Consider the following 42,333-nt stretch of genomic DNA (forward strand, 5'->3'; position numbering starts at 1 on the left):
GCTAAAGGAGAGACAAGCACGACAGACCTTGGAGGCGGGATGATCGGGGCTGTGATGTTTGCGCTGTTTTACTTTTTGTTTGATGCAGCGGGATCTCAATTGATTGCTTTCCTTCTAATCATCATTGGAGCGATTCTCGTTACAGGGAGGACCTTTAGCGAAGTTGCGGGGAAAATACTTACACCGATTGGCAGTTTTATCAGAGGCCAATGGATTTCATTCATTGATGATCTAAAACAATGGAAAGAAGATCAACAACATAAAAAGGAAGCCAGGACGCTCGAAGCGAAACAGACGAAAACTGAGAGCAAACAGGCAGATACGCAGGAAGCGTCTGTTGAAAAAACAATTAATCTTACTGAGGAGCCATCTCCGGAGCCAATCATCTCCAGCTTTGCGGAGCGAGCTTATGCAAACTCTGCTGATGCACAACCACAGCAGCCGGTAAAGAAGGCTAAATCTGAAACTGACACAGAACATGATGGGGACGAATTGCCACAGCCCATTACTTTTACTGAGGTAGAAAATACCTCATATGAGCTGCCGCCGATAGACATATTGAAGCTGCCGAATAAAACCGACCAGAGCGGGGAATACGAAATGATCCATGCCAATGCGGCCAAGCTTGAACGTACGTTCCACAGCTTTGGCGTAAAGGCGAGAGTAACCCAGGTACATCTTGGTCCTGCTGTTACGAAATATGAAGTCCACCCAGATGTCGGTGTCAAGGTCAGCAGAATTGTAAGTCTGAACGATGATCTGGCACTAGCCTTGGCTGCGAAGGATATCAGGATTGAAGCGCCTATACCAGGGAAATCAGCCATTGGTATAGAGGTGCCTAATTCCGAAGTAGCAATGGTTTCTTTACGGGAAGTTATCGATTCAAAGCAGCACAACAAACCTGGGTCAAAATTGCAAATTGGTTTAGGACGCGATATTACCGGTGAAGCAGTGCTCGCAGAATTGAATAAAATGCCCCACCTTCTTGTTGCTGGTGCTACAGGAAGCGGGAAGAGTGTGTGCATTAACGGTATCATCACAAGTATTCTCATGAAGCAAAGCCTCATGAAGTCAAACTGATGATGATTGATCCAAAAATGGTAGAGTTGAATGTTTATAATGGAGTTCCGCATCTGCTGGCCCCTGTTGTCACCGATGCTAAGAAAGCATCCCAGGCACTGAAGAAAGTGTCAGTGAGATGGAAAGGCGCTATGAGCTCTTCTCACACACTGGCACAAGGAACATAGAAGGCTACAATGAATATATTAAGAGGTATAATAGCGAGGAAGAAGCAAACCAGCCTCTGCTTCCATTCATTGTCGTAATTGTGGACGAGCTAGCGGACTTAATGATGGTCGCATCTTCTGATGTAGAAGATTCAATCACCAGACTGGCCCAGATGGCCCGTGCTGCGGGGATCCATCTGATCATTGCTACGCAGAGACCGTCTGTTGATGTCATTACAGGGGTAATCAAAGCAAATATTCCGTCAAGAATTGCATTTGCAGTTTCTTCGATGACAGACTCCAGGACGATTCTTGATATGGGCGGCGCTGAAAAGCTGCTTGGAAGAGGAGATATGTTGTTCCTGCCGGTCGGTGCATCCAAGCCTGTCAGGGTACAGGGAGCTTTCTTATCGGATGAGGAGGTTGAAGAGGTTGTAAACTACGTCATTGGCCAACAGAAGGCACAGTATCAGGAAGAAATGATTCCTGAAGATATACCTGAGAACACGTCTGAGGTTGAAGATGAATTGTACGGTGATGCTGTAGACCTTGTGGTGGAAATGCAGACTGCTTCTGTCTCAATGCTGCAAAGGAGATTCAGGATTGGTTATTCACGAGCGGCAAGGCTGATTGATGAAATGGAGCTCCGTGGAGTGGTTGGTCCTTATGAAGGAAGCAAGCCAAGGACCGTCCTGTTAGCTAAGTCTGAAGAGGCATAAAATTGATACGGAAAAAGAGACAAAATCCGGATGTTAACATCCGGATTTTGTTTTTACATAGTACCTAACTACCACAGGAGGTGTAATAATGTTATACTATTAAAACCGCTTACAAACTATTATTATATCAAAAATATAGGTTTTTTGTCCCGGGAAAAGTGACAATTTTGGTTAATCTGGCTTTTTTCGACAAAATGATGAAACACTATTTATTTATATCATAAAAAGTGTTATAGTATTTTCGATTAGTAGGAATGCTATACATCAGATGTCTGATGTCTTGAGCAAAGGTTGGAGGAACGCCTCATGTCGATCAAGTCAGATAACCGGCACCTGTATTTACAAGTAATCGATCACCTGAAGCAAGATATTCAAAAAGGTATATATAAAGAGAGAGAAAAATTACCTTCAGAATTCGATCTTGCCAAACAGCTTGGAGTTAGCAGGGCGACTCTCCGTGAAGCATTGCGAATCCTTGAAGAAGAAAACGTCATAGTTCGCAGGCATGGTGTAGGGACCTTTGTCAACGCCAAACCATTGTTTGAGTCGGGTATTGAACAGCTTAATAGTGTGACGGGCATGATTGAGCAGGCGGGGATGAAGCCTGGTACAATCTTTTTGAACTCAACGACTACCGGGCCAACCGAAGAAGATATTCGTCGTTTTTCATGTACGCTAGATGATGAAATCACACTCGTGGAAAGGGTCAGAACTGCAAACGGGGAACCTGTTGTCTATTGTCTTGACAAGATTCCTGCAAGTATCCTGCCGGCAGTACATCTTTCGAGGATGAATCATTGCTTCATCTTCTTGAAATCAAATCGCATCGGAAGGTAACATATGCAGTGGCTCAAATCGAGCCGATTGGCTATCATGAGAAGATTTCACCCATCCTTGAATGCGCGCCGGAAACAGCGCTGCTCGTTTTAAAGCAGATGCATTTCGATGAAAACGATGTTCCAATTCTTTATTCGGTCAATTACTTTAAAGCCGACAAGTTCAGTTTTCATGTCCTTAGAAAAAGAATTTAATTTTTTTAATGAAATGAAAACGCTAACTGATTGGTTTTTCAGAACATTCCTGCAAAATCACAAACATTCTCTGGGGGGTACAAACCTTGAAAAAGCGTAAATTTGGTTTGGTAATGTCATTGCTTTTAGCGGCAGGCACAATGTTGGCAGGTTGCGGAAGCGACGATGGCGGCAGTTCTAATGGCAAGGAGTCAGATTTAAAAGTAGGTATGGTTACTGACGCAGGTACAATTGATGACAAATCTTTCAACCAGGGCACTTGGGAAGGAATCCTTAAGGCTGAGGAAGATCTTGGTGTTAAGTCAAAGTACCTTAAGCCAGCTGGAACAACTGAAGCTGAATACTTAAAAGAAATCGGCAACTTATATGATGCAGAATATAAGTTTATCATTACACCGGGCTTTAAATTCGAAACAGCAGTTTTCCAAGCCCAAGATAAATATGAAGATGCTAAATTCGTCATCATTGACGGAAACCCACACAATGGAGACTATAATCCAGTCGTGAAAGACAACACTGTTGCAGTATTCTTCGCTGAGCATGAGTCTGGATTCCTTGCTGGTGTTGCTGCAGCTGTAGAATTAAAAGAAGGCGAAGCAGGATTCATCGGTGGTATGGAAATCCCGGCAGTACAAAAGTTCAACTGGGGCTTCCAGCAAGGACTTAAGTATGCAAACGAAAATCTTGGCACGAATGTAACTATGAAAGCTGAGAATGTTGTATATCAAGGTTCATTTGACAACGCGGCTGCTGGTGGACAAATCGCAGCTCAATTCTATGACCGTGGAGTAAATGTCATCTTCACTGCTGCTGGTGGTGTTGGCGTTGGAGCGATCAACGAAGCTAAGAACCGTGCGAAGGCTGGAGATAATATATGGATTGTTGGTGTTGACGTTGACCAGTTTGAAGATGGTAAGTACGATGGCGACAAGTCAGTTATCTTGACTTCAGCAATGAAGAAGCTTGACCAGGTTGCTTTCGACATGATCCAAGCTGAGATTGATGGCAAATTCCCAGGCGGAGAAACATTGACTTTCGATGCCAAGAACGATGGAATTGGTCTTCCAGAGAAAAACCCTAACCTGAGCGAAGAAACTACGGGCAAGGTAAAGGAAGTTTACGAAAAGATCAAATCTGAAGAAATCAAGGTCTCTGCTGAACAAGGAGATTTATTCAAGTAAAATAGTGCAAAAGAGACGGTCTCTCCCGTCTCTTTTGTCTATCAAACTCTAAACGGAAAATATTTGAAATTATAGAGAATGTGTTTAGCTATTTTCCATTTTAATATAATAATTGTACAGCTCCAGAGCCTGGCTTCTAAAATGACCGGCCCTTTTAAAGGAAGTTGTCGCATTACTTCCCCAGGTATCCGGTATAATCCTGGGAAGCTGACCAGGGCGCTTACGCTATTCTTAATAGGTATAGAGTCTAATATAAAGGTGAGTGCTACTATGAGTTATGTAGTTGAGATGTTGAATATTCGGAAAGAGTTTCCGGGTATCGTAGCCAACGATAATATTACCCTTACATTAAAAAAAGGGGAAATACATGCACTACTAGGCGAAAACGGTGCAGGAAAGTCAACCCTGATGGGTGTTCTGTTCGGCATGTATCAGCCTGAACGAGGCTTGATAAAAGTAAATGGCAAAGAAGTGAAGATTACTAATCCTAACGTTGCAAACCGTTTAGGGATTGGGATGGTTCACCAGCATTTTAAGCTGGTTGAAAATTTCACTGTAACAGAAAATATCATATTGGGCAGTGAACCGCTTAAGGGCATGGTACTCGATATTGATAAAGCCGCAAAAAGAATTGAAGAATTATCAAAGTATTACGGTTTGAATGTAGATCCTCACGCAAAAATCGAAGATATTTCAGTAGGTATGCAGCAAAGGGTAGAAATTTTGAAGATGCTTTATCGCGAAGCAGATGTACTCATCTTGGATGAGCCAACAGCTGTTCTTACACCAGCTGAAATCGATGAATTGATGAAAATTATGCGCAATCTTATTAATGAAGGTAAGTCTATTATTATTATCACTCATAAACTGAAGGAAATTAAGGCAGTTGCTGACCGTTGTACAGTAATTCGCCGCGGAAAAGGAATTGGAACTGTCAGTGTGGCAGAAGCCAGTGAGGCTAGTCTTGCCGAAATGATGGTCGGGCGTCATGTCTCTTTCAAAGTGGATAAGAAAGAAAGTACTCCTGGTGAAGTGGTACTTAAAATAGATTCTTTATCAGTTAAAAATAATAGAAAAGTTATGGGCTTGAAGGATTTTTCATTGGAAGTGCGAGCTGGAGAAATAGTCGGTATTGCTGGTGTTGAAGGCAATGGACAGACAGAAATAGTTGAAGCCATCACTGGCTTAAGAAAAGCTGAATCTGGCAGGATTTTAATCAGTGGCGAAGAAATCACGGACCTTCCAATCCGTCAACGTAATGAAAAAGGAATTAGCCATATTCCGGAAGACAGGCAAAAGCGTGGTCTTGTTTTGGATTACTCACTTGTATCAAATATGGTGCTACAAATTTATAACAAGCACCCTTTCTCTAAGCGAGGACTATTAAATTTCCCTGCTATGAAAGCGTATGCTCAAAATATCATTGAAAACTTCGATGTGCGTTCAGGTGAAGGTGCTTCTTCGATTGCCAGGACTCTTTCTGGTGGAAATCAACAGAAAGCTATCATCGGTCGAGAGCTTGAGCTCGATCCAAAGCTCTTGATTGCTGTCCAGCCGACTCGAGGTTTGGATGTAGGTTCCATTGAATATATCCATAGAAGGATTATTGAGCATCGCGACAAAGGGAATGCAGTACTTCTTATTTCATTGGAGCTTGACGAGGTCCTGCAGCTTTCAGACCGTATCGCCATCGTGAATAATGGTGAGCTTGTAGGCGAGGTAATCGCTGCGGAAACAAATGAAAATGAAGTTGGTCTTATGATGGCAGGCGTGGCTAAGGAGAGAAGCATATGAGAAATACCATCGTATCATTAATATCTATTATTCTAGGTCTGGTGGCCGGTGGCATTTTGATGCTGTTCATCGGCAGCAATCCGATTGAAGGCTATTCCTACCTGCTTCAAGGAGCATTGAAAAACCTAGAGCGTATCGGTAATACTTTAGCAACAGCAACTCCGCTTGTATTCACTGGCTTGTCTGTCGCTTTTGCATTCCGCACAGGACTTTTTAACATTGGGGCTTCTGGACAAATGCTAGTTGGGGGCCTGGCTGCTACAGCAGTTGCCTTGACTTTCGATTTATCAAGGCCAATCCTTCTGTTGGTAATGGTCCTTGCAGGCCTGGTCGCTGGTGGCTTATGGGCATTCATTCCAGGTTTGCTAAAAGCAAAGTTCAATGTTCATGAGGTTGTTTCGACAATCATGATGAACTGGATTGCCTACTGGACGATTTACTATATTGTACCAGGTTATTTCAAGGGAGAATTCCTTGAGACAGAATCTAAGAAACTGGCAGAATCAGATACATTGAGAACTCCATTCCTTACAGAGATGTTTGATGGATCTTATATTAACTTAGGTCTGTTTCTTGCAGTCATCGCAGTAATCATTATTGCCTTCATCATTGAAAAGACAACCCTTGGATTTGAATTGAAGGCAGTTGGATTTAACAGATTTGCTGCAGAATATGCGGGTATGAAAGTTAACCGCAACATTATACTGTCCATGTTGATTTCAGGTGCACTTGCTGGAGTCGGCGGTGTGGCAATGTACACAGGAAATGCTTCAAGCATACAAATTGGTATTCTGCCTGCACAGGGTTACGATGGCATCGCGGTTGCTCTTCTAGGTGCAAATCATCCTGTAGGTGTATTCTTCGCAGCAGTGCTGTTCGGGATTTTATACTCAGGTACTGGTTCATGAATGCTATGACTGAAATTCCACCTGAATTGGCAAATACCATCATTGCGATCATCATTTATTTTGCTGCAACAAGTGTAATGATTGAACGTCTATTGAACAAATTCAAGGCGAGAAAATCAAACAAAGAGGATAAAAGTGGTCCTGTAGTCGAGAAGGGAGATTCATAAGATGTGGTCAATAATAGAACAAATTTTTCCTTACGCGATTATCTTTACAATTCCTCTTCTTATTACGGCACTAGGCGGACTTTTTAGTGAAAGAAGCGGTATTGTTAATATTGCCCTCGAGGGTTTAATGGTCATCGGTGCCTTCTCTGGCGCTCTGTCAATCCATTACCTGAGCGGCGTATTGGACAACCACACATTGGTACTCTGGCTTGGAATGCTGGCTGCTGTACTTGCTGGAATAGTTTTCTCCATCTTGCATGCGTTTGCGAGCATTAATTTGAATGCGAACCAAATCATCAGTGGTACGGCAATCAACATGATTGCCACTGCCCTGACCGTGTTCCTTGCACGCAATATCACTGGAAGTGGAAACATTAGGATCTCAAGCGGTTTTTCACCATCAAATGTTCCTTTTCTATCTGATATTCCAGTGATTGGAGATCTATTTTTCACAAAAACATATCCTACAACATGGTTTGTATTAGCTATTCTTTTCGTAAGTTCATTCATTTTATATAAAACAAGGTTTGGACTTCGTTTAAGATCATGTGGTGAATTCCCTCAGGCTGCTGAAGCAGCAGGAATCAATGTCAGGAAAGTCCGTTACAGCGGGGTACTGATCTCTGGAGCTTTCGCTGGATTGGGCGGAGCTGATTATTGTCACGCAGTCAGGTGAATTCACAGGGACAGTTGCAGGTCTGGGCTTCCTTGCACTTGCTTCCTTGATTTTTGGTCAGTGGAAACCGCTAGGTGTGCTGGCAGCGACATTATTCTTTGGATTTGCCAGTACGATTGCTAACGTCTCTCAAGTAATTCCTGAGTTGGCTGTTATTCCACCAATCTTGTTGAAAATTTTCCCATACGTAGTAACGCTAATCGCCCTTGTTATATTCTCCAAGTCAACACAAGCACCAAAGGCGGTTGGAGAAACTTTTGACAGTGGAAAACGCTAAACCTGTATATTGTTAAAAGAGGTACCTGCTCAAGGTGCCTCTTTTATTTCATCACTTTCATTTCTTGATTATATAACTCACGGATAAAATATCATGAGAAATTGTATATTCATTTTAGAATAAATCTTCCATATGTGTTAATATAAAGGAAAAGATTTCTAAAAAATAATATCGTCAAGAGGGCATGCATATGAAACTTTCATTATATATGGATGATCGTGAAACAGAAAAAATTTTTCTTATTTACGCTGGATATTCTTGTTGGTTGGGATTATGATATTTTATTATCCCCCTCTGGCGGATAGGCTTAATTTCACTAAAGAAACGTTTCCCTTATTGTTGGCGATAGGATTTGTCTATATGACTGTGACTCAGGTTGCTTTGATTAAAATGCCTGCGGGAAACGAGTATTTCAATTTGCTTACGAAAGCCGGAATCGTATTTGATTATATTGCGCTGATGTGGCTTCTTGCCTTGACGAACGGAGTTTTGTCGCCGCTTTTTCCGATTGCTTACTTGGTTGTCATGCATGCGACTATTTACTGGAGGACAAAAGGGGCAATTTTATCCTCGATTTCGTTGACAGCAGGATACTCAACTATTTTTGCTGTACAGGCTCAATTCGACTTTAATACAACCTTTGTCTTCATTTTAAATCTAGTTTTCATTTGGATCATCGGTGTGTTTGGGTCCTTAATTGTCATTCGTGAAAGAAAGCATTTGAAACAGAAGGAAATCTTTCATGAATTGATGTTCACTGATTACTTAACAGGCTTATACAATCATCGGCATTTCCAGGAACAACTAAGAATTATGACGAGGGCACGGCAAAACTTCTTGCTTGTCATGGGAGATATCGATCACTTTAAGCAAATCAATGACCAGTTTGGCCATTTGATTGGAGATGAAATCTTAAAAAATCTAGGTGGTATTTTTCGGGACCTCGCCGAAGATTACGATGCACAGGCCTTCCGTTATGGTGGAGAAGAGTTCGCATTTCTATTGCCGTCCATCGAGGAAACCAGGCAAATTAGTTTTTTTGATGACCTATATGGAAGGTTATCATCTGAGAAATTCAGTAAAGAATGCCTTAGTGTCACAATGAGCTTTGGGATCGCTTCTTCAAAGAGTGGGATTTTGCCAGATAAACTTCTTGGTTATGCGGACCAGCTTTTGTACAGCGCAAAGGCAAATGGAAAAAATCAGGTGAAATTTGAATCACGATATACATATTATTATTCGAAAGCTAAAGAAGAAATAGCTGCTTCAAAGCAATAAAAGCTTCCTAATTGGGAAGCTTTTGCCGTATTCGCTGCCAATTCCTTGAATTAGCCTGAATGTCAAAGGTATAGTTAGAGTATATTTATTGGAATATTAAATAGAGATTTCACAACGTATACATAACAAGGAAGAATGTTTTATTTTCATCAATGATGTGAAGAAGAATGTTTGTAAGCAAGTCCTGGTGTTATAAATAAAGGAGGATCTCAATGGCTGTCATTTCAGAAAGTATCAAGGATATGAAAGGCTACAAGCTCCATATTGTCAAAACCGAAAAATTCAAGACGAATACAATTGTTTGGAAGATGAAGGCACCGCTTACCAGTGATGATGTAACGAAACGGGCACTGCTTCCGTACGTGCTCCAAAGCAGCTCCAAGGCTTACCCTACCACTTCAAAGTTTCGTTCCAATCTTGATGAGCTTTATGGTACAAATTTATATGTTGATGTTTCAAAAAAGGGAGAATATCAGGTCCTCAGTTTTTCATTGGAAATTGCTAATGAAAAGTTTTTAAGTGACCGTGATCCTTTACTGAAAAAAGGAATGCAATTAATGGCGGAAATATTGGTGAATCCGCTTGCAGACAATGAAGCATTTGACAAAGAAACTGTCGAAAAGGAAAAACGAACGTTAAAGCAGCGTATCCAGGCTGTCTATGATGATAAAATGAGATATTCGAATTTCAGACTCATCCAGGAAATGTGCAAGGATGAACCATATGCGCTCCATGTCAATGGGGAGATTGACCACATTCCGCAAATCGATGAGAAGAATCTTTATGAATACTATAAAAAAGCCTTTGCTGAAGATGAGCTTGACTTGTTCATTATCGGGGATGTTGAGGAGACAGAAGTCCAGACTATTGCCCAAGAACTCCTGCAATTTAACGAGCGCACACCGAAATTTGTTGAGCCTGCTAAAGATGCTCATGTCGAAGAGGAAATTGTCAAGGATCAGGAGGATGTCAAACAAGGGAAGCTGAATATAGGCTACAGAACAAATGTATTTTATGGTGATGACGATTATTATGCTCTCCAGGTTTTCAACGGGATTTTCGGAGGCTTTTCACATTCCAAGCTTTTCTTGAATGTCCGGGAGAAAAATAGCCTTGCCTATTATGTCGCAAGCCGTCTTGAAAGCCATAAAGGTTTGATGATGGTTATGTCAGGCATTGAATTTGAAAATTTCGAGCTGGCTGTAAAAATAATTCGTGAACAGATGGAAGCAATGCAAGCAGGCGATTTTACAGACCAGGAAATCGAACAGACAAAGGCAGTGATTGAAAACCAAATGCTTGAAACAATGGATACAGCAAGAGGATGGTAGAGGTCCTGTACCATAATGTTGTTTCTGGACAAAATGTCAGCCTCGATGACTGGCTTCAAGGCATGAGTAAAACCACAAAAGAAGAAATCGTTGATGTAGCTAAAAAGGTTCAGCTTGATACGGTCTACTTCTTAACTGGATTGGAGGCGGACAAATAATGGAGAAAATCACTTTTGAACAGCTTCAGGAAGAGATGTACTACGAAAAGCTGAATAATGGGCTTGATGTCTACATCCTTCCGAAAAAAGGCTTCAATAAAACATATGCTACTTTTACAACTAAATACGGGTCAATCGATAATCACTTCCTTCCGCCGGGAAAGGATGATTATGTGAAGGTGCCTGATGGCATAGCCCATTTCCTTGAGCATAAATTGTTTGAGAAGGAAGATGGGGACGTGTTCCAGCAGTTCAGCAAACAGGGAGCATCTGCGAACGCTTTCACCTCCTTCACGAGGACAGCTTATTTGTTCTCCAGTACATCCAATGTTGAGAAAAACCTGGAGACGTTGATAGACTTTGTTCAGGAACCATATTTTACAGAGAAGACAGTTGAAAAGGAAAAGGGAATCATCGGGCAAGAAATCACAATGTACGATGATAACCCTGATTGGAGACTGTATTTTGGCCTAATCCAGAATATGTATAAAAACCATCCGGTAAGCATTGATATCGCAGGTACGATCGAATCGATTTCCCATATTACGAAAGATATGCTGTATGAATGCTATGAAACCTTTTACCATCCAAGCAATATGTTATTGTTCGTAGTTGGTCAAGTTAACCCTGATGAAATCATGGGCTTGATAAAAGAAAACCAGGGGAAGAAGGAATACAAAAACAAACCGGAAATCAAGCGGGTATTTGATGAGGAACAGGCAGGGGTTGCGGAAAAGAAACAGGTCCTGAAAATGAATGTCCAGACGTCCAAGTGCCTTGTTGGCATCAAGGCGGCTGACCCAACTGAGTCAGGCAAGGAGATGCTGAAAAAGGAGCTGTCAATCAATGTGATGCTTGATATTCTCTTTGGAAAGAGTTCTGAAAACTACACCGAGTTATATGGCTCAGGTTGATTGATGATACGTTTTCCTACGATTATACAGAGGAGCATGGCTTTGGTTTTGCGATGGTTGGCGGTGATACGAATGAGCCTGATGTCCTCGCCAGCAAGCTTGAAGAAATGCTGATGGATGCAAAAGCAGGCCGAGGGTTAACAGTTGAAAACCTTGAAAGGATGAAAAAGAAAAAAATAGGAGCATTTCTAAGGGCTGTTAATTCACCTGAATATATAGCGAACCAATTCACACGATATGCATTTAACGATATGAATCTATTTGATGTAGTTCCTGTCCTTGAAAGCTTGACACTGGACGATATCAAGAAGGGTGCTGACAAGCTGATTGCCGAAGAGCGGTTCACGGTTTGTCAGGTAGTCCCCAAGGATAAGAAATAGCCAACCATTCAATAAGATATGCGCCGGTCTTATCCGGCGCATTATTTAATGAGGTATCTGGAGAGGAAGAATATGAAGAAATTCGCGCTCGTAACTGGAGCAAGTGGAGCGATTGGCAACGCGATTTCCAAGAAGCTTGCGACAGAAGGTTATTCGCTTTACCTGCACTTTAATCAGAACGAAAAAAGAATGGAAGAACTTGTAGGCCAAATTGAACACTTTGGCGGCGAGTATATACCAATCAAGGCCAATCTGGCCTCAAAATCAGGATACTTGGAATTAGCTGCAAATATCTTTTCGCTTGATGCAATTGTACATAATGCGGGTAATGCCTTATATGGTCTTGTTGAGGACTTAGAGGAAAATGATGCAGAGGAACTTATCCAGATTCACCTTACGTCTCCGCTAATGCTGACGAAAAAGCTTATTCCTAAATTAAGGGCCAAGGGAAGCGGAAGTATCGTCATCGTGTCATCGATATGGGGACAGACAGGCGCATCCTATGAAGTAGCTTACTCTACTGTGAAGGGCGCGCAAATAGCCTTCGCCAAAGCCCTGAGCAAAGAGCTGGCAAGCTCCAATATTAGGGTGAATGCCGTAGCGCCAGGTGCCATTCAAACCCCTATGGTTGAAGGATTCACCCATGAAGAGATTGCGGCTATCACCGAGGATATTCCATCAGGTCGTTTAGGATCAGCTGAGGAAGTAGCAAGTGTTGTTGAATTCCTGTTATCTGTAAAGTCTTCCTATATAACTGGACAGGTCCTGGCAGTGAATGGTGGCTGGTTAACCTGACGGTTATGTGACAATTTTTCAAAACATGTATTGGAATGAATAATAATTGTCGTACGTATGCAAAATAACCTTGTACTATTTTAGACAAGGAGGTTGTCAATATGTCCGTATTGGATAATTGGAATCAGTGGAAGGATTTCTTGGGAGACCGCCTTCATCAGGCGCAGGACCAGGGGATGAATAAAGAAGTTATGGGAGACCTTGCCTACCAAATCGGGGACTATCTTGCCAAGAATGTCGACGCTAAAAATGAGCAGGAAAGAGTCCTTGCAGACCTTTGGTCAGTTGCAAGCCCTGACGAACAACATGCCATCGCTACAATGATGGTTAAACTTGTACAGAACAACGGCACAAATTAATATGTAAGATTTGAGAGGGGACTGCCAGATTCCTCTCTTTTTTTATTTGCACGTCTTTGAAAAAGGCACATAAGCGTAGGTTTCTTTTACTTTTGACTTCTGGCTTGTTTTTCCTTTCATCTTCCTTGAAAATCATATAATATAGTAGCTAGATATTTGATGTCAAAATGTGTCGCAATCAAGTGACCTTATAGCAGAGGGGGAGAATGATGGAAAAGAAAGAATGGTACTTGGAATATGAAATAGTAATTAACCGTCCAGGACTGCTAGGTGATATATCCTCTTTGCTTGGTATGCTGTCAATCAACATTGTTACGATCAATGGAGTCGATGAAGGTAGACGTGGTCTGTTGATCCTTGCCAAAGATGATGACCAAATTGATCGTTTAGAGTCAATTTTGAATACAATGGATACAATAAGGGTAATTAAAATCCGTGAACCCAAGCTTCGTGACCGAATGGCTGTCAGACACGGCAGATATATACAGCGTGACGCAGATGATAAAAAAACATTCCGCTTTGTAAGGGATGAACTTGGACTACTCGTTGATTTTATGGCAGAATTGTTTAAGCAGGAGGGGCACAAGCTGATTGGCATCCGTGGTATGCCGCGAGTTGGCAAGACCGAATCGGTTGTGGCTTCTAGTGTTTGTGCAAATAAACGCTGGTTGTTTGTTTCTTCAACATTATTGAAACAGACAATCCGGAATCAATTGATTGAAGATGAATACAATGCAGAAAACCTATTTATCATTGACGGAATCGTTTCCACAAGGAGGGCAAATGAAAAGCACTGGCAGCTTGTCAGGGAAATTATGCGCCTGCCTGCTGTAAAGGTTGTGGAACATCCGGATATTTTTGTCCAAAACACGGAATATACGTTGGATGACTTTGATTATATTATTGAACTTCGGAATAACCCTGATGAAGAAATCGTTTATGACATGGTTCAGAAGAATCACATGTTCACCGATTCTGATTTTGGAGGATTTGATTTTTAACAGTATTGGAAGGTGTTATCGTGACTGAGTTAGGAAATATATTAAAGGAAGCACGTGAAGCTAAGGGCCTCAGCCTGGACGAACTGCAGTCCATCACGAAAATACAGAAGCGCTACCTTCTTGGGATCGAAGAAGGCAATTATTCAATGATGCCAGGAAAGTTCTATGTCCGTGCATTCATTAAACAATATGCTGAAGCTGTGGGGCTTGATCCAGAACAGCTGTTTGAGCAGCACAAAAATGAAATTCCATCTACATATAACGAAGAGCTGCCAGAGCAGCTTTCCCGTGTCCAGTCGAGGAGGAGTCTGTCACCTGATACTTCGAAAGTCTTGGACTTCTTGCCGAAACTATTAATTGCCCTATTCATGATTGGTGCCATTGCCCTTATTTGGTATCTGATTGTCAAAAGTGCTGGAGATGATGCGGAACAGCCAGCAAATACAGACAAGAGCAAAACGAACATTGAAGAGCCTCAAAACTTTGCAGATGATAGCGGCGACGAGGGTGCAGGCGAGGAAGAAGATCCACCTGAGGAAGAAGAACCAGCCGAAGAGGAAGCTGAGCCTGAAACTCCTGCACAGGAGCTTACAGTCGCATCGAACAGCGGCAGCAACACGGTTTATGAATTGAAGAATACAGACAAGTTCGTCGTGAAGGTAGTTTCTTTAGGCAGGACATGGGTTAGTGTTAAAAACGGGACAGGCAAGATTTATTTTGGTGAAGAGTTGAATAAAGATGCCAAAGTCAGCCAGACCGCTGACCTGACAAACGATACTCAGGCTTTGATAAAAGTCGGCTTTGCTCCAGATACCGAAATATATGTAAATGATCAGAAGCTGGAATATGCAATTTCCCCTGCAGACGCTACGACACAGAATATAACCATCAATTTTGTTAAGTAAGGTTTAATTCTATTGCCCGTATGGACTTTTGTTTATACGGGCTAAAATTATAATAGGCATATTAAATGACGATTTATACATATTGGATATAATGAAAGAAGTCAAAATTAATGACTTTGTAATTTTTCATCTGGAGGAAAAGAATATGAACTTGCCAAATAAAATTACGGTTTCACGAATTTTATTGATTCCGTTATTCATGATCATCATGATTGTTCCATTTTCATGGGGGGAAATCTCCCTTCTTGGTACAACAATGCCAGTCACTCATTTTGTAGGAGCGCTAATATATATTTTTGCATCTGTGACGGATTGGGTTGACGGCTATCTGGCACGAAAGCACAATTTGGTTACGAATCTTGGGAAATTCCTTGATCCGCTTGCAGATAAATTGCTTGTTTCTTCTGCATTGATTGTATTGGTTGAGCTTGGTTTTGCTCCTGCGTGGATTGTTATCATTATCATCAGCCGGGAGTTTGCCGTAACAGGACTTCGTTTACTGCTCGCAGGCGGCGGTGAGGTTGTTGCCGCAAAAATGCCTGGAAAAATCAAAATGTGGGCACAAACAGTGGCAATTTCAGCGTTGTTGCTGCACAACATCATTTTTGAAGCATTCTCCATTCCATTTGCGGATATCGCATTATGGGTGGCAATGTTCTTTACAATTTGGTCTGGATGGGATTATTTCGCTAAAAATATGCAAGTATTCCGTAATTCCAAATAATTGATTTTGTCAGGGGGACAAGAAATGAATGCCGAAATCATTGCTGTGGGAACTGAATTGCTCCTTGGGCAAATCGTCAATACAAACGCCAGATTCCTTTCCAGGCAGCTTGCCGATCTGGGAATCAATGTATTCTACCATACAGTCGTCGGGGATAATCCTGATCGATTGAAGAGCGCGATGGAAATTGCTCGGGAACGCGCGAACCTGATTATCTTCACTGGCGGATTAGGTCCAACGAAAGACGACCTGACAAAAGATACAATTGCTGGTCAGCTTGGTAAGCAGCTTGTTCTTGATGAAGAAGCCATGAGGTCCATCGAATTATATTTTGAAAAAACGAACAGGGTAATGACTAAAAATAACAGGAAGCAAGCTCTCGTGATTGAGGGATCAACCGTCCTGAAAAATGAACATGGCATGGCTCCGGGAATGTTCCTGACAGCAGCAGACAACAAGTTCATGCTTCTGCCGGGACCACCGTCCGAGATGGAGCCAATGTTCTTGAAATATGGCCAGCCGGCTTTAGAGGGCATGACCGGCAAACAGTCTAAAATTGAATCGAGGGTCCTGCGGTTTTTTGGAATCGGCGAGGCAGCCCTTGAATCTGAAATAGAAGATTTGATAGACCAGCAGAGCAATCCAACCATCGCTCCTTTGGCTGGTGACGGTGAAGTTACACTGAGGCTTACGGCCAGAGATGATTCCAAGGACACAGCACAAGCATTGATTGATAAAGTGGAAGCAGAAATCATGGACAGAGTCGGTGAGTATTTTTATGGTTATGACGAAACTTCGTTAATGATCGAGCTTTCGAAACTGTTGAGAAACAAAAACTTGACCCTATCAGCGGCTGAAAGCTTGACAGGCGGAATGTTCCAGCAGGAATTGACTTCAATCTCCGGTGCAAGCAGCCTTTTCAAAGGTGGCTTAGTTTGTTACTCGAATGAAGCCAAAATAGGACTTGTTAAGGTTAATCCGGAAACGATTGAGAAGTATGGGGCTGTTAGTGGTGAATGTGCGGAAGAACTAGCAATGAATGCTGCAGCACTTACAAACTCTGACATCGGCATTAGTTTTACCGGAGTAGCTGGTCCCGATAGCCTGGAAGGCCATCCACCAGGGACGGTATTTATCGGGCTCCTCGTAAAAGGCCAGCCAGTCCATTCAGAAAAACTTAGCCTGAGTGGCTCCCGCACCGATATCAGGAAGAGGGCTGTAAAGTTTGGCTGCCAGATTATAATTAATAGATTATCAGGAACACGGAAGCAATAGTTTCCGTGTTTTACTTTTTATTATTAAAAAACGATCCTGCATCCAACCATTCTTAAATAGAAAGATTTCTTGCGAAAATCCTGTTTTAAAGGGTATAGTCTGTAAAAAAACTAGTGAAACATTCACGTAAAATTCAATTTTATCAATTTCCCGTGGTCTAAAAAAACGAATAAATGTTCGATTTTTAATAGACAAACACCCTGGAAAAAGGTATAGTAATAGTAGGCTTTAAATAAGTGATTTGCGGCCAAGCAGTATGCTGGTTCGTTTTTATATAATAAGGAGGAATTTGAGTGAGTGATCGTCAAGCTGCCTTAGATATGGCGTTAAAACAAATTGAAAAGCAATTTGGTAAAGGCTCAGTTATGAAATTAGGAGAGAAGACAGATACAAAGATTTCTACTTCTCCAAGCGGATCCCTTGCGCTGGATGCTGCACTGGGAATAGGCGGATATCCTCGCGGACGTGTTATTGAAATCTACGGACCTGAGAGTTCAGGTAAGACAACTGTTGCTCTTCATGCGATCGCAGAAGTACAGGCTAATGGCGGTCAGGCGGCATTCATTGACGCTGAACATGCTCTTGATCCTGTATATGCACAGAACCTTGGTGTAAATATCGATGAACTTCTTCTTTCACAGCCGGACACAGGAGAACAGGCTTTGGAAATCGCAGAAGCGCTTGTGCGAAGTGGAGCAATTGATATTATTGTAGTTGACTCCGTTGCAGCCCTTGTTCCAAAGGCTGAAATTGAAGGTGAGATGGGTGATGCCCACGTTGGTCTTCAGGCTCGTTTGATGTCTCAGGCATTGCGTAAGCTTTCAGGTGCAATCAACAAATCAAAGACTCTCGCTATCTTCATTAACCAGATTCGTGAAAAAGTCGGTGTTATGTTCGGTAACCCTGAAACAACACCTGGCGGACGTGCTCTGAAATTCTATTCAAGTGTACGTCTTGAAGTGCGTCGTGCTGAAACACTTAAGCAGGGCAATGACATGGTCGGTAACAAAACAAGGATCAAAGTTGTAAAGAACAAGGTTGCACCTCCGTTCCGTACAGCGGAAGTGGATATCATGTACGGTGAAGGGATTTCCCAAGAGGGGGAAATCATCGATATGGGATCAGACCTTGATATCGTTGATAAGAGCGGTTCCTGGTATTCCTATAATGGTGAGCGTCTTGGACAGGGAAGGGAAAACGCAAAGATGTTCCTTAAAGAAAACCCGTCCATCCGTCTGGAAATCAAGCAGAAAATCCGTAATCACTACGGTCTTGATGGCGGTTTTACGGTAACTGAAACTGAAACTGATGAAGACCAGGAAGAACTCAAATTGGATTAATAGATTAGCTATGTTTATAAACAAGGTCTCCTGAAAGCCAGGAGACCTTGTTTGTGCATATTCTTAAAGTGAAGCGGCCGGAACGAAAATCAACCGACGCAGCACAAAAATAAGAATTGATTGAATAATTAATCAAACCGATAGAATCCTTGCAGGACAAACCCTTGACAATAAAATTTGACAGCTTTACAATTAAAAATGTATATTTTATATTTTCATGGTATTAAAAACGTTTAAAAGCATTTGAGCTGTATATTGATGCTTGTAACAATGTACATGCCGACACTTTAAAAAACGTAACACAAGTTCATAGCAAGAGGAGGTGAAAATGATGGATCTAATTATTTCAATCATCTCCATTTTGCTTGGCCTATTCGTCGGTGCAGTTGTTGGCTATTTTTATCGTAAATCCGTTGCGGAAGCAAAAATTGCAGGTGCTAAAAACGCCGCAGAACAAATTGTTGAAGATGCGAAGCGTGAAGCAGAGGCTATGAAAAAAGAATCCCTGCTGGAGGCTAAGGATGAAAATCACAAACTGCGTACAGAAGCAGAGCGTGAAATTCGTGAACGAAGAAATGAACTGCAAAAACAAGAAAATCGTTTATTGCAAAAAGAGGAGAATCTTGATCGCAAAGATGAGTCGTTGAACAAACGTGAGAATCTTTTAGAGAAAAAAGATGATGCTCTTTCCAGAAGACAACAGCATATTGAAGAGATGGAAAGCAAAGTGGACGAGATGGTACGAAATCAGCAGACTGAACTAGAACGCATCTCGGGCTTAACGCGTGATGAGGCTAAATCCATCATTTTGGAGCGAACTGAGCAAGAACTTGCTCACGAAATTGCACTAATGATTAAGGAAAACGAAAACAGGGCGAAAGAAGAATCCGATAAGAAAGCGAAAGAAGTACTTTCACTGGCCATTCAAAGATGTGCAGCAGATCATGTTGCTGAAACGACTGTATCAGTCGTAAATCTTCCGAATGATGAAATGAAAGGGCGTATTATCGGGCGCGAGGGACGGAATATCCGCACCCTGGAAACGTTGACGGGAATTGATCTCATTATTGATGACACTCCAGAAGCCGTTATCCTTTCTGGATTTGACCCAATCAGACGTGAAACAGCCCGTCTAGCTCTAGAGAAGCTTGTCCAGGATGGACGTATTCACCCGGCTCGAATTGAAGAAATGGTTGAGAAAGCACGCCGTGAAGTAGATGAACACATTCGTGAGGTTGGGGAACAGACTACCTTCGAAGTTGGAGTGCACGGACTGCATCCGGATCTTATTAAAGTTCTTGGCCGCTTGAAATATCGTACAAGCTATGGACAGAATGTACTTAAGCATTCAATGGAAGTAGCCCAATTGTCCGGATTGCTTGCAGCAGAGCTAGGTGAAGATGAGACATTGGCTCGCCGCGCAGGACTCCTGCATGATATCGGAAAGGCGATTGACCACGAGGTAGAAGGAAGCCACGTTGAAATTGGCGTTGAGCTAGCTACTAAGTATAAGGAACATCCTGTTGTTATCAACAGCATTGCTTCCCACCATGGTGATACGGAGCCAACTTCGATTATTGCAGTACTTGTTGCTGCTGCTGATGCATTGTCAGCTGCAAGGCCTGGCGCTCGCAGCGAAGCTCTTGAAAACTATATCCGCCGTCTTGAAAGGCTGGAAGAGATTTCTGAATCCTATGAAGGAGTCGAAAAATCATTTGCAATTCAGGCGGGTAGAGAAATCAGGATCATGGTTAAGCCTGATCAAATCGATGACTTGCAGGCACACCGCCTCGCACGTGATATTCGAAAGAAAATCGAGGAAGAGCTCGATTATCCTGGACATATCAAAGTAACAGTCATCCGTGAGACACGGGCAGTTGAATATGCAAAATAAAGCGGTGCTTCGGCGCCGCTTTTTATATTGGCCGATAAACTCCAATGATTTTCCCCTAATCTCTATGTTATGATACAATTTTATCAAATGGCTGCTTTAATACTGGTTATTGCTTTCGAAGGCTTATATAAGTAGAAGAAAGCGATAAAGTTTACGAAAAGAGCCTACCTAAATAACTTATTTTAAAGACAGGAATGTGAATGCAATGAGAATTTTATTTGTAGGGGATATTGTAGGTTCCCCGGGCAGGGATATGGTAACGGAGTACCTGCCAAAGTTAAAGGGAAAATTTCGTCCGACTGTTACGATCATAAACGGCGAGAATGCTGCGAGTGGCAAAGGAATAACGGAAAAGATTTATCGGCAGTTTCTCGAACAGGCGCCCAGGCGGTAACTCTAGGCAACCATGCATGGGATAATCGTGACATTTATGACTTCATTGATAATGCTAAATATCTCGTAAGGCCCGCGAATTTTCCTGAAGAAGTACCTGGAATGGGGATTGTCTATTTAAAGATCAACCAGGAAGAACTGGCAATCATCAGCCTACAGGGCCGGACTTTCATGGCACCAATCGATTGCCCGTTTAAGAAAGCGGATGAATTGATCGCTGAAGCCAGTAAACGTACTTCATTAATCTTCGTCGATTTTCATGCAGAGGCGACTAGTGAAAAGCAGGCAATGGGCTGGTATCTTGATGGGAGAGTTTCCGCTGTGGTCGGTACGCATACTCACGTCCAGACCGCAGATGAGAGGATTTTGCCATCTGGCACAGCTTATTTGACCGACGTTGGCATGACCGGGCCATATGATGGAATATTGGGAGTAGAAAAAGAAGCGGTGCTTAGAAGGTTCATGACGAGCCTTCCAACTCGATTCGAAGTGGTTAAGGATGGAAGGAATCAGCTATCTGCAGTATTGATAGATTTGGATAAGAAGACCGGCAAAGCACTTAAAATCCAAAAGATTCTCGTAAATGAAGACCATCCTTTTTATGAGTAAAATATTAAAAAATATTTAACAATTTTTTAGACTGCAGACAGACTCACTCGAGCCTGTCTGCAGTCTATTAAATTGCGCTTAATTGGTTAGTGATAGCGTAAGATGTTCCAAACGGCTTTATTTACAAAGCAACTGCAGGATAGGTGCCCTTTTGATGAGGGAATAGTCCATATAAGGGTATGATACCTGCCGAAAGTTGCCCTTATTATGAGTGGAAAGCCTGCATAGGGGTACACGATAACCCCGAAATGCACCCTCCCACAGAACCAGACCTATACATCCGAAGATAGATCGCTTCCCGTAAAAAGACAATTAAGCGATCCTTATTAATAAACAGTACTATCATCAGTTACAATGCTTTTGTAACTGATTGGCATATGTAGGCTTCCTGCTGAATATAGTAGCAGTGGAACAGACTAAACTGGATGTATACTCAAGACGTCCAGGACGGGATAACATAAGGAGGAGCCAGGAATGGAGATATTAAAAGTTTCAGCAAAATCTAATCCTAATTCTGTAGCTGGTGCGCTTGCTGGAGTACTGCGCGAAAGAGGTGGCGCAGAAATTCAGGCTATCGGGGCGGGTGCATTGAATCAGGCCGTTAAGGCAGTAGCGATCGCAAGAGGTTCGTAGCACCTAGCGGAGTCGATTTAATTTGCATCCCGGCATTTACTGATATCCTGATTGATGGCGAAGAACGGACAGCCATTAAATTGATTGTTGAACCCAGATGAAAGCGTCAGCGCTATAGATAGATTAGCACTCTAAAGAATTTTAAATGGTCACTTTCAGCCTGTTTGCTATTGCAAGCAGGTTTATTTTATTGAATGGAGTATTATGAATATAAAGAGGAGGTATTTTCGTGAAAATCTATGACGCTCATTGTGATGTTCTATATAAATTATTCATGGACCCGATGCTTGATTTTGCCAATTCACCTGAATTGCAGGTCAATCTTGAACGGCTGACGGCATCTTCCACCAAAGTCCAATTTTTTGCCATCTATGTACCTGAATCAGTTCACCCTGATCTGAAATTTGAAGCTGCACTGCGAATGGCGGATTTATTTTATGAAAAAATCTTAAAGCCTTATCCTCAAATCAAGTTGATCAAGGACAAGGTTGACATTGATCTGCTCGGCGATGATGAAATTGGTGCTGTGCTGGCCCTTGAAGGTTGTGATGCGATTGGACAGGATCTATTGAAATTACGCACTTTGCTGAGATTGGGAGTTCGGTCAGTAGGATTAACGTGGAATTATGGAAATTACGTGGCTGATGGTGTCATGGAGGAAAGGGGAGCGGGTCTTTCAAGGTTTGGACGTCAGGTTGTCCAGCTTCTGAATGAAACCAGAACAATCTGTGATGTCTCACACTTATCTGAACAGGGCTTCTGGGATGTAATCGAACAAGCTGACCGGGTATTCGCATCCCATTCAAACTGTTATTCACTCTGCCACCATCCGCGCAACCTTAAGGATAATCAGTCAAAGCGCTTATTGACCGAGATTCAGTCATTGGTGTTACCTTTGTGCCAGAATTCTTATCAGGTAAAAAGGATTCTGCTTCAATAGATGATGTCATCCGCCAACTTGATCACATTTGTTCTCTTGGAGGAGAAAATCATGTGGGATTTGGTTCAGACTTTGATGGAATAGAATTCAATGTAAAAAATCTCGAGGGTAACGAACAATATGAAAACCTTTGGAATGAATTGCAAAAATATTATTCTGATATACAGGTGAGTAAGTTCCTATATGGGAATATGGCCACAAGATTATCAATGGAAAAATCGTAAATTCCATGGAAACAGCGAATTTCTGCCCAGTAATAGAAGGGTTGCAGAGTAAGCAACTTATAATATAGTAATAAATAAAAAAATATTCATATTTTCGTCAATAAATATTCTGAAGGGGTTGCTTTTTTTAACACATAGGTCTAGAATTGTAAGCGTTTAGTACCATCCATTTGCTAGATTTGAGCAATAAATGCAATATTTAAACCGCTTAATTCTAGTGAATTACTTGGAAAAGTGCTACACTTAATAACGAAGCGTTTTTACATATTTTTTACGTATCTAAAGGGGTGTAAGAGATGATCAATCAACTTTCATGGAAAGTTGGCGGACAGCAGGGAGAAGGAATTGAATCTACCGGGGAAATTTTCTCTATTGCATTGAACCGTCTAGGCTACTACTTGTATGGCTACCGTCACTTTTCATCACGTATCAAGGGCGGACACACAAATAACAAGATTCGAGTGAGCACTTCAGAGGTTCGATCTATTTCTGACGATTTAGATATTCTTGTAGCTTTCGACCAGGAAACAATCGATGTAAACTACAAAGAATTGCATGAGAACGGCGTAATTATTGCTGATGCGAAGTTTGACCCGAAAAAGCCTGAGGATACTCAAGCTGCGATGTATGCGGTTCCGTTTACAGAAATGGCTACTGAATTAGGAACATCTCTTATGAAAAACATGGTTGCCATCGGTGCGACTAGTGCAATTCTGGACTTGGATATCCAAGTTTTTGAAGAAGTTGTCCAGGAGATTTTCGGACGCAAAGGACAACAAGTTGTCGATAAGAATATGGAAGCCATCAAAGCTGGCTACGAATATACGAAAGAACAATTAGGCGGAGCTGAGACTATGCAGCTTGAAAAGGCTGATGGCCAGAAACGCATGTTCATGATTGGTAATGATGCAATCGCTCTTGGAGCAGTAGCTGCAGGATGCCGTTTCATGGCGGCTTACCCAATCACACCTGCTTCAGAGATCATGGAATATCTGATCAAGAAGCTTCCTGCTCTTGGCGGAACAGTTATCCAGACTGAAGATGAAATCGCTGCTGTCACTATGACAATCGGCGCTAACTATGGCGGCGTACGTGCCATTACAGCTTCAGCAGGACCAGGTCTTTCATTGAAAATGGAAGCAATCGGTCTTTCAGGGATCACTGAAACACCACTTGTCATTGTTGACACACAGCGTGGCGGCCCATCAACTGGTCTTCCTACAAAACAGGAACAGTCCGACCTAATGGCGATGATTTATGGAACTCACGGTGAGATTCCTAAAATCGTCTTTGCTCCAAGTACTGTTCAGGAAGCATTCTACGATGCAGCAGAAGCATTCAACCTTGCTGAGGAATATCAGTGTCCTGTCATTATGCTGACTGACCTTCAGTTATCGTTAGGAAAGCAGACAGTTGAACCGCTTGAGTTTGATAAAGTGGAAATCCGCCGCGGCAAATTGGCTACAGAAGCTCTTCCTGGAATTGATAATAAAGGCTATTTCAAGCGTTATGAAGTGACTGAAGATGGTGTTTCACCACGTGTTATCCCAGGAATGAAGAACGGTATCCACCATGTTACTGGTGTTGAGCATGATGAAACAGGAAAACCTTCGGAATCTGCTGCTAACCGTATTGCGCAAATGGATAAGCGTATGCGTAAAATCAGCAATTTGAAATTCAACACGCCAATCCACAAGAATGCTCCGCATAAGGAAGCTGATCTGTTGATCGTAGGTTTCAACTCTACAAGAGGTGCAATTGAAGAGGCAATGGGAAGACTTGAGAAGGATGGCTTAAAAGTAAACCACGCACATGTGCGCCTGGTACATCCATTCCCGGCTGATGAAATGATGCAGCTTGTACAATCTGCAAAGAAAGTTGCGGTTATTGAAAACAATGCGACAGGACAGTTGGCAAACATCATGAAGATGAATGTTGGAGGTCATGAGAAAATCCATAAAATCCTCAAGTATGACGGAAATCCATTCTTGCCGCAGGAAGTCCACACAAAATGCAAGGAGTTGTTCTAGGATGGCGACTTTTAAAGAATTTCGCAATAATGTAAAACCAAACTGGTGCCCGGGCTGCGGCGACTTCTCTGTACAGGCGGCCATGCAGCGTGCTGCTGCCAATGTGGGTTTAGAGCCTGAGAACCTGGCTGTAATTTCTGGTATCGGCTGTTCAGGCCGTATCTCTGGATATATCAATTCTTACGGTTTCCATGGTATCCATGGACGTGCGCTTCCGATCGCTCAGGGCGTAAAGATGGCTAACCGTGATCTAACCGTTATCGCTTCCGGCGGTGACGGTGACGGCTTCGCGATCGGTATGGGACATACAGTCCATGCGATCCGCCGTAACATCAATATCACTTACATTGTCATGGACAACCAGATTTATGGTCTGACAAAGGGACAGACTTCCCCTCGTTCGGCTGCTGGATTTAAGACAAAATCAACTCCTGCAGGTTCTATTGAGCAAGCCATCTCACCAATGGAATTGGCATTGACAGCTGGCGCTACTTTCGTGGCACAGAGCTTCTCAACAGACCTGAAAGACTTGACTGCGCTAATCGAGGCTGGAATCAAGCATGAAGGTTTCTCTTTAATCAACGTATTCAGCCCTTGTGTAACTTATAACAAGGTAAACACTTACGACTGGTTCAAGGAAAACTTGACTAAGCTTGGCGACATTGAAGGATATGATCCATCAAACCGTGAAGCAGCAATGCAGACATTAATGCAGCACAACGGTCTTGTTACTGGATTAATCTATCAAAATACAGAGCGTAAGTCTTATCAGGAATTGGTAAGCGGGTATTCAGAGACTCCGCTGTCAAAAGCAGACCTGAAGCTCGATCAAGCTCACTTTGATAAGCTAGTTGCAGAGTTCATGTAATTTAAATCGCGCTAATCAAGCCGGAATGAAATAAAACCCCAATCGACCAAGATTGGGGTTTTATTATTCTAATAATCAAGCCAATTACTTGAATTAGTGACAAGCATCACTACAAAAAAATTATCTGTTAGGTAATATATTTTATTAAGTCGGCTTTTTTTCCAAGAAAGCTGTATTTCCAGTGCCTGCTATTGTGTTCATTGATTGAAGAGTTTATACTATTATAATGTGTATATTTTATATTTCCAGGGTGAAATATAGCCCTTTTGAAGTAGAAAGCAGAACTGTTTGTAAAGCTAGCATCGGCGCCAGGCTCTATCAATCTGCCTGCTCGCTTTCTAATGAAAGGAGATCTATAATGAACGAAAATCAACGCTTGGAAGGACAGCAAGTAAAAACTGAAAATTCTTCGGACAAAAAATCCAGCAAGGATTACAGCAAGTACTTTGAAACAGTATATACAGCTCCTTCCCTGAAGGATGCAAAAAAACGCGGCAAAGAAGTAGTTCAGTATCATAAAGACTTCGACATTCCTGAAGGATTCATCGGTATGGGAAAGGGGCGCAAGTTCTACATCCGCACTTATGGATGCCAGATGAATGAGCACGACACAGAAGTCATGGCAGGTATCTTCCTTGGTCTTGGCTATGAACCTACTGACAGTGTCGAGGATGCGAATGTCATTCTCTTGAATACATGCGCAATAAGGGAAAATGCTGAGAACAAGGTGTTCGGTGAACTTGGACATCTGAAGCATCTTAAAAGAGAAAAGCCTGATCTTTTATTGGGAGTTTGCGGCTGCATGTCCCAGGAAGAATCCGTCGTTAACAAAATTTTAAAAACGTATAACCAGGTTGATATGATTTTTGGCACGCATAATATCCATCGCCTGCCGCATATCCTCCAGGAAGCATACATGTCCAAAGAAATGGTCGTAGAAGTTTGGTCTAAGGAAGGGGACGTAATTGAAAACCTTCCGAAGGTGCGCAGAGGCAATATTAAAGCATGGGTCAACATTATGTATGGCTGTGATAAATTCTGCACATATTGCATCGTTCCTTATACACGAGGCAAAGAACGCAGCCGCCGTCCCGAGGATATCATTCAGGAAGTCCGTCAGCTTGCTGCACAGGCTACCAGGAAATTACCCTTCTTGGCCAGAATGTAAACGCCTATGGAAAAGACCTGGCAGATATGAAATATGGCCTTGGTGACTTGATGGATGAAATCCGCAAAATTGATATCCCGCGCATCCGTTTTACAACCAGCCACCCTCGTGACTTTGATGATCATTTGATTGAAGTGCTGGCAAAGGGCGGTAACCTGATGGACCACATCCATCTTCCAGTACAATCAGGTTCTACTGATGTATTGAAAATAATGGCCCGGAAGTACACTCGGGAACAATATCTCGAACTTGTACGCAAGATCAAAGCAGCAATTCCTAATGTTACATTGACTACGGATATTATCGTAGGTTATCCGAATGAGACAGATGAGCAGTTTGAAGAAACATTGTCGCTTGTCCGTGAAGTTGGCTATGAATCAGCCTATACGTTCATCTACTCTCCAAGGGAGGGAACACCTGCCGCTAAAATGCAGGATAATATCCCAATGGAAGTGAAAAAGGAGCGTCTGCAGCGCCTGAACGCACTTGTGAATGAGCAATCCGCACAGTCTATGAAGAAATATCAGGATCAGATTGTTGAGGTCCTTGTTGAAGGCGAAAGTAAAAACAATCCTGATGTTCTTGCAGGCTATACAAGCAAGTTGAAACTTGTCAATTTTGTTGGACCAAAAACGGCAATCGGCAAAATCGTCAAGGTAAAGATTACAGATGCGAAAACATGGTCTTTAAACGGGGAAATGGTAGAAGAAATCGAACCAGTTGAGGTGAACTAAGTTGGCAAAGTACAATAAAGATGACATTATCCAGCGTTCAAGAGAAATCGCAAGAATGATTGCGGAAACTGAAGAAGTTGACTTCTTCAAGCGTGCGGAAGCTCAGATCCATGAGAATGAAAAAGTGAAAACACTTATTTCTTCCATTAAAGGCCTTCAAAAACAGGCCGTTAACTTTCAACACTATGGAAAAACAGAAGCATTGAAGAAAACTGAAGCAAAAATTGCTTCTCTAGAACAACAACTTGATGAAATCCCGGTGGTACAGGAATTCAAGCAGTCGCAAATCGATGTAAATGAATTGCTTCAGCTAGTGGCCACAACGATTTCAAATTCGGTTACTGATGAAGTAGTGGCATCAACTGGTGGAGACATACTTCGCGGTGAAACAGGGGCAGCTCTGAAAAACGAAGCAAGCTGCCACACACACAACCATTAATATTAGACAGCAAACGGTACCTGCCGAAAAGCAGGTGCCGTTTTTTATATATCATATAAATACTTAAGATAAATCCATGTTAATTCCCCAGCAACTTTCATCAATCGGGAACATTCAGGGCATATGGGCATACAATGAACTATGCCTAAGTTTTTACCAGCGGTTCTAAAATTAATCGCACACTAGTCTAATATCACGCATAGGATGAATTGAAAAAGATTGAGGAGGTTTCGCTCGCAATGGGAGATTACAGAGAGATTATTACGAAAGCCGTCGTAGCGAAAGGACGCAAATTCACGCAGTCCAATCATACGATCAACCCAGCGCATAATCCGAGCAGCATTCTGGGCGCTTGGGTCATAAACCATAAGTATAAGGCAAAAAAGGTAGGGAAAGTGGTTGAGGTAAACGGGTCTTACGAAGCCAACATCTGGTACTCCTTTGATGATAATACAAAAACTGAAGTAGTGACGGAGAAAGTAACTTACTGCGATGTCATCAAGCTGAAGTACCGTGACCCTGAATGCATGGATGACCATGATGTCCTTGTGGAGGTCCTGCAGCAGCCTAACTGCATTGAAGCGGTCATTTCGCCTAATGGCAACAAAATCATCGTTCACGTCGAAAGGGAATTCCTTGTGGAAGTCATTGGTGAAACGAAGGTATGTGTTGTCACTCATCCAGGCGGATGCGATTGCGACGATGACGAGTGGGGCCATGGCATCGATGATGACGAATTCGAGGACTTGAATCCAGACTTCCTCCTGGGAGAGGAAGAATAACATCGAACTAGGAAGCTTTCACTTCCTAGTTTTTTTTTTGTAAGTGAAGAATAAGAAGACACCGGTTTGGAAGCTGTTTACGCAACTGCAGCAGCTTTGGTTCCGGTGCCTCATTCTGTATTTAGAGGGGCTTTTACAAGAAAAAATTAGGTTTCTCGATTTTTTTGCTGATTTCACATTCATTTGATTCTTCCCATGAGTAAAAACTGCTTCTACAAGTGGTACATTCATTTTTATACACATGATAGGCAACTTCACTTACCTTGTGGATACTATGAGCAACCTGAATTCCGCTATGCAGACACTTGTGGACATTCATCCATACAAGCTGTACAGGTACTCAACGTACTTTTCTTTTTTGAACACGCTTCTGATATTTCCAAATCATAGCTCAAGCTTTCAAGCCAATTGGTTAGTAGCGACATATAGGTCACCTCAAGAGTGATAATTCATGTACTTCTATTCTACGACTAAAGTTCCTAAATAGTGGCGAGTTTGCTGGATATTCAAACATATTTAAAGGAATGTTCACAATTCAAGATTGGCTGTAAGCGTTATAAAGCCCTAATTTCAGTGTCTTTTAATAGTTTTATATAATCGGCACTGAAAAATAAAACAATTAAATTAGGTGAAATCCTTCACATACGCTTGGGGGAATATCCACAGAATGTATATTGTTTCACAATCTTGAGTGCCATATAGTGAAGTTGTAATCGAAAGGTGGTGAATCCCGGTGATTGGATTAAATAAAAAAACAGATTGTGCGAATGTTTTTATAGTCCTTGCAGATTTATTTAAACACCCAACTAGAGGTATCTGGGATGAGATTCAGCAGGAGGATCTACTGAAGAAGCTGGAAAAATCGGTCAACGAACTTTTCAGTATCTACTTTTCAATCGAGGAAGTCCTGCCAGAGAATTATGAAGAATTCACAGAAATATACATGACTTCTATTGGCAGCACGCAAAGGAAAGCTGCTCTTCCGATTGAATCATTGTATAAACGGTGGACACTTGATGAAACGTGCACTCTACCCTTTGCCAGGGACAAAGGTTATATATTAGGAGATTCGGCGTTACATATCAATTACCTGTTAGAAAAGCTTAAGATCGAAATCCCTAATGAACTACAGGGTATACCGGACCATCTTGCAATCCTGTTGGAATTGTTGGCCTATTTCATTGAGCATGCCCCTGAAAGTTCTACTGCTGAATTTTTGGATGACCATTTTGATTGGCTCGATGAATTCGAGTCGCAGCTTTCGAAAGTGAGTGTTCACCCATTTTATCAGAGACTGACGGGAGCATTAATAGAAATGATCAAGGCGCAACGAAATAGTTACCAGTAAGGCTTTAATTCTTAAAGGTGGTGGTGCTTTTAGTGAAGGACATCCTTTTAAAAAGAGATATAATAACAGATTCCATTAAAGGGACCGGATACTCTGCGAAAAAGTCAATGAGTTTTACATGCAGCAGTAATGGAAGGAAGCATCAATCACAAACAGCTAAAGGCAAAAAACTACTAAATGTTTGATCGGTCTGGAGTAAAAGGAGGGCTAGAGAAAATGGTGGATACAAAACTATCACGTCGAGGATTCATTAAAGCCTCTGCAGCAACTGCTGCATTGGCATCTGCGGGAACAGCAGGCTTTAATGCATGGTCCAACGAATATGTAAAAGCAGGAGCAAATGCAGAAATAAAGGAAATACCTAGTACATGCAATGCATGTTCAAGTAAATGCGGAATGATTGGCCTTGTCAAAAACGGCCGTTTATGGAAGCTGACAGGGCACCCTGATCACCCTTATTCGAAAGGGAAGCTATGTGCCAGGGGACATGGTTACGCTACAGTTGTTTATTCACAGGATAGGCTGACACAGCCATTAAAGCGTATTGGTGAAAAGAAATTTGAGCCGATTACATGGGAACAAGCTTACAAGGAAATTGCGGAAAAATTAAACAAGATTATAAAAGAGCATGGCCCACAGTCAGTAGCACTGACGGAGGACCACGCGCTTCAGGGAAATTCTATTCCCCTCGTTTTATCAATGCGCTTGGCTCTGCGAACTATTATACGCACCATGTAGTATGCTCTAACGCTAGGGATGCAGGTTTCCTTCATACAGTGGGTGTAACGGCAACGAGTGCAGATATCAGTAATGCGAAATATATTATGTTCATTGGAAGAAGCTATGGAGACGGAATAAGACCAAGCTCCGTACAAGCATTGGCATCTGCAAAAGACAATGGAGCCAAGATTGTCATTGTCGACCCGCGTTTGAATAACACAGGCAATCTTGCGACAGAGTGGCTGGCAATCCGACCAGGCACTGACTTGGCTCTTGTACTGGCTATGTCACATGTGTTGATAAAAGAAAATCTTCACGATAGGCAATTCATTAAGAACTACACAATTGGATTCGAAGAATATGCAAAAGAACTGAAAAAATATACACCAGAATGGGCAGAAAAAATCACCGGTCTCCCTGCTGATGCAATCACACGGATTGCCATTGATATGGGCAAAGCCAAACCGAAAGCGTTGATTGAGCAATCGTGGAGAGGTGCATTCGGCTGTAACTATGAAAATAGTACAGAAACCGGACGTGCCGTTGCAATGTTCAATGCTTTACTAGGAAACTACCAGCAAAAGGGCGGTAGTATTTTTGGCGGAAAACCTTCGCTGGGTAAACTTGATAAAGCAAAACACCCGAGTCCAAAAGAACCTGAACTTTCAAAGGCAGGATCCAAGGAATTCCCGATTGCCTATCCAACTAATGGAGTAGCAACAATCGTCGCAAAGGAAGCACTGGAAGGCAAAATGAAGGCGGCAATTTATTACCATTCCAATGCAGCATTAGGATATGGAAATCCTAAAGTCATGAAGGAAGCTCTATCTAAAATGGATCTCGTGGTGGCAATAGACGTGCAAATGTCTGAAACCGCGCAACTGGCTCATTATGTACTTCCGGAAGTTTCGTATATCGAACGTGATGAGGTAATTGAAGGGTTATCCGGAAAGGTTCCCGGAATAGCTCTTCGCCAGCAAATGGTAGACAAGGTACATCCGGAAACAAAACCAATTCATGAAATCTATACTGAGTTAGCTAAAGCTTGCGGAGTAGGTCAGTATTTCAATTTCACCCTTGATGAATTGAATGAAACGATGCTTGCTCCGACAGGTATAACGTACAAACAGCTGAGGGAAAAAGGAACCATCATGTTCCCGAATGAAGAAATTACCCTCGGGGAAATGCCGAAATTAAAGACCCCATCAGGCAAAATAGAATTTTACAGTGAAACATATAAAGAAGCAGGCTTTAAACCGATCGTCGAATGGATTGAGCCTAAGGTAAGCCCGGCAGATGATTCTTTTCGTCTGATCACTGGCAAACAGGCAATCCATAGCCATACTCAAACTGCCAATATCCCAATTCTGATGCAGATTACGAAGGACTATGATTTAGAAAGAATTTGGATTAACCCTGTTCGTGCAAAAGCGCTGGGAATTAAGGACGGCGATATGGTTGAATTGAAATCCAGTGAAGCAACCAGCAAGATACGAGTGAAAGTTACTGAAAGAATTCACCCAGAGGCAATTTTTGTTCCAAGCCACTACGGTATAACATCCAAGGATTTAAAGACTGGATATGGTATAGGTTTTGGCTATATGGAACACGTACCATTCGATTTTGAAAAATGGAGTGGGTCAGGAAATATCCACGAAGTAATCGTGAAGGTTAGGAAGGTGAATGGCTGATGGCACGCTATGGAATGGTAATAGACACAAGAAAATGCGTCGGCTGTTATGCTTGCCGGGTAAGCTGCCAGATGCAGAATGAGCTTCCGGTAGAAGAGTCGTATATTAAGTTTTACGAAAAAGAAACGGGAGTTTTCCCAAACGTCAAAAATGAAATCATCCCGGTACAATGCCAGCACTGTGAGGATGCCCCATGTGTGACTGTCTGCCCGACAAAGGCTACCTACACGACAAAAGAAGGCATCGTGCTTGTTGACGCAGATAAGTGTATCGGCTGCAAGTATTGTATGGTCGCTTGCCATTATGGCGCAAGAACGCAGGATCATAATACCGGTGTCGTTGAAAAATGCCGCTTCTGTGCTGAGCTAGTGGCAGAAGGTAAACAGCCAGCCTGTGTCAGCACATGCATCAGCAATGCCCGTATTTTCGGTGATCTTGATGATCCGAACAGTGAAGTTTCAAAAGCAATCGTTCAAATGAATGCCCAGCCTTTAAGGCCGGACTTAGGCAAGGCAAAAATTTACTACGTGAGGTGATTATAATGGTTTGGGGAACAATTATCGCTGCCTATTTATTCCTTGCTGGACTTAGTGCCGGTGCGTTTTTAACATCTTCCTATGCAGCAAGGAAATATCCTGATGCCAAAACAGTCAGGATTGCCGGAAGGTTAATCAGCCCGATTCTGATGGGCATAGGTCTATTGCTTCTTATTGTCGATGCGGAAGCAGGTCTTAAGGATCCTTTGAGGTTCATCTATTTGTTTACAAATTTCAGTTCTGTCATGACAATCGGTACTTATTTCATTAGCTTTTTCATGATGGCTGCAGCATATATCGCTTTGATGGAATTGCTGAAAAAAGATACAAATAAAATTGTGGAGTACGTCGGGATCGTCTTTGCTGTCGCTACAGCCATTTACACCGGCTTCCTGATTGGTGTCATTGGAGCTGTGCCACTATGGAATACAGCGATTTTGCCAATCTTGTTCGTTGTGTCGGCATTCTCAACGGGGATTGCCGGAACAATGCTCGTATCAGCAATCTTCGATAAAAAAGTGATCCATCATGTGATGTCCATCAAAAAACTTCACTTAACATTGCTGATTTCTGAATTATTCCTGATTTTCACAATGTTCTTGATCACTTCATCGACCAATGAGTCAGCAGCACAATCTGTTGCCATGCTTCTTTCCGGAGAGTACAGCACTTTATTCTGGCTGGGACTGGTTGTTGTGGGATTGCTTGTTCCAATCGGAATCGAAGCTTTGGAATTATGGAATTCGAAAAAACTCCAGCAAAGCCAGGCTGGATTGGAAGTTGCAGCTTCAGGCTCACACGGAATCGCAGCCACTATGATCACGGAAAGTGCTGTACTGGCAGGCGGATTTATTCTCCGCTATCTGTTACTTGCAGCAGCAGTTCCGGTAATATTCTTATAATAAATGCAAGCAGACCTGAACTAAAAACGTTCAGGTTTTTTATGTATCAATTGAACTCTCCCGTTTTTTCTTTATAGAAAAATTTATGAATTGCAATACTATATTACTGCCCGCCAAAATCAGGATTGGCATAAAAAGTATGGACTTTCCTGGTTAATCCAGGTTAACTCAAAAAAGTAATCGACTAAAGAAAATAAAATGAAAATAAATACAAAAATGCGAGTTATGTTTTCTAGTCTAATTAACATACCAAATTATCCTTTCATGTGTTTAATCTAGTAATTCTCTAAAATATGGAAAACCCCTTCTAAGAAAAGATGTCATCTTATTTTAAAAGAGTAAGTGACCCAAAAGAAGGGATATCAAGCAAGAATACAGAATTATATCTCCAACGTTATGTGAAAGAGGGATGTCGATGGAGGTGCAATTTACGGTATCCTGGAATTATATTGAGGAAGTGGAACAGAAGGGTAGTATATATGATTACTTTTGGAAAAATGGAATCAGGAATAAGCTATACCATGCGGCCAGGTGTCTATGGAATAATTTTTAATGAACATAAGAATTTGATTGCTTGATAGAGACCGGTGATGGGAAGTATTTCCTTCCAGGAGGTGGGTTGGAAGGAAGTGAAAGTCATGAGGAGTGTCTACTTAGGGAAGGCATTGAAGAAATGGGAAATCTGCTTGAAATTGGGGAATGGATTGGAAAAGCACAGCGCTATTTTTATTCCGAAAAGGATTCGGAATATTATCTAGGTGCAGGGCATTTTTATTTTGCGGAAATAGCTGGAGATGCGGGAGATCCTGTTGAGGCTGACCATCAACTCAGGTGGGTTGAACCTGGCGCAGCAGTGAAAATGTTATTTCATGAACATCAGAGCTGGGCCCTTCAAAAGGCTTTGTGTTTGTTTGGGGAAAATGAGGAAATATAAGGTGGAATATCTCTGCCATACTTGATGACAAAAGTCATCTTGTTACAAGTCTGTAATCAGCTTTGTTGGGAAAATCAAATGAATCAAATTACCTCTTTCCTTTCTCGCCTGCTTAATGGTAATGTTAGCATAATCACATCCTCATTATTTATTTGTTTGACAATAGGTATAAATGGGAAAATATTTCTTAGAACAGTAAAAAGTAATGAGGGCGATTATGATTAACAACTTTGAATATCAGATCTTTTCCGTAGAACTAAGAAGACTTCATAAAGAATACCAGCGGTGTGAAAATGCCAAATTAAAACAATCAATATCAAAGGACATTGAACTTATAGAGGACGCGCTGGAAACAATCTGAAACTAAATTAAGCAGGAGATTTTCAAATGAATAAACAATTAACCGATCCAGAATTCCTTTCATTCTGTGAAAACGCTATGCCAATTGAAGTGGTAGAAAAATTCACTAATAATAACATCCGCGGACTTGAGAATATTGCACTAAGGTCGATTTCAACCCGAAACAAACTACCGGCGAATGTAGTCAATCTATTGGTTGCCTATTTCTACAGTCACTATGGTAATCAGGTATATAATCGTAATGACCTGGCACGTTTATATGATTACTGGGCATCGAAGGATGTCAGGACAATGACTCAGGCAGCTGAAATGACCAATGAAGATATTGAGGAAGTTCTTAAAACGTTGAAATGATGGAATTGCTTTTTGAACAGGCTGAGCTCAGCCTGTTCTTTTTTATTTAATAGGAAATTTGGGACAAACATATTTTTGCTGTGGATACTGAAGGAGATTCAGTGTATTTGCATAGGCTCGCAGTATTACCAGTACATATAGGCAAAGGATTTGGAAAAGAACTATTAAATTGGATTGAGAAGAGTTTTTCAACGGACAAAACATATCTCAAATTAGACTGTGTTGCTGACAACAGCAAACTGAATCAATTTTATTTGGCTAACGGGTTTCACTATCTCGGTGAAACAGACCGTCACAGTAAATACGGAAAAAAGTTATTTGCTTAACTCCGGCCCATGTGGGGTCTTTTTTTATGCGAGAAAAGAAGCTGGAGATTTCACTTAAAGTTAATAAACATGGCGAAGTATCAGCTGGAATAGAGGTTAAAATGGAGTTGCGAAGAAGTGATGTTTTAGCGAGGGATTAATTATGTTGATGCAAGTGGAAATTTTAGAAGAAATTGTCGATCATCTGCCGGAGGGCATGATTGTAATGGATAAAGATCGCATGATTCATTATCTTAATGAAAAAGCAGTTGACATGACCGGCTGGAAGCATGGAGAGAAAGTACCTTACTGTACATATTGCCAGGAAAGAGAACTGGAAGAGGATGAGAATCGCTGTATCTTAACCTCTGATAATCCGATTCCTTTTTTTAACTCCCATCTGGCAGTGTATGAGGGACTGGAAGAATTTGAGATGTCTTTTAAAAAAATCACTATATCGGATGAGGTATATTATGTCCTTAGGATCCGGCCTCCAGTCCAGAATGAAAATAGTGAGCGGGCACGATTCCATGAGCTGCTTGTACAAGAAACGCTGCTCGCCCAGGAGGCAGAGCGTAAAAGGATTGCCATGGAACTGCATGATCATATCGGACAAAGTGTCTATAGCATATTCCTTGGCCTTGAGGTAATCAAACAGAATATCAGCGAGGATAAATATCAAAATCATGTCACCAACATGGTCAATGTCATGGAAAAAACACTTAAAGATATTAAGAGTCTGACCAAAAGCCTCAGACCTGAAATCGTGTATGACATTGGTTTGGAAAAATCGCTTCGGCAAGCAGTAAAGGATTGGAGGAAGCTGTACCAGATAGATATCTTTTTGGAGATGGAGCTCGATAAGGAACAGAAACTGGATCCGGAAAAAGAACTTCATCTATTCAGGATCATCCAGGAAAGCATCACAAATTCTGTTCGCCACGGCAAGGCAACTTATTTCTTCATTCATTTAAAGACATACTATCAATATATCTTTTTTCAGTTATACGACAATGGCAATGGCTTTATATCAACTGGATGTAAAACGAAAGGGCTCGGTTTGAAGCATATGTATGAGCGCTGCAAAATGCTTGGTGGGGACATCAAGTGGATCAGCAAGGAAGGCGGGCCTACACGGGTGGAAGGGTTTGTTTCTTTAACAAAAGTGGAAGGGGAGAGGAAAGATGAACCTAATGATCATCGATGATCATGAAATTGTCCGGGATGGGCTGAGCATGCTTTTGCAGCAATCTTTTTGCATTGATGGGAGGATTTGTGCCTGCGATGGCTATGAAGCTGTTAAAGCTGCGGTCGACTTCCCTGCGGACCTGGTACTTCTGGACCTTTCGATGCCAGGCGGCCTGGATGGAATGACGACCTTGGAAAGACTTCGGAAACTCCTGCCGGAAGCAAAAATAGTCATTTTCTCGATGCATGATGATATCGGGTATCAAAAGAAGGCTTATGAAGCTGGAGCTGACGGCTATCTAATCAAGCAGCTGAAGCGTGACGATCTCATCCATCTCTGGATAAAATTTTAGCGAACCAAAAGGTGTTCGATACACATATATGGAGGATGAGACAGAGGGTGACCAATTCAATCCGGTCGACCTGCCGATCACCAAGCGAGAAAAGGAGGTATTCATCCTTACGGTTAAAGGATATTCCCAGAAAGACATAGCTGAAAGGCTTGATATATCAGTCAAAACAGTAGAAAATCACCGTCAGAAAATTGGTGAGAAGCTAGGAACACACAAGCGATATGAATGGGTAGAAACAGCACGAAAATATAATGTATTTCAACCTTAGAAGCAGGACATACCGATGTCTTGCTTTTTATTTGGCCAATGAATCACTTAATGACTCTATTTCATTATAATCTTTTCCAAATATTTTCATATATTAATTGGAATTTATTTCATGAAGTTTGAATTTTTGAGATAATTGAATCAACATAGGCCGAAAGCAGGTGTTTTGGTTGGAAGTCTTGGAAGTGAAGCAATTAACTAAGAGGTTTAAAGATTTCGAGGCAGTCAAGAATGTTTCCTTTTCCGTACAAAAGGGTGAGTCTTTTGGTCTCCTCGGACCCAATGGAGCAGGAAAGACAACAACGATTCAAATGATTACAGGTTTATTTCCCCCGAGTTCAGGAATCATTGAAATAGCTGGCATTGATATGGTCAAGCAGCCAAAGCGTGGGCAAGGGCTTTTAGGAATCGTGCCTCAGGAAATTGCGCTTTACCAAACTATGAGTGCGAGGGAAAACCTCTCATTCTGGGGAAGAATGTACGGTTTAAGGGGGAACCACTTGCAAAAAAGAATTGACGATGTACTTGAAATTATCGGCTTGGCTGATCGGGCAAAGGAAACAGTAGAAACGTTTTCCGGAGGGATGAAGCGGAGAGTCAATATCGGTGCTGCAATTTTACATAATCCAGAGCTGTTGATCATGGATGAACCGACCGTAGGGATAGATCCCCAATCTCGCAGTCACATCCTTGAAACGGTAAAAAAGCTGAATGGTGAAGGGATGACAGTTATCTATACAAGTCATTATATGGAGGAAGTTGAGTTTCTTTGTGAAAAGATTGGCATTATGGATCAAGGAGAATTCATTACATCTGGTACTATTTCGCAATTAAGGGAAACAATCGGTGATCGTTCTCGTATTGTCATGAACTTTTCGGGGGCAATCGAACTTGAAAGCATAAAGTCAATTTTAACGTCTGAGATACCTGAACGCGACCTCTTAATGAATCAAAATGAGCTTGCCATTTTTCATAAGGAACCACAAAAAATACTAAGTGAATTGATCCAGTCGGTTACAGGGACCGGTTTTGAAATTGCCTCAGTTGAAATAGTTGAACCCAATCTCGAGAGTGTGTTCCTCCATCTTACTGGCCGAAGCTTAAGGGATTGATGTTTGCCAGTCCATAGTTGGACTGGTAATTCTTTTTAAGGGGATTCTATCGAAAATTATATTTTGTCGAGTTATAATAGATATTTAGAGTAAGAGTCGAAAAATGATCCTTGGTTTGACTGAATAAGAAGGAATTAAGTTATTCGGGTAAAAGCACATGTGCTGCATTGCCCGAAACAGAGAGAATATGGTGAAAAGGGAAAAGCAGGTCACCTGGCATTACCAGAAATGAAAGAAACTAATCAAAAGGGAGAGGCAGAATTTCTGCATAACCCTAACAATAAAGCAAAGTGAATTTTGGAGGATAATATGGCTACATATACCCCTATGATAAAACAATACCTGCAAGTGAAGGCGGATTACCAGGATGCCTTTTTATTTTTCCGTTTGGGAGATTTTTATGAAATGTTCTTCGAGGATGCATTAAAGGCATCCCAGGAGCTTGAAATAACACTTACCAGCAGAGAAGGCGGCGGTGAGGAACGGATTCCGATGTGCGGTGTTCCTTATCATTCAGCTCCTAACTATATTGAACAGCTGATCAACAAAGGCTACAAAGTCGCAATATGTGAACAAACAGAAGATCCTAAGACTGCCAAAGGTGTCGTCAAGCGTGAAGTTGTCCAGCTGATCACTCCGGGAACAGTAATGGAGGGTCGAGGTCTTTTAGAAAAAGAAAATAATTTTATCGCTACCGTCTCAGTTTTTCCTGGAGACACATATGGGTTTGCCTGCAGTGACTTATCAACAGGGGAAAGCAGGGTGACATTAGTTAACGGCAGTGTCGAAGAGCTTATCAACGAATTATCGATTTCTGGTGCAAAGGAAGTTGTCATTGAAAGCTCGCTTTCGCCGGAAATCCAGAAAAAGCTGAAGGAGCGTTCTATCCTGGCGCTTTCGATTGAGGATAATACCGATCTCAATGAAAACTTTTCAGAACTGTTTGCTGACCTGGAAAATGAACAATTAAAAAACACAGCCTCAAGATTATTCAATTATTTGTACCGAACCCAGAAACGCAGCCTGGATCATTTACAAAAGGTATCCGTCTACAAGGTTCAGCAGTATATGAAAATTGATTATTTTTCGAAGCGCAATCTTGAACTGACAGAGACAATACGATCTACTGCAAAAAAAGGGACACTTTTATGGCTGCTTGATGAAACGATGACTGCAATGGGCGGCAGGATGCTGAAGCAATGGATCAACAGGCCGCTGATTGACAAAGCTGAGATCAGCCGCCGTCAGGAACTAGTGCAGCTTTTTGTCGGACAGTTTTTCGAACGCCAGGAATTGCGTGAAAAGTTGAAAGAGGTATACGATCTTGAACGATTGGCTGGAAGAGTTGCTTTTGGCAATTTAAATCCAAGAGACCTGATGCAGCTAAAGAGATCTTTATTACAGGTACCGTCCTTAAAGCATATATTGGAGAGTCTTTCCCATGAGGAAGCTGCCCTGATGGCAGACAGACTCGATCCTTGCGAGGAGGCGGCGGATCTGCTCGAACAGGCAATCGTTGACAACCCTCCGCTTTCTGTCAAGGAAGGAACATCATCCGTGATGGCTACAATCACCAGCTTGACCAGTATCGCGATGCCAGCCGGAACGGAAAGACTTGGATTGCCATGCTTGAACGTGACGAGCGTGAGAAAACAGGCATAAGATCCTTGAAGGTTGGATACAATCGGGTGTTTGGCTACTATATTGAAGTAACGAAGGCGAACCTGCATCTTTTACAGGAAGGCCAGTATGAACGAAAGCAAACGCTATCGAATGCAGAGCGCTTCATCACACCTGAACTGAAAGAAAAAGAAGATTTGATCCTTGCTGCCGAGGAAAAAAGTGTCGAGCTTGAATACCAGCTATTTACCGGAATCCGCGAGACAATCAAAGAATATATTCCTAGATTGCAGAAACTCGCCAGGGCTCTTAGTGAACTTGATGTACTTCTTGGGTTTGCAGAGCTTAGCGAACAGCGACAGTACGTAAAGCCGGTGTTCTCAGCTGAGAGGAAAATCGTCCTGAAGGATGGGCGCCATCCAGTTGTCGAAAAAGTAATGGATGCCCAGGAATATGTGCCTAACGATTGCTATATGGACAATGAACGAGAAGTATTGTTGATTACTGGACCGAATATGTCAGGTAAAAGCACATATATGCGCCAGGTTGCCTTAACAGCGATCATGGCTCAAATTGGCTGTTTCGTCCCGGCGACCGAGGCGGTAATGCCTATATTTGACCAGGTTTTCACCAGGATTGGTGCGGCAGACGATCTTGTTTCAGGACAAAGTACCTTTATGGTCGAGATGCTTGAGGCAAAGAACGCAATTACCAATGCTACGAAAGATAGTTTGATTCTTTTTGATGAAATCGGCCGGGGCACATCCACATATGATGGCATGGCGCTCGCACAGGCAATGATCGAATATATCCATGATAAAATTAGCGCAAAAACGCTGTTTTCGACTCACTATCATGAAATGACTTCTCTGGAAAGTGAATTGCAAAAATTAAAGAATGTACATGTTAGCGCAGTAGAGCAAAACGGCAAAGTGGTTTTCCTTCATAAAATTAGGGAGGGAGCAGCAGACAAGAGTTACGGCATCCATGTTGCACAGCTTGCTGAACTTCCGGCAGACCTGATAGAACGTGCTGCGGAGATCCTCCACATACTTGAGCAAACAGACACACCGGTTTCGCTTGGGTCTGAGAGTCAGAAGAGCTTAGACTCTGTACGGGAAACATTGCAGCATGAGCAAGACAAACAAGCCATTCTTCAGGCAGCGGAAACAGCAGCCGCGTCTCAGTTATCATTTTTTGATGAAGAGCCTGAAAAGAAGAAATCTAGCAGTGCAAGTAAAAAGGAGAAGCAGGTTCTTGACCAATTAAATGGACTTGAAATTCTGGATATGACCCCTTTGCAGGCAATGAATATTCTTTATGAATTACAAAAGAAGCTGCGTAAGTAAGATTCTATAAACCCTAAATGGGTCAGGAACTGGGAAAAGGGCCTATAGAAAAATTCTATAAGCTGCAATGTGAGAAGATCGAGAAAAAGGGCCTATAGAAAAATTCTATAAGCTGCAATGAGAGAAGATCGAGAACAAGGG

The 42,333-nt window shown here is 42.0% G+C and carries 31 protein-coding genes and 9 pseudogenes (1 of these 40 running past the window's edge); all 40 read left to right on the plus strand.

Translation table 11 applies throughout. The features are described 5' to 3' along the window. A pseudogene (locus JCM21738_RS01500) lies at positions 1-1,945 on the plus strand (DNA translocase FtsK); it begins 390 nt to the left of the window's first position. Positions 1,946-2,251: 306 nt separating this feature from the next. Then, positions 2,252-2,976, plus strand: a pseudogene (locus JCM21738_RS01505) (GntR family transcriptional regulator). A gap of 86 nt (positions 2,977-3,062) precedes the next feature. Continuing rightward, a complete protein-coding gene (locus tag JCM21738_RS01510; RefSeq protein WP_023614828.1) occupies positions 3,063-4,157 on the plus strand; it encodes a BMP family lipoprotein in 1,095 nt (364 codons plus the stop codon). Between the two features lie 270 nt (positions 4,158-4,427). Beyond that, a complete protein-coding gene (locus JCM21738_RS01515; RefSeq protein WP_023614827.1) occupies positions 4,428-5,951 on the plus strand; it encodes an ABC transporter ATP-binding protein in 1,524 nt (507 codons plus the stop codon). After that, the gene (locus JCM21738_RS01520) at positions 5,948-6,859 is read left to right on the plus strand and encodes an ABC transporter permease (protein ID WP_243462831.1); all 912 of its coding nucleotides are present in this window, start codon (positions 5,948-5,950) and stop codon (positions 6,857-6,859) included. Before JCM21738_RS01515 ends, JCM21738_RS01520 begins: the two co-directional genes overlap by 4 nt. Then, positions 6,856-7,026: a hypothetical protein gene (locus JCM21738_RS24980; protein WP_243462832.1), complete on the plus strand. Its 171-nt coding sequence runs from the start codon at positions 6,856-6,858 to the stop codon at positions 7,024-7,026. Before JCM21738_RS01520 ends, JCM21738_RS24980 begins: the two co-directional genes overlap by 4 nt. A gap of 1 nt (position 7,027) precedes the next feature. After that, entirely contained in the window at positions 7,028-7,702 is a 675-nt protein-coding gene (locus tag JCM21738_RS01525; RefSeq protein ID WP_243462833.1) for an ABC transporter permease, read from the plus strand. Between the two features lie 637 nt (positions 7,703-8,339). Then, positions 8,340-9,257: a GGDEF domain-containing protein gene (locus JCM21738_RS01530; protein ID WP_035208747.1), complete on the plus strand. Its 918-nt coding sequence runs from the start codon at positions 8,340-8,342 to the stop codon at positions 9,255-9,257. A 212-nt stretch (positions 9,258-9,469) separates the two neighbouring features. Continuing rightward, positions 9,470-10,746, plus strand: a pseudogene (yfmF, locus tag JCM21738_RS01535) (EF-P 5-aminopentanol modification-associated protein YfmF). Then, positions 10,746-12,040, plus strand: a pseudogene (gene yfmH, locus JCM21738_RS01540) (EF-P 5-aminopentanol modification-associated protein YfmH). The pseudogenes yfmF and yfmH overlap by 1 nt, the downstream one beginning before the upstream one ends. A gap of 72 nt (positions 12,041-12,112) precedes the next feature. Further along, positions 12,113-12,835, plus strand: a complete 723-nt coding sequence (gene ymfI, locus JCM21738_RS01545) for an elongation factor P 5-aminopentanone reductase (protein ID WP_023614821.1) — start codon at positions 12,113-12,115, stop codon at positions 12,833-12,835. Between the two features lie 101 nt (positions 12,836-12,936). Beyond that, a complete protein-coding gene (locus JCM21738_RS01550; RefSeq protein WP_023614820.1) occupies positions 12,937-13,194 on the plus strand; it encodes a DUF3243 domain-containing protein in 258 nt (85 codons plus the stop codon). A 209-nt stretch (positions 13,195-13,403) separates the two neighbouring features. Continuing rightward, positions 13,404-14,195, plus strand: coding sequence for a DUF3388 domain-containing protein (locus JCM21738_RS01555; RefSeq protein ID WP_023614819.1), 792 nt, complete (start codon positions 13,404-13,406; stop codon positions 14,193-14,195). 20 nt (positions 14,196-14,215) lie between these two features. Beyond that, positions 14,216-15,100: a helix-turn-helix domain-containing protein gene (locus tag JCM21738_RS01560; RefSeq protein ID WP_031307870.1), complete on the plus strand. Its 885-nt coding sequence runs from the start codon at positions 14,216-14,218 to the stop codon at positions 15,098-15,100. Between the two features lie 145 nt (positions 15,101-15,245). Continuing rightward, positions 15,246-15,824 carry a CDP-diacylglycerol--glycerol-3-phosphate 3-phosphatidyltransferase gene (pgsA, locus tag JCM21738_RS01565; protein ID WP_023614817.1) on the plus strand — a complete coding sequence of 193 codons (579 nt, stop codon included), beginning with the start codon at positions 15,246-15,248 and terminating at the stop codon, positions 15,822-15,824. A gap of 24 nt (positions 15,825-15,848) precedes the next feature. Then, the gene (locus JCM21738_RS01570) at positions 15,849-17,099 is read left to right on the plus strand and encodes a competence/damage-inducible protein A (protein WP_023614816.1); all 1,251 of its coding nucleotides are present in this window, start codon (positions 15,849-15,851) and stop codon (positions 17,097-17,099) included. A gap of 293 nt (positions 17,100-17,392) precedes the next feature. Continuing rightward, positions 17,393-18,439, plus strand: a complete 1,047-nt coding sequence (recA, locus tag JCM21738_RS01575; RefSeq protein ID WP_023614815.1) for a recombinase RecA — start codon at positions 17,393-17,395, stop codon at positions 18,437-18,439. A gap of 331 nt (positions 18,440-18,770) precedes the next feature. Beyond that, complete coding sequence (gene rny, locus JCM21738_RS01580; RefSeq protein ID WP_023614814.1) at positions 18,771-20,333, plus strand: ribonuclease Y; 1,563 nt, start codon at positions 18,771-18,773, stop codon at positions 20,331-20,333. Between the two features lie 253 nt (positions 20,334-20,586). After that, a pseudogene (locus JCM21738_RS01585) lies at positions 20,587-21,335 on the plus strand (TIGR00282 family metallophosphoesterase). A gap of 474 nt (positions 21,336-21,809) precedes the next feature. Next, positions 21,810-22,069 (plus strand): annotated as a pseudogene (gene spoVS, locus JCM21738_RS01590) (stage V sporulation protein SpoVS). A gap of 128 nt (positions 22,070-22,197) precedes the next feature. Further along, positions 22,198-23,132 (plus strand): annotated as a pseudogene (locus tag JCM21738_RS01595) (dipeptidase). Positions 23,133-23,428: 296 nt separating this feature from the next. After that, positions 23,429-25,162: a 2-oxoacid:acceptor oxidoreductase subunit alpha gene (locus JCM21738_RS01600; protein ID WP_023614811.1), complete on the plus strand. Its 1,734-nt coding sequence runs from the start codon at positions 23,429-23,431 to the stop codon at positions 25,160-25,162. 1 nt (position 25,163) lies between these two features. Next, complete coding sequence (locus JCM21738_RS01605; protein WP_023614810.1) at positions 25,164-26,030, plus strand: 2-oxoacid:ferredoxin oxidoreductase subunit beta; 867 nt, start codon at positions 25,164-25,166, stop codon at positions 26,028-26,030. A 358-nt stretch (positions 26,031-26,388) separates the two neighbouring features. Continuing rightward, a pseudogene (gene miaB, locus JCM21738_RS01610) lies at positions 26,389-27,932 on the plus strand (tRNA (N6-isopentenyl adenosine(37)-C2)-methylthiotransferase MiaB). Between the two features lies 1 nt (position 27,933). Further along, positions 27,934-28,371, plus strand: coding sequence for a YlbF/YmcA family competence regulator (locus tag JCM21738_RS01615; RefSeq protein ID WP_023614808.1), 438 nt, complete (start codon positions 27,934-27,936; stop codon positions 28,369-28,371). Positions 28,372-28,610: 239 nt separating this feature from the next. Continuing rightward, positions 28,611-29,153, plus strand: a complete 543-nt coding sequence (locus JCM21738_RS01620) for an outer spore coat protein CotE (protein ID WP_023614807.1) — start codon at positions 28,611-28,613, stop codon at positions 29,151-29,153. 733 nt (positions 29,154-29,886) lie between these two features. Beyond that, on the plus strand, positions 29,887-30,501 hold the full coding sequence (locus JCM21738_RS22080; protein WP_023614806.1) for a molecular chaperone TorD family protein: 615 nt from the start codon (positions 29,887-29,889) through the stop codon (positions 30,499-30,501). A gap of 216 nt (positions 30,502-30,717) precedes the next feature. After that, the gene (locus tag JCM21738_RS26475; RefSeq protein WP_159101414.1) at positions 30,718-31,239 is read left to right on the plus strand and encodes a molybdopterin-dependent oxidoreductase; all 522 of its coding nucleotides are present in this window, start codon (positions 30,718-30,720) and stop codon (positions 31,237-31,239) included. Next, a complete protein-coding gene (locus JCM21738_RS26480) occupies positions 31,197-32,912 on the plus strand; it encodes a molybdopterin-containing oxidoreductase family protein (RefSeq protein WP_256360156.1) in 1,716 nt (571 codons plus the stop codon). The genes JCM21738_RS26475 and JCM21738_RS26480 overlap by 43 nt, the downstream gene beginning before the upstream one ends. Continuing rightward, positions 32,912-33,448: a 4Fe-4S dicluster domain-containing protein gene (locus JCM21738_RS01635; protein ID WP_023614804.1), complete on the plus strand. Its 537-nt coding sequence runs from the start codon at positions 32,912-32,914 to the stop codon at positions 33,446-33,448. Before JCM21738_RS26480 ends, JCM21738_RS01635 begins: the two co-directional genes overlap by 1 nt. Before the next feature lie 5 nt (positions 33,449-33,453). Next, on the plus strand, positions 33,454-34,350 hold the full coding sequence (gene nrfD / locus JCM21738_RS01640) for an NrfD/PsrC family molybdoenzyme membrane anchor subunit (protein ID WP_023614803.1): 897 nt from the start codon (positions 33,454-33,456) through the stop codon (positions 34,348-34,350). 619 nt (positions 34,351-34,969) lie between these two features. Next, a complete protein-coding gene (locus tag JCM21738_RS01645; protein WP_052019532.1) occupies positions 34,970-35,284 on the plus strand; it encodes an NUDIX hydrolase in 315 nt (104 codons plus the stop codon). A gap of 217 nt (positions 35,285-35,501) precedes the next feature. After that, a complete protein-coding gene (locus tag JCM21738_RS24100) occupies positions 35,502-35,645 on the plus strand; it encodes a hypothetical protein (RefSeq protein ID WP_023614800.1) in 144 nt (47 codons plus the stop codon). A 26-nt stretch (positions 35,646-35,671) separates the two neighbouring features. Next, positions 35,672-35,998: a hypothetical protein gene (locus JCM21738_RS01650; protein WP_023614799.1), complete on the plus strand. Its 327-nt coding sequence runs from the start codon at positions 35,672-35,674 to the stop codon at positions 35,996-35,998. A gap of 101 nt (positions 35,999-36,099) precedes the next feature. Further along, positions 36,100-36,324: a GNAT family N-acetyltransferase gene (locus JCM21738_RS26960; RefSeq protein ID WP_369385590.1), complete on the plus strand. Its 225-nt coding sequence runs from the start codon at positions 36,100-36,102 to the stop codon at positions 36,322-36,324. Between the two features lie 142 nt (positions 36,325-36,466). Continuing rightward, positions 36,467-37,510 carry a sensor histidine kinase gene (locus JCM21738_RS01660; RefSeq protein WP_023614796.1) on the plus strand — a complete coding sequence of 348 codons (1,044 nt, stop codon included), beginning with the start codon at positions 36,467-36,469 and terminating at the stop codon, positions 37,508-37,510. Next, the gene (locus JCM21738_RS01665) at positions 37,488-37,844 is read left to right on the plus strand and encodes a response regulator (RefSeq protein WP_035208751.1); all 357 of its coding nucleotides are present in this window, start codon (positions 37,488-37,490) and stop codon (positions 37,842-37,844) included. The genes JCM21738_RS01660 and JCM21738_RS01665 overlap by 23 nt, the downstream gene beginning before the upstream one ends. 28 nt (positions 37,845-37,872) lie before the next feature. Further along, a complete protein-coding gene (locus JCM21738_RS01670) occupies positions 37,873-38,112 on the plus strand; it encodes a response regulator transcription factor (protein WP_035208754.1) in 240 nt (79 codons plus the stop codon). Between the two features lie 169 nt (positions 38,113-38,281). Continuing rightward, positions 38,282-39,223: an ABC transporter ATP-binding protein gene (locus JCM21738_RS01675; protein WP_023614794.1), complete on the plus strand. Its 942-nt coding sequence runs from the start codon at positions 38,282-38,284 to the stop codon at positions 39,221-39,223. A 309-nt stretch (positions 39,224-39,532) separates the two neighbouring features. Further along, positions 39,533-42,192, plus strand: a pseudogene (mutS, locus tag JCM21738_RS01680) (DNA mismatch repair protein MutS). The last annotated feature ends 141 nt before the right edge of the window (positions 42,193-42,333 follow it).

The organism is Mesobacillus boroniphilus JCM 21738, from assembly GCF_000517385.1.
Classification (GTDB): Bacteria; Bacillota; Bacilli; order Bacillales; family Cytobacillaceae; genus Mesobacillus; species Mesobacillus boroniphilus.

What these genes read in the sequence shown, in the direction of transcription:
- JCM21738_RS01600 (WP_023614811.1), top strand. Translation starts at nt 23,429, where the DNA reads ATGATCAATCAACTTTCATGGAAAGTTGGCGGACAGCAGGGAGAAGGA.
- JCM21738_RS01530 (WP_035208747.1), top strand. Translation starts at nt 8,340, where the DNA reads ATGACTGTGACTCAGGTTGCTTTGATTAAAATGCCTGCGGGAAACGAG.
- rny (WP_023614814.1), top strand. Translation starts at nt 18,771, where the DNA reads ATGGATCTAATTATTTCAATCATCTCCATTTTGCTTGGCCTATTCGTC.
- JCM21738_RS01555 (WP_023614819.1), top strand. Translation starts at nt 13,404, where the DNA reads ATGGAAAAGAAAGAATGGTACTTGGAATATGAAATAGTAATTAACCGT.
- JCM21738_RS01660 (WP_023614796.1), top strand. Translation starts at nt 36,467, where the DNA reads ATGTTGATGCAAGTGGAAATTTTAGAAGAAATTGTCGATCATCTGCCG.
- pgsA (WP_023614817.1), top strand. Translation starts at nt 15,246, where the DNA reads ATGAACTTGCCAAATAAAATTACGGTTTCACGAATTTTATTGATTCCG.
- JCM21738_RS01520 (WP_243462831.1), top strand. Translation starts at nt 5,948, where the DNA reads ATGAGAAATACCATCGTATCATTAATATCTATTATTCTAGGTCTGGTG.
- JCM21738_RS01650 (WP_023614799.1), top strand. Translation starts at nt 35,672, where the DNA reads ATGAATAAACAATTAACCGATCCAGAATTCCTTTCATTCTGTGAAAAC.
- nrfD (WP_023614803.1), top strand. Translation starts at nt 33,454, where the DNA reads ATGGTTTGGGGAACAATTATCGCTGCCTATTTATTCCTTGCTGGACTT.
- JCM21738_RS01525 (WP_243462833.1), top strand. Translation starts at nt 7,028, where the DNA reads ATGTGGTCAATAATAGAACAAATTTTTCCTTACGCGATTATCTTTACA.
- JCM21738_RS01665 (WP_035208751.1), top strand. Translation starts at nt 37,488, where the DNA reads ATGAACCTAATGATCATCGATGATCATGAAATTGTCCGGGATGGGCTG.
- JCM21738_RS01635 (WP_023614804.1), top strand. Translation starts at nt 32,912, where the DNA reads ATGGCACGCTATGGAATGGTAATAGACACAAGAAAATGCGTCGGCTGT.
- JCM21738_RS01670 (WP_035208754.1), top strand. Translation starts at nt 37,873, where the DNA reads ATGGAGGATGAGACAGAGGGTGACCAATTCAATCCGGTCGACCTGCCG.
- ymfI (WP_023614821.1), top strand. Translation starts at nt 12,113, where the DNA reads ATGAAGAAATTCGCGCTCGTAACTGGAGCAAGTGGAGCGATTGGCAAC.
- JCM21738_RS01605 (WP_023614810.1), top strand. Translation starts at nt 25,164, where the DNA reads ATGGCGACTTTTAAAGAATTTCGCAATAATGTAAAACCAAACTGGTGC.
- JCM21738_RS01550 (WP_023614820.1), top strand. Translation starts at nt 12,937, where the DNA reads ATGTCCGTATTGGATAATTGGAATCAGTGGAAGGATTTCTTGGGAGAC.
- JCM21738_RS01570 (WP_023614816.1), top strand. Translation starts at nt 15,849, where the DNA reads ATGAATGCCGAAATCATTGCTGTGGGAACTGAATTGCTCCTTGGGCAA.
- JCM21738_RS01620 (WP_023614807.1), top strand. Translation starts at nt 28,611, where the DNA reads ATGGGAGATTACAGAGAGATTATTACGAAAGCCGTCGTAGCGAAAGGA.
- JCM21738_RS24100 (WP_023614800.1), top strand. Translation starts at nt 35,502, where the DNA reads ATGATTAACAACTTTGAATATCAGATCTTTTCCGTAGAACTAAGAAGA.
- JCM21738_RS01515 (WP_023614827.1), top strand. Translation starts at nt 4,428, where the DNA reads ATGAGTTATGTAGTTGAGATGTTGAATATTCGGAAAGAGTTTCCGGGT.
- JCM21738_RS24980 (WP_243462832.1), top strand. Translation starts at nt 6,856, where the DNA reads ATGAATGCTATGACTGAAATTCCACCTGAATTGGCAAATACCATCATT.
- JCM21738_RS26475 (WP_159101414.1), top strand. Translation starts at nt 30,718, where the DNA reads ATGGTGGATACAAAACTATCACGTCGAGGATTCATTAAAGCCTCTGCA.